This window comes from Streptomyces pilosus (assembly GCF_014649835.1).
In the GTDB taxonomy this organism is placed as follows: domain Bacteria; phylum Actinomycetota; class Actinomycetes; order Streptomycetales; family Streptomycetaceae; genus Streptomyces; species Streptomyces pilosus.
The window spans coordinates 1-57,671 of record NZ_BMTU01000022.1 but is presented as its reverse complement, the minus strand read 5'-3'; the positions used below and the strand labels follow the sequence as shown (position 1 = coordinate 57,671).

The following is a 57,671-nucleotide window of genomic DNA, read 5'->3' as shown; positions in this document are numbered from 1 at the left end:
CCGGCAGGCCCCTCGGTGTGACCGCCCGCGCCGCCCGCGTCTACCTCGACATCTGCTTCTTCCATCCCTTCGACGACGGCAACGCCCGCTCCGCCTTCCTCACCCTCGTCTTCATCCTCGCCTGCGAGGGAATCGCACTCGACCAAGTCAGCCTCCTGCGCCGCGTCACCTTCGAGGCCGACGACCCGCAGGACCCGCTGATCCTCCTGCGCTACATCAATATCCATCTTGCGGAGACTCGGCGCCGCTCCGCCGACTCGACCGGCTCAGCATCGAGGTGAGCGCCTCAGCTGGCGAGTGCCGCCACCTCTGGCGCTCAGTCACACCGACACGGTCACCGGCGCGTTCGCCTGTCCGTCTGCGAGGTGCCCGACCGGGCTCCACTGCCGCCGGTCCCGCCGCCAGGAGACGTCGATGTCGCGTCGTGCCAGCGCGCGGAGGAGGCCGCGGCCGGAACCCCGGTGGGCTGCTCGGACCGCGCTTCGAGATCGGATCGCTCGCTTGGGTGGGGCCGTGGGGTTCGAGGTTCTCGAGGACGGTGGCTCCCAGCGGCACTTCGCGGGCGAGTGCGGCGACCAGTGGGTGCTGGGCGGCCTTCTCTCTGCAGGTCGTTGATCCTGCCTTCCACCCGGGTTCGGGGGAGACGCCGGTGAGGATGAACAGCAGGTGGGGAGGGCCGGATACCGGCGCATCCCCTGCAAGATCGCAGCGGCGGGGTGTTTCAGTGCAGGCGGTCGGCTGCTGAGGCGGCCAGTTCGGCGAGTTGTGCGGAGTCCGGGAGGCCGGTGAGTGCGGCGCGTGCTTGTTCGGCGCAGGAGGATGCCATCTGGGCCGCCTTGTGGAGTGCGCCGGTGCGTGTCAGTACGGCGAGGACGTCCCGGTGTGCGGTGACGGGGTCGGTGGCGCCGCGGAATACGGTGGTCAGGCAGTCGCGGTCTGTTTTGTCGGCCACTTCGTATGCGAGCAGGACGGGCAGGGTGGGTTGGAGGTTGGCGACGTCGCTGGTGGCTGTCTTGCCGGTGATCTGGTCCTCGGCGGTGTAGGGGAGCAGGTCGTCGCGGATCTGGAAGGCCATGCCGAGCTGTTCTCCGTACCGGTGCAGGGCCTGGTGCTGCGTGGGGGTTGCTCCGGCCAGGATGGCCCCGGCCTGGCAGGCGGCGCCGGTCAGTGCGGCGGTCTTGGCCTGCATGACGTTCAGGACGGTCGGCACGCCGCAGGTCAGGTCGCCGCGGATTTCGGTTTCGCGCATGAGGCCCTGACACATGTGGCGCAGGGCGTCGACGGTGACCCTTACCGCGTGCAGCACGCGCTCGTCGGGGCCGGTGCTGAGCAGGGCCGCGATACCGGCCATCGACAGTCCGTCGCCTGCGACCAGGGCTTCGGCGAGGCCGTACTGCTCGGCGGTGGAGGCCCGCCCGCGGCGTACCGGATCCTGGTCGATGATGTCGTCGTGGACGAGGCTGGCGACGTGCAGGCATTCGATGCCGGCTGCGAAAGCCAGCACCTGGTCGGCGGTGCCGCCGACGGCTTTGGCCGACTCCATGCACAGCACGGGGCGCAGGAGCTTGCCCGGGGGAATAATGCGTCCAGGCAGGCCAGCTCCAGCAGGCTGTCGCCGCTGCCCACCCACCGCAGCAGTTCGGCCTCCAGAAGCGGAATGTACGTGTCGCCGGCGGCGGTCACAGCAGTGGACATGGCGCGTCCTTTCGAAGGTCAGCAGGGGATCACGGCGCGCATGCGGGGGCGCCACACGTTGAGCAGCGCGCCCAGGGGCGGCTGTACCGGTCGGGTCAGGACGTCCTGGCCTGCTGCCAGCACGGCGGCGATGATCAGGGCCATGTGCTCGCGGTAGGCGTGCCAGAGGTCACCCGCGGGACTGCGGTCCACTTCAGCGGCCTTGCGCAGGTGCCCGGTGACACGCTCGGCCTCGAACGCGATGAGGTCGGCCATGGCCGGTGTCCAGCGTTTGGCCTTGATGTCCTCGGCGCGGACGTGGAACCGGTCGAGGTCCTCCAACGGCAGGTAGAGCCGCCCGTCGTCGAGGTCTTCCGACAGGTCGCGCAGCGCATCCGTCAACTGTGCGAAGACGGACAACTCGCCGACCCACTGCTCGTAGGCGGGTTCGGTCACGGATCCCGTCACCCGGTGGACCATGGCCATCGGGCCACCGGTCATCTGCATGCACCACTGGCGCAGTTCTGCGAAGGCGGTGAAGTCGCGAAAGTCGAGGTCCCGCTGCATCGCTGTGAACATGTCCTCGATCACCGACACCGGCATGCCGAAAGTCCGGTAGGTGTGGACCGTGGCGTGCAGGACGGGGTCGTGGGAGCCGTCGGCGGCGAAGGCTGCCCAAGTGGTCTCGACGAAGTGGGTGAAGCGGCGCTGGCGGTCTTCGACCGGGCCGGTGTCGACGCAGCGATCGGCACGGCACCCGTGGGCGAGCAGTGCCGCCGCATGAGGCCGAGCCTGTGCGGGAGCGCTGCGCAGGCCATGCCAGCGCGCGGTCCCTCCGTCGGCGCCGGCCAGCTCTCGCACGCACACCGTGTAGCAGTGCCGTAGGACGGGATCAGTCATACCCGCAGCATCCAGCCATCGCCGTACCAGCATCTGTGAACTCTCTCTGCTCGACCGGCTCCCGTGCGGGGCCAGGGCTTCGCTCTGCGATGAGGGCGACATACGTCCCTCGAAGGGCCTTTGTGAGCCGTCGGACCCGGGATAGTCGTTCAGCGGGGAGTCGATGCGGACCGGGCCGGGCGCGCGGGTTGTCGGCGCCTTGATCGCCACGGCGGACGGAAGGGTGACCGTGTGGCCAGGGCGTCTTTGGTGCGGCGGTGAAAGACGAGCAGCCCCAGGAGCGCGGCGCCGGTGAACCACCCGATCTGGACGGCCAGATCGCCGGACAGGGGTGCGTGGGTGAAGCCAGCGGCGGTGGCGGCCTGCATGGTGCCGTAGGTGGGCAGGAACTGCACGGCCGCACTTCCGGTGCCGCCACTGGCCAGAGGGCTTTGCAAGCCGACATCGACCAGGCTGGTCATGACCAGGGCGAACATGCCCTCCACCTCCCGGCGCAGCAGGGAGCCGAAGACGACGCCGAGCGCCCCATAGGTCATGGCTCCCCAGAACAGGGCCGCGGCGAGCTGCACGGGCTCGCGCGGGCTCCAGGCCGTGCAGGTCACTGCGGTGGCATAGGCGGCGATGGTGCCGGAGGCCAGAGCCAAAGAGGTGGTTTTGGCCATGACGAGATGGATGCGGGGGTAGCCGGCCATGGCCAGGCGGCGGTCGAAGCGTCCACCGTTGAACGTGACGGCGAACATCATGAAACCGGTGATCAGCGTGACGGCGTTGATGGCACCGGTGATCTGCGTGATCTGGTTGCCTGCCGGTGCCAGGAGCTGGCCCGTCGCGCGCAGCCGGAAAGCCACGGGCCTACTGGGGATGACGGCGTAGGCCAGGCTGATCCAGGAGGGGATGAACAGGGCCACCAGGACCATGGCGAACCTGTTCCGTGCGTGCTCGAGCAGGTCGAAGCGGGCCGCGGTGACGAACAGATGAAGGTGTCGCCTCATGCCGGCACCGCCATGGCCGGGTGCAGGACGCCGCCCTGAAGCCGCCACAACTCGTCCAGGCGTTCGGCGTCATAGGCCAGGTGCGAGACGACAAGGACGGAGCGGCCCGCATCACGCAACCGTGCCGCCAAGTCCCAGAAGCGCTGGTAGGTGTCCCAGTCGAAACCCTGGTAGGGCTCGTCCAGCAGCAGCACCTGCGGATCATGCATCAAGGCCAGGGTCAGGTTCAGCTTCTGCCGGGTCCCGCCACTGAGCAGGCCGGCCCGCTCATCGGCGTACTCCGATAATCGCAGCACCTCCATGACCTCCCCGGCATGCCGCAGATCCGGCAGCCCCCGTGCGACGCGGAAGAACTCCAGATGCTGCCGCACGGTCAGAGCATCGTTGACCACCACGTTCTGCGGGCAGTACCCGAAACGGCCTCCATGACGGACCTCGCCACCCAGCGGGCGCAGCTCACCAGACAAGATCCTCAACAGCGTCGACTTGCCCGCACCGTTCTCCCCGACGATCCCGGCCAGCACACCAGGCCGCAGATCAAGGTCCACGCCTCGCAGGACCTCACGACGACCGTATGCGTGACGCACATCCCGAACCTTCATCGCACCCCCCAGGCCCGAAGGCGGTGGCACGCACTGGCTGCCGCTCACTCGCCGTCACAGCAAGGCTAGGCACTGCGTACGGCCAAAAACCGGGGCAAGATCGTTGATTAGCCCATACGGGTGAAGACCGAGTCGTGAACGGCACTCCCGGTCGGGGTGATCGCCTGCATTGTCGATCTCGAACCGCCAACCAGAGAGCAACACAGGGGAGTTGATCACCGGCCGAACAGTCACGTCGACGGGGACGGCAGCAATTTGATACCCGGAGTGGATTTCACCGCGAGCAGCCAGTTGCACCTGCTGTGCGGAGCCCTTGCGAAGATCATCCGTGCAGGATCCGCGTCGAGACATCCCTTTACGTGCCACGCGCCAAGGACGGATCGACAGCAGCCTTGACGAGGTGCCTCACCGAGCACGACGCGAACGGCAGCGCCTGCCTGGCTCGACTGAAGAGTGCCGGGTTGGAACACCGCTTCTTCGCGCCGGGGCAGCACAGCGCCACTGTGTTCGGTCAGCGGTGGTCAGGTGGCGTCAGACCGGTGTGGGTGGCGCAGAAGGCGAGGGTGTCGGCTGTCAGGTCGGCCCATCGGGTGGCGGTGCGCTGGCCGTGGCCGACGTCGGCCTCGGTCCGCAACAGGACAGGATTGGGGGAGGTGGTGGCGTACTGGAGAGCGGCGGTGAACTTGCGGATGTGAGCGGAACCCACGCGGGGGTCGGTGTGGGCGCCGGTGAGCAGGATCGCGGGGTAGGGGGTCCCGGGTTTCACCTGGTGGTAGGGGGAGTAGCTGAGCAGGACGTCAAGCTGTTCGGGGTCGTCGGGGGTGCCGAATTCCGTGGCCCAGAGAGGGCCGATACCCATGAGCGGGTAGCGGATCATGTCGGTGGGGGCGTCGGAGCACACGCCGGCGGCGTAGCGCTCTGGATGGCGGGTCAGAGCGGCGGCGACGACCAGTCCGCTGTGGGAGCTGCCCTTGATGGCCAGGCGGTCGGGTGTGGTGAGCCCTTGGTCGATGAGGTGGTCGGCGGCGGCTGCGAAGTCGGCGAAGCAGGAGGGCTTGTTGACTCCGCTGCCGGCTGCGTGCCAGGCCGTGCCGTGTTCGCCGCCCCCGCGGACCTGGGCGATGGCGTAGCGGCCGCCGGCCTGGACCCAGGCGGTGATGGTCGGCGAGAAGGCAGGGGCTGCCAGGGCCCCGAATCCTCCGTAGGCGGTCAGGATCGTCGGACGCGGGCCCTCCGGGAGCGCGGCGGGTTCGATCAGGTACAGACCCACCTCGGTGCCGTCGTGCGACCGGAAGGTGAGGTGCCGGACGACCGGTGACGGCACCGACGCCGACGCAGCCGGCCGAGTGGAGGCGCCATCGACGCCGGGCGGCGTGTACGGGCGGCAGCGACCCTGACGGGCGCTGAAGCGGTAGACAGCGGGCGGGGTGACGAAGTCGGTGTACGTGAAGAAGACTTCCCCGCCGCCGCCAGGGGGCGTGGACAAGCCGCTGATCGTGCCGGGACCGGTGCCGGGGGCCGGAACGTCGGCCAGCCTGCGGCCGGCCGCGTCGTGAAGGGCCAGCCGAGCGGCACCCCTGTGGCTGGTCCCGACCAGGAATCGAGTCTGGCCGCTTGCAGGGTCAGTCAAGGCGGTGCATGCCGTCAGCAGGTCCTCTGGGCCCGCCGTGATGAGCGTCGACCAGGCGGCGTAGTGCGGGCGGTCGGGGTCCACCCGGCAAACGCGGCCGCAGGGCGCGCCGGCGTCGGTCACGGCGTAGAGCAGGCCGTTCGGGGCGGATTTCAGCAGCGCGCTGGTGCGTTCCTGGCTGCCGTGGTGGATCAGCCGCAACCCGGTTCCAGCAGCGGTACGAGCGGCGAGGTCGGCCAAGTACAGGTCGTTCCCGGTCTGAGCTCCGGGTGCGGAGCTGACGGTCAGCCACCGACCGTCCGGGCTGACGGCCAGGGACAGATGCGCGTGGGGCGTCTCGAAGACGACCAGATCTGCCGATGAGCCCCTACCCAGCAGGTGCAGCCGCACCTGCCGACGACCAGCCGCGCCGGTCACGTAGTAGAAGCCGCTGTCATCAGGCAGCCAAGCGACCGGCGTCGGGCGGGCAAGGGACAACCGCTCCTCCGCCACCCGCCTGCTGGCAGTGTCCACCACGCACAGTTCGGGACTTTCACTGCCGCGGCGGGTGAGCTGACAGGCCACCAGCCGTCCGCTCCACGAAGGACGCCAGGCAGTGAGGAACGTCAGGCCTCCTGGGTCGGCCGCCATCGGGTCGAACAGCACCCGTCCAGCCGACGCCTGCATCTCCCTGTCATCGGATACCACCAACTGCGGCAGTTCCGCACCGCGGGGCCGGTGCAGGAAGAAGCGCAACGCTCCTCGACAGACCGGCGGGGTCGCCACCGGCACCTGCGCTCCGCCCAGTCCCTGCAGCTCGCCGAGCAGTGCCCGGAAGTACGACCTGCTGCTCCATGACGGCGCGTGCGCGGCCAGCAGTCGCTCCTGCGCCTCCAGCCAACGCCCGCACGCCGAGTCTTCCTCATCCTCCAGCCACCGGTACGGGTCCGGCACATGCCGGCCGTTCAGTTTCTCGGCGAGTGGCAACCGGACGGCGGCGGGATAGACCGGGCGCGTGGCGAGCGGAAACGGTGCCTCAGGCGCCGCACCGCCCGCCGCCTGACGCGTGACGACCAACGTCGTCAGTCGCTGTCGCCGGAAGCAAGCTGCTGACGCCAGTCCGGCAGCGTCACGACCTCATCGCTGATGATCTCGAGCGGCCCAGGGATGGGAAGGGGCAGTTCTTCCACTTCAAACTCCTCACGCAGGAAGGGGGCATTTCGCGCACATGACTACCCGGCCGGTGGCGTTCCTAGATGCCCCATTCGGGTGCCCTCGGTCGGCGACCCCCTCGGCACGACAGGGGGTGATCAAGTTGGCCGAACGGCTTAGAGGCCTGCCGCGCGGCGGCGCTCAAGGACTTCGCCGATCTGCTGGTCGCGCACGCGCTGGCGGAGGAGGCCGAGGTCTACCCGGCCCTGAAGCGGTACCGGAACATCGACGACGAAGAGTCCTTCGTCACGTCCTCAAGTCGGCACCCGACGCATGACTCCGTCAGCTCCGCGCGGGCGGGGTCGGTGGCTTCACCACATCGGTCTCCGGCGGGCCATGGCCATGAGGGTTAGAGACGATCGGCCTGAGGATGCGACAAGGAACTCACGTACCGCCCGCGGACACGACCAGAAGTGAGGGTGCGTCGGGCTGTTGCCGCGAGGGACGGGCTGCCGCTGTGCGAAACGCTGTCCCGGCCCGACCCTCTGATCCCATCGGCGGACTGATCCGGCCCCACGGAGCGTCAGGCGTCAGTGTCCGAGGACTGACGCTCGGCCGGGTCACCCCAGCCGAGCGCCTGCGTCAACCGGTCGTGGCGACTACGGTTTCACCGGGTCGCCGTTCCCGATGGCCAGCCACCACACTCCGTCGTCGCGGGTGAGGTCGAGTGTCTGGCGGCTTTCGCTTCCGTAGCGGAGTTCGACACTGGCCAGACCCGGTGTGACGGGGTCCGCGACCACGGCCTGAACCGGATCGCCGGCCTGGGCGCCGTACTTGGAGATCAGGTCCCGCGCGGCTGCCTCCCTGCCCGTGTACCACGGCGCACCGATGTCGGCCAGCTCCTCCGCGTCACCGTCCTGAAGGCGCTGGACGTAGACCTCGAGAAGCAGTTCGGCCTCGCGCGCGACTTCCTGGGCCTCGGGATAGGCGGACGTGGCGGCCCGGACCGTCAGGTGCACCTCGGGGGTGTCCCGCAAGGCGTACGGTGCCGCATCGCGCTTCGACCACCAGACCAGGGCACCCACGACCACGCAGAGAGCGACGATCACGGTGATGAGCCACCGCGCTTTTGCAGTCCGGGGCATCAGTACCACTCCGGAATGACTCGGTGGATGTTCGCCCACGTTCCCCTCTGGCTGTTGACGTAGGTGTCGAGACGCTGGTTCAGGCGGTTGTTGTTGTGGGCGCTCACGTAGGCCTTGCCGTTCTTCATCTTGGTGACGACGCCCGCGTGGTCCCAGCCGCCCTTGCCGCCCCAGTTGAAGAAGACCACGTCACCGACCTTGGCCTCTTTCTGTTTCGACTCGGTGTTCACGATGCCGGCGCTGTGCTTGGAGAGGAAGGTCTCCATCTTGTCGGCGACGGTCCACGTGTGGGACCACCGATAGTAGAACCCACCTCCGGAGTGCGGGGGCGACGAGTGCTTCGTACGCCACCAGTTGTTGGTGCTCTTCCTGTCCTTGCTCACGCCCTTCATGCGCATGCCACCACCGTGATACAGCGCCTTGGACACGAAGTTGGTGCAGTCCTGGCTGTACTCGTGCCGGGAGTTCCAGTGCTTCTTCGCCCACTCTGACGTGCCGCTGCGGCTGATGCTGCCGAAAGCTTCAAACTGCGCCGTTCCCAGGCCGAGCGCGGCAGGGCTGTCGGGGACCTGTCGCGTGAGCGCGGTGGGCGAGACGTCGCTCTCCACGCTGCCGTACGTCACGGTACCCAGGGCGTCGTCCCCCTTGGACAGGCGCTGCTCGTACTGCTGCGCGTTGAGCTTGCCGCGCAGTACGGGCGTGACCTGTCCGGAGAAGGTGTGGAGGAGGGCCCTTTCGTTGGTCTCCGGTTCCTCGGGGCTGTCGGCGAGCGTCCGCTGCTCGTTCACGGTGGCCCGGACGGCCACCGATCCGTCGGGGGAGGGGAGGACCAGGACGTCCGACAGGGTTGACGTCATGGCCGTGTAGACCAGTCCGTCGGCCTCCAGGGACTTACGGGTGTCGAGGAGCCAGAACTCCTCGGCCTTCAGCAACCAGGAGTACTTCGAGGCGTGCGGCTTGCCCTGCGTCGCGGCCTCGGTCGTGCTGTGCGCACCCGTGGTCAGAGCGGCGACGGCCGCGAGGTACTCGTCAAGCGCCGCGGTGTAGGTGGCGGTGCTCAGCGGGGCCCTCACCGGTGTGACGGCATCGCTGGTCACGGTGGTGCTCGAGCCGTACGGGCTCGACGCCTTGAGGCGGAACGTGTAGGGAGCGCCGTTGCTGAGACCGGTGATCACGGCGTCCGTGCCGCTCGTGCTGCGCGTGGCCGCCACGGCACCGGAGGAGTCGATCGCGGACACCTCGTAGGTGAGCTCCGTGTCGTTGTAACCGCTGTCCTGGCTCGGATTCCAGGTCACCAGTGCGCCCTGGTCACCGGGCTGGGCACGCAGGTCCCTGGGCGGTGACGGTGCCGTGGCCGGACCGTACTCGATGGTGAGCGCGGCCGAGGTGAAGCTGATGCCCGCCGTGTCGGCCGCGCCTTCAGCCCTGCGCAGGACGAGACCGTGGTTGGCGTTCGCACCGTCGGTCCACCCGGTGACCAGGCCGGTGACGTCGATCTTCCAGGGCGCGGTGGCCTCCAGGTTCACGCCTGGAGCGGTGGCACTGTCCAGCTCCGCTCCGGTCCCACTGGTGGCCCAGGCGGCGTTGAGCGCGTGCACCGCGAGGTCCGGTGTGGTCGCGGTGGACTGCAGTTGCAGCGTGGCATTGGTGATGCGGGCCCCGGTCGGGACCTTCGACAGATCGGCCTTCAGATGGCTTCGCCAGTTCTTGCCGGAGACGCTGCCGACCTTCAGCGCCGTTGCCGTTTGGCCGACGCAGTCGGCCGTGTCCGTGCAGACGGTGGCCTTGGTGAGCGGAACACTCACCGACATGGACGCGGCCGCCTCGGCGGGCGGCGTGCCGGACCCCGCGGAAATCGCCGACTTCTCCGTCCACGCGGAGCACTTGCCCTCGAAACAGGCTCTCATCGACCAGTCGAAAGGCCCTGACGAGGTGAGCTTGTCCGCGGGGATCTGGAAGCCGGCCCGTTCGCCGTTGGGCACGAGCTGAGTGCCCAGGAGCTGGGTTCCGCTCGCGTTGCCGAGCTGGAACTGTGCCTCGACCATGCCGCCGTTGGGTGAACTGACGACACCGGTCACGACAGGGGAGGCGGTGTCGGTCGCCCCGGCCTGAAGCCGGACGGGCAGGTCGGCGGGCTGCACGTCGCTCGCATCGACGAGGAACGTCGTCCAGCCGGACCACGCCGACGTGTCGATACCGTCACTGGTGCGTGCCCGCACTCTCAGATGGCTGCCGTCCGGTACCGCGGAGGCGGTCGGGATCTGCGTCGTGGCCACGGTGCCCGGGGTGAACTCCACCGTCTTCCCCGTCCACGTGTACGTGGTGTCGGCGTATGCGGGATCCGGCTGCACCTGGAACTCGGTGGTCAACGCCGAGTCCGCGTCGCTGTCGTCGACCTTCGCTTGGAGGGTCGGCGTGAGTGAACCGACCGTCACCGGGGTCTCCGTCTTGCGCGGAGTGACACCCAACTGCGCGGGCACGGCCGGGGCCGCGTTGTAGGTGACGATCAGCGAGGGCTCGGTCGCGGAGTCGTGCGAGCCGTCCACGTAGTTGGCGGACCGGTAGCGCCGCCAGGTGAGCGGATCCGTCTCGTCGACGGCCGCCAGACGGACCCCGTAGTCGGGCTGACCGTCCGCCCACGCCTGAACAATGCCCGCGACATCCCACGACACGTGGCCGGCAGGGCAGCTCGCGCTGTAGCCCTTCGCCGCCTTCGACACCGGGGCCCCCGTGGCCGTGGTGCTCGGCTGGGCCGACCAGGAGATCGCCGAGGGATCCCAGTCGGAGGTCACCCGCCGGACCTGGACGCCGGCGTTGTCCGTCGAACAGGACGACGACCAGTAGGAGAACAGCCGCAGATCGGCGTCGAGGATCCGCTTGCCACGGAACCGGTCCGTATCGAACTTGAGGTAGGAGCGCGCCTTCTCCTTCCCGTCGTACGTGCCGGCCTTGAGCTCGGTGGAGCCGCGCTGGGACGACGGGTACGCCGCGTCCTGCACCCAGGTGTCCGTGAGCGGACCGAGCAGGGTGTTGGTCGGGTCCACTGTCACCGGATACTGCAGATCCGGATCCTGGAGGAACGACTCGGAGGGCTTGAGCACCAGAGTCTGCTGGTTGCCGCTGGCCTCCACCGTCACGGCGACATCGGAGACGTCCTCCGGTTCACGCGAGCCGGCGTGCTCCTCGGCTCCCCACATGACAGGAACAGGCGCGGTGGCCACATCACCGCCGTCCTTGCCCTCCCAGAGCAGACGCTCGTCACTGGTCTGACGGAGCTTCACGCCCTCGGCCGCTATGGGAATGCGCAGTTCCACCTGCTCCGTGGGCCGCTCTTTGAGCACCAGAAGGTGCGAGAAGCCCTCCGGCAGCGCGGACACCACCAGGTCGGCGCCCGGCTGGACGTTCTCGTAGGTCGCGGTGTTGCCCTGGAGGACAGGCTCGGGAAGCTCGCCTTCCCAGCCGATGCCCAGGCTGCGACTGCCCTCACTCACCTGGGCGAGAGAGCCGGAGCCGCCGGCGGAGATCGTGATGTCCGCCGCGGCGCGCTTGGGCTGGACCACACCGTCACGCAGCTCGAGCGTGGTGTCCACGTCTCGCCAGGTGCCCTTCTCGTCCTTGACCCTGATCGGGCCGGTGGACGACTCCTCGGTCACCGAACCGTCAGGGTTGACGTAGACGGTCGAACTCTCCGTGCGCAGGGCGGGCACTTCCACCCTCTTGCCGAGCGCCGCGGCCCGGATACGAGCCGCACCGACCGCCGCGTCCTCGCTGCCGTCCCCCGACGCCGTCAGCGATGTGCCAGCGGATCCTGTGGCACCGGCGGGATGTGCCGGTGTACCCAGCCCTGCGGCCAGCAGGCCTGCAATCAGGCAGGCGCTGACCCCGAGAGTTCTCGAACTCCCGGGTCTGACAGGTCTCTTCACTTTTCCCCCATCCAACTCACGCAAAGAAAGCGAATCTTCACAGGATGGAATCGAGGGTGTCCAGGCAGTGAGAGAAACCGCACACTGAAGCTCCTCGTCGCTTCACATGACACGGCGACCGGAGCCCTTCGCGATGTGTGAGCTACCGCTCGCCCGGCTCGCCCTGTGCAGTCGGAGTACACCGACGAAGTCGAAACCGTCCGCGTCCTGTACTTCGTCACCGCTTTGCGCACTGTCGTGGTCGTCGCCAACATCGAGGTCTGGCTGCCGAAGGAGCCGCAGTGCCGTCCCACATCGAGCAGCTCACCGTCGGCCGACAGCTCACGGCGTCCCCTTACGTGCTGAATGCGCGCTCCTCTTGCCCCGCCCACTCCGCAGCCCCCGACCCGGGTGGCCCGGGACCACGGCCGAAGCCGACGGGCTCCGCCTGCGCTGCGGGTCCGTCCTGGACTACCGGTCGGCCGAGCGACTGTTCCAGTCGCACGCCGATCTGCGGCTCACGCCCCTGAGAGGGAGTGGCCCTGAAGACGCACGCCGGAGTCTGACCCGAACATGCTGGGCCAGGCTGACCGCCCAGTGCATCTTCCTTGAGGATCGCCCCTACTTCCTTCGTCCATCATGCCTCCGAACGCCAGCGGCCGGCGGACCCCGAGAGTCGTCCCGTGACCCCACGGTGTCGAGGATCATGCTGTGTCAAGGTCGATGCCGACGGCACCAGCCGAGCGAAGCGAGTGCCCGAGGTCTCCGGCGAGGATGCGGGGGTGGCGCCGCCACCACCACAGGTCGGGGCCGGGCAGCCTGTGGAACTGGTGGAGGAATTGGCGGAGTGCTTGACCGTCGTCATCGACGGTCGCGGCCTTGTATCGGTCGTCCAGGGCTTTGATCTGTGGGGTCCACAACTGGACGATGTGTTCATCCAGCAGGAGCCACGCCTCGTTCAGCCAGTTCCGGCAGTAGAGGTCGTTGATGTATTCATCGATGTCGTCGTCGTAGCCGCGCTCTATGACGCGAACCAAGGCGGCCCACGCATTCACCCTGTCAGCGACTGTGAATGCCATCCGCCAGCCGCGCCGGTATAGCAGTTCTCCCACCTCGGTCTCCGTAGCCATGGGCGTGAGGCTCTCACGCCGAATCCGTGCGGGCGAGCGAGATAGGTCCCGGTCGGAGGCTGCGGGTTCGAGCGTGATCGCGATGAGACGATCTCGCCGCGGCTATGTGATCACGGCGTCCTGGGCATGTCCTCCACGGGGCAGAGGGAGGGGCCGGTCCTCCCTCCCCCTGCCTTCGGAGGGTGTTGCGGTTGAGCTCGCCTGCTATGAACTGGTTGCGCTGTTCCACAGTTCGCTGCTGTGGGCGTCGATGAGGGTGCTGATGTGGGTCAGGACATTGTTGGCCGGCTGCGGGTCGAGTCGGCGTCCGTCCCGCAATCGCAGTGCGACGAGGTTGTCAGCCGCTTCCTTGGCGCCGATGACGACTTGGTAGGGAACCAGACGGGCTTCTCGGATGCGCGCGCCCAGACTGCCCCGTTCCGGGCCGACCATCTCGGCACGCAGTCCAAGGCCGGTGCAGCGTTGGGCAAGCGCCACGGCGTTCGGCACTTCGGAGTCGGAGATGGGAAGGATCACCAGTTGAGTAGGGGCGAGCCAGGCGGGGAAGGCGCCGCCGTGCTGTTCGATGAGATGGGCGACGGCTCGTTCCACACTGCCGATGATGCTGCGGTGAACCATGACCGGGCGGTGTTTGGCGCCGTCCGCGCCGATGTAGTGCAGGTCGAACTGTTCGGGCTGGTGGAAGTCGACCTGAACGGTGGACAGGGTGGACTCCCGTCCTGCCCCGTCGGTGACCTGCACATCGATCTTGGGGCCGTAGAACGCGGCCTCCCCCTCGGCCGCTTCGTAGGACAGGCCGGAGTGGTCGAGGACGTCGGCCAGCAGGGTGGTGGATCGCTGCCACTTCTCGGGCGCGGCGACATACTTTCCGCCGGGGCCAGGGAGGGAGAGTCGGTAGCGGGTCGCGGTGATGCCGAGTGCCTCGTACGCCCGGCGGATCATCTCCAGTGCTGCCCGAGCCTCCTCGGCGACTTGATCCAGGGTGCAGAAGATGTGCGCGTCGTTGAGCTGGATGGCCCGAACACGGGTCAGCCCACCAAGCACGCCGGAAAGTTCGGAGCGGTACATGCCGCCGAGTTCGGCCATGCGCAGCGGCAGTTCGCGGTAGCTGTGGGAGCGGGAGCGGTAGATGACCGCATGGTGAGGACACAGGCTCGGCCGTAGGACGACCTGCTCGGCGCCGAGGTCCATTGGGGGGAACATGTCGTCGCTGTAGTGCGCCCAGTGCCCCGAGATCTCGTAGAGCTCCCGCTTGCCGAGCACCGGCGAGTACACGTGCTGGTAGCCTGCCCGCCGCTCGGCGGCGCGGATGTACTCCTCCAGGGTGTGCCTCACGGCCGCACCGTCGGGCAGCCAGTACGGCAGGCCGGCGCCGATCAGGGGATCGGTGTCGAACAGGCCCAGTTCGCGGCCGAGCTTGCGGTGGTCGTGCACGGTGATCATGACGGTCTCCTTGCTGGTTGCGGAGCAAGTGACCGGCCTACGACGAAGCCCCGGGGCACTTGCCCCGGGGCTTCGGATCAGGTCGTCTGTCAGCGCGCCGGGACACTCTCCGGCGTCGTCGTCATGTCAGCGCGCTTCATGTCGATCACGGTAGCAGGGGGCCCCGGTCTCCGGACGGCCTTTTCTCGACCGTCGTGTGGCGAGTTCGGGAAGGGACGTTGTCGCCTTGCTTCGCAGGCTGACATCGACGCGAGTGGGTCGGCCCGGTGGACAACCCCGTCATCGCCACCGCCCTCATCGACGTCCACGAGCGCGTGAACGCCGGTGATGCCTCATGGCCACCGCCGGCGCGCAGGCGCGAACCGTCCTGCAGCACCTGAGTACGCGTACTCAGGTGCTGGCTGCCGAGCTTCTCCATGCTGGGGCGCGAACGCAAGACCGTCTCAGGGGGACATACGCATGGACCACGCCGTGCAGCTGCGCACTGCCACGCCTCGGGATCACGACTGGATCCACGAACTGCGCCACCGGGTGTACGCGGAGGAGCTCGGCCAGCATCCGGTGGATCCGTCGGGAAGGCTGAGTGACGGACTCGACGGCGACAACATCTATCTCGTGGCCGCGCGCGGCGAGACGCGGATCGGCTTCATCAGCCTTACGCCGCCGTGGGCCGGCCGCTACTCCCTCGACAAGTACCTGACGCGTGAGGAGCTGCCGATCCTGACTGAGGAGGCGCCGTTCGAGATCCGCGTCCTGACCGTCGAGGAACACTGGCGCTCCACTGCAGTGGCGCCACTTCTCATGTACGCGGCGCTGCGCTGGGTCGCGGCGCGGGGTGGCCGTCGGGTGGTGGCGATGGGACGCACGGAGCTGCTCGACATGTACCTCGCCGCCGGACTTCGGCCGGTGGGGCGCACGGTCCGCTCGGGCGCGGTCTCGTTCGAGGTCCTCAGCGGCTCCGTGGCCGAGCTGACGAGGACGGTCGCGGAGCGTCACGGCCGGATCCTGGAGCGGCTGAGGACGGGCTTCGACTGGCGGCTCGACGTGCCCTTCGCGCCGCCTGCGGACGGCTGTGAGCACGGCGGGGCGTTCTTCTCGGCGATCGGCACGGACTTCCGGACCCTGACCCGCCGTCACGAGGTGGTCGCGGCGGATGTGCTGGACGCCTGGTTCCCACCGGCCCCAGGTGTCCGCGCGGTCCTCTCGGAGGACCCGGGGTGGGTGGCCCGAACTTCGCCGCCGACGGGCGCGGAGGGACTGCTCGCGGAGATCGCCGCGGGCCGCGAGCTCCCGGTGGAGTCGCTGGTCGTCGGGGCGGGCTCGTCCGATCTCATCTTCCGTGCGTTCGGCCGGTGGTTGACGCCGGGAAGCCGGGTGCTGCTGATCGATCCCGGCTATGGGGAGTACGCCCATGTCACCGAACGGGTGATCGGCTGCAGGGTCGACCGGCTACAGCTGCGCCGGGAGGATGGCTGGCTGCTCGACCCGCTCCGGCTCGCCACCGCGACAGGCGATGGACGGTACGACCTCGTGGTCGTGGTCAACCCGAACAACCCGACGGGCCGCCATGTCCCGGCCGACGCGCTGCGCGCGGTGATCGAAGCCTCGCCCGTGCGAACCCGGTGGTGGATCGACGAGGCGTACCTGGGGTATGTCGATCCGGCGGACTCGCTCGCCGGGCTCGCCTCGGTCGACGCCCGGGTCGTGGTGTGCACCTCGCTGTCCAAGATGTACGCGCTGTCGGGGATGCGGGCCGCATACCTGGTGGCCGGTCCGGAGACGGCCGGGGAGCTGCGGCGCTGGACGCCACCGTGGCCCGTGAGCCTGCCGGCCCAGCTGGCTGCCGTGACGGCTCTGCGTGACCCCGCGTACTACGCAGAGCGCTGGGCCCACACTCATCTGCTGCGCCGGGGACTGGCGTACGACCTCGAGGAACTGAACGGGTTCTCCTCGGTCGACGAAGGGGCGGCGAATTTCCTCACGGTGACCCTGCCGCCTGACGGAACGAGCGCGGGGTGGCTGGTGCGGGAGTGCCGACGGCACGACGTGTTCCTGCGTGACCTGTCGCCGATGTCCCCTGCGTACGAGGGGCGAACCGTCCGGATCGCCGTCCGTGACACGGCGGAGAACGCGAGAATCGTGGCGGCGTGCCAGAGCGCCCTGAACGCGCTGCGCGAGCCGGCCGCAGTGGTGTCGGCCGCGCCGGGACGGGCCTCCCGGTGACGACGGTCGCCGGTCTCGTACCGTACCTGGGCGGAGCAGTTGCGCTCGGAGGCGTCGCCGTGGCGGCAACCCGGCGCCGTGAACTGATGATCCGCTGGTGCGTGTGGGCGCTCGGAGTGCCCCTGGTGACCGCCGCGTTCTGGCTCGGTCCACCGGGGATCGCGGTGCTCGTCGCTGTGGTCGGTGTGGTCGCCGTGGCGGAGTACTGCGGGCTGCTCCAGTTGGGGCCGGTGGACCGGGCAGTGCTGGCAGCGGCGGTCGTCGGGCTCGTCCTCACCGCCTGGCTGGCCCCCGCGGAGGTGCTCCGGGTGACGGCGGCCGGGGCGCTTGCGATTGCCGGGGTGCCGTTGTTCTCGGGCGATGCGGAACACGGGCTCCGCCGCCTGGGCGCGGGCCTGCTGGGGCTCGTGTGGCTGGGCGCCCTGGCCGGCCTCGTGTCGTCCGGCGCCCTGGGCCTCGTCCTCTTCGTGGCCGTATCGATCGCCGACATCGTCGCGTACGCGGCGGGTCGCCGAATCGGTGGCCCCCGGCTCTCCCGGCTGTCGCCCGCCAAGCGGTGGAGCGGCACGCTGGCTGGGGCAGCGGCCGGTCTCCTCACGCTGGCCGTGCTGTCCTCTCTGACGTGGCAGACGGCGGTGGCCGTGGCGGTCGGCGGGCCGCTCGGGGACCTGCTGGAGTCGATGGTCAAGCGAGGCGCCGGCGCCAAGGACGCCGGCCGGTGGCTGCCCGGCTCCGGCGGCATCCTCGACCGGATCGACTCCCTCCTCGTCGCTCTGGCAGTGCTGTTGGTGCTGAATTGAGCGGGAATGATGTGGTGGGTGTAGTGGCCAACGCAGCGATTCACCGAGGCGGAGTAGGACTTCACCCAACCCCTATCGGACACTCCTGAATGGCCGAGGTCAGTCGTCGGCCGCGGGCCAGTGCGCCTGTATACACAGAACGACGAAGACGCCACCGCCGACTTCACCCACGCCCGCTAAGAGTGTGATCCATCCAAGCCGGGCGTCCCAAGACGGTTGAAGCCGGCGAGGCGCGGTGAGACGACGAAGGGGAAGGATTCGCCATCGGGGGTCTTCAGTGCCGCCACGATGTCATGGTCCGGTGCACCGAATACCTCGAATTGCTGCACGGTGCAGTGCTCCATTACTTCGCGAATGTACGGATCCGAGAGCCGCCAGTGGGCGCGGATGGCATCGGAGTCGCGGTAGAGCTGGAAGCTGTGTGCCAGCATCCGCTCCTCGTCGATGAAGACCTCGACCATGAGCTGTGGGCCGTGTTCTTGAGCGAATACCACTGCCTGCGTGATGGCGCGTCGGAAACCGTCGAGGTGACCGTCCGTGATGTGCATGGTGTTGCGGAAGAGAATGGTGCTGCTCTTTGCGATCTCCATGCGCCGAGTGTTGCGCCTCAACCAAGGTTGAGGTCAAGGGTGCAGCCCAGCCACCGGCCTTTCAGTGGTCACGAGTGGGGACCAGGTGCCGTCGACGATGACCGCGTCATCCGGGTGGAGCGGCGCAAGCTGCGCGCGTTCATGGAGGCCGACAGCACCACCGCGGTCGCGCGGCACCGCCGACCGCCCGACCATGCAGGCGTCGGCCGGAATGTGACTGCGGTCCTGGGTTGTGAAGGCGTGTCAGCGCGGTGGCGTCTTCGATGTGAAGGTTGTTCCCGTGTTCGGCGCTGTGTTTCACGTGTGGGCTGGCTGCCCGCGGTGCCCGGCCGGTCAGGTGATGTCTGCGCCCGCGTCAGTAGGTGCCTGGGTGGCAGGCCCTCCGACTGGTCGGGTCTTTCGGGGCAGCGGCAGATGCCCTGACGACACCCGGCCGCCGCTGCGGCGTCCGTTGCGGCGCAGGTGCCGGCTGGGTGCTTGGTCCCGGCGCCGACTGCAGGGAGCGTGTCGGCGTCGCGTCGTCCTGGCGGGCGGATGGCGGCTGTGGCGGGAGTCCTGGTGGGTGGTTCGGGTCCGCGCTGGGAGAGCGACCGTTTGCGGTCGTGGAGGTCGTGGAGGTCGTGGAGGCTGGTCAGGTCCTCGCGTCGGGGTTGGGTCGAGAGGCTGGGGGAGTGGGGCGGTGTTGAGGGTGTTGTGGGTGTCGCTCAGGTGGTCGCTTTCGGTGTGGTGGGGGCGATCTCGGCGATCAGGTTCTCGACCAGGGTTTTGATCTGGTCGCGGATGGGGCGGACGGCCTCGACGCCCTGGCCGGCCGGGTCGTCGAGGGTCCAGTCGAGGTAGCGCTTGCCGGGGAAGACGGGGCAGGTGTCGCCGCAGCCCATGGTGATGCACACGTCGGATTCCTTGACCGCCTCGACGGTAAGGATTTTGGGGACTTCAGCGGAGATGTCGATGCCGGCCTCGGCCATCGCGGCGACTGCGGCGGGGTTGACCTGCTTGCCGGGGTCGGAGCCGGCGGAGCGGACCTCGACGCGGTCGCCGGCCAGGTGGGTGAGCCAGGCGGCGGCCATCTGGGAGCGGCCGGCGTTGTGGACGCAGACGAACAGGACGGACGGCTTCGTGCCGGTGCTGTCGGGCATGGGGGTGCTTCTTTCGTCTCGCGGCGGCCGTACGCCGCCCATGACATCAGTATCCGCTGGTATCAGCGAACGGTGATGTGAAAGTATCAGCGCATGCTGACTTCAGTCGATCCTGATGTGATCCGGGCGTTGGGTGATCCGCTCCGGCTGCGGATCGTGACCTTGCTGGCGCGCGAGACGCTGTGCACCACGCACCTGGTGGAGGAGACCGGGGCCAGGCAGACGAACCTGTCCAACCACATGAAGGTGCTGCGCGAGGCCGGGCTCGTGGAGACCGAGCCGTGCGGCCGCTTCACCTACTACAGGCTGAAGCCGGAGGTACTGGACCGCCTGTCCGAGCAGTTCGCCGCACTCGCCGCTTCCGCCCGCACCGCCGCCGGAAACAAGAGGGCATGCCCGTGACGTCCACCGAGCCCACCACTGGCCGAGCCCGGAGCCCTGAGGCGACCGCGGAGGACTCGATCGTCAGGAAGCTCGCCACCCTCGACCGCTACCTCGCGGTGTGGATCCTCGCCGCGATGGCCGCCGGTCTCGGTCTGGGACGCCTGATCCCGGGGCTGGACGACGCGCTCGCGAGGGTGGAGGTGGGTGGGGTGTCGCTACCGATCGCGTTCGGTCTGCTGGTCATGATGTATCCGGTGCTGGCGAAGGTCCGTTACGACCGGCTCGATGCTGTCACGGGCGACCGCAAGCTGATGGCCTCCTCGCTGATCATCAACTGGGTCGTCGGCCCGGCGGTCATGTTCGCGCTCGCATGGATCTTCCTGCCGGACCTGCCCGAGTACCGCACCGGCCTGATCATCGTCGGTCTGGCCCGCTGCATCGCCATGGTCATCATCTGGAACGACCTCGCCTGCGGCGACCGCGAGGCCGCCGCCGTCCTCGTCGCCCTGAACTCCGTCTTCCAAGTCCTCGCCTTCGGCCTGCTGGGCTGGTTCTACCTCGACCTGCTGCCCGGCTGGCTCGGCCTCGGCGACGGCGAACACCTCGACATCTCCCTGTGGGAGATCGCGCTGAACGTGGTGATCTTCCTCGGCGTGCCGCTGCTGGCCGGGTTCCTGACCCGCCGCCTGGGCGAGAAGAAGCTCGGCCGCGAGCGCTACGAGCAACGGTTCCTACCGAGGATCGGGCCGTGGGCGCTGTACGGGCTGCTGTTCACGATCGTCATCCTCTTCGCCCTGCAGGGGACGACCATCACCTCGCGGCCTTGGGACGTCGCCCGGATCGCGCTGCCGCTGCTGGTGTACTTCGCAGTCATGTTCTTCGGCACGTTCGCCCTCGGCAAGGCGATCGGCCTGGCCTACGACCGCGCCACCACCCTCGCCTTCACGGCGGCGGGAAACAACTTCGAACTGGCGATCGCGGTCGCCATCGCGACCTTCGGCGTCACCTCCGGTCAGGCCCTGTCGGGTGTCGTCGGACCGCTCATCGAAGTCCCGGTGCTGATCGGCCTGGTCCATGTCGCCCTCGCCTGGCGTAGCAAGTTCGCCCCCGGCGCGGTGACGAGCGCACCGTGACGCGGCAGACAGATGTGGTGGTGATCGGCGGCGGCCAGGCAGGTCTCGCCGCCGGCTACCACCTGCGCCGGCGCGGTCTCGACTTCGTCATCCTCGACGCCGGTGCGGCGCCGGGCGGGTCGTGGCAGCACATGTGGGACTCGCTGCACCTGTTCTCCCCGGCCGAGCACTCCTCGCTGCCCGGCCGTCTCATGCCCGCCCAGGCGGGCAAAACCTACCCGGGCGCCGGGCATGTGGTGGACTACCTCGCCGACTACGAGAAGCGCTACGACCTGCCCGTCCAGCACGGCACCCGCGTGGACGCCGTACGCCGCGACGCGGGCCGGCTCCTGGTCGAAGCGGACTCCATCACCTGGCGGGCCCGTGCGGTCATCAGCGCCACCGGCAGCTGGTCGCGGCCCTTCCTGCCTGCCGCGCCCGGCCGCAGCACCTTCACCGGCCGACAACTGCACACAGTGAACTACCGCTGTCCGGCCGACTTCGCCGGGCAGCACGTGATCGTGGTGGGCGGCGGGAACTCCGGCGCCCAGATCGCCGCCGACCTCGCCCTGGACCGACGCTCCGAGGTGACGTGGGTGACCCGGCGCCCGCCGCGCCTCCTGCCGGACGCCATCGACGGCCGTGCCCTGTTCGACGTCGCCACCGCCCGCCGCCGCGCCCTGGACGCCGGTCACGCCGACACCGGCGGGGTGGCTTCGCTCGGCGACGTCGTCGCCGTACCCTCTGTCCGCGCGGCCCGCGACGCGGGACTCCTGACCACGAAGGGGATGTTCGCCGAGCTCACCGCTACCGGTGTCGCGTGGGCCGACGGCAGCCGTAGCGACGCGGACACGGTGATCTGGTGCACCGGCTTCCGCCCGGCACTGGCCCACCTCGCCCCGCTGAACCTGCGGGGCCCGCGCGGGCACCTCCCCACCGACGGCACGCGTGCCCTCGGCGAGCCGCGGTTGCACCTGCTCGGCTACGGCGACTGGACCGGCCCGGCCTCGGCCACCCTCATCGGCGTCGGCCGCCCGGCCCGCGACGCCGTCCAGCAGATCCGTGATCTCCTGCATCGATGAAGGCCGAAGAGTGACACCCGGCGCGCTGAGAGCTGGCCGACGCGTCCAATGAGCGTTCATGACCGAACATCCCTCGTCCTCCCTGCGGCGCTCCGCTCATACGACCGTGCCGCTGCGGCGCTCGACGAGGACGACGTCGCGCCAGACGCCGTGATGGCGCCCGATCCGCTCTCGCGTTCCGATGACACGGAAGCCGGCCCGCTGGTGAACAGTGAGGCTGGCGGTGTTCTCGGGGAAGATCCCCGACTGGATCGTCCAGATCCCGGCCGCCTCCGTGGAATCGATGAGCGCCTTCAGCAGGGCGGAGGCGACGCCGCGGCCGCGGGCGGCGGGGTGGACGTAGACGGAGTGCTCCACCACCCCCGCGTACGCGCACCGGTCGGAGACCCCGCTCGCGGCGACCCAGCCCAGCACCGCCCCGCTCTCGCCGACGGCGGCGAAGCGGTGCTCGGGCAGCTTCGCGGCGTCGAATGCCTCCCAGGCGGGCGGGCTGGTCTCGAAGGTGGCGTTGCCCTCGTCGATGCCCGCCTGGAAGATCGCCAGCACCTGCTCGGCGTGCTCAGCCGTCAGCGGCACGACCACCGTGCTCAACGCCACGCCCGTCACTGCTCTCCCGTCCCGTCGGTCGTCAGGCCGCGGTGGGCAGGGCCAGCAGCTTGCCCATGGCGGCGAGAACGGACGGCTCGACCCGGTAGTAGACCCAGGTGCCGCGCCGCTCGGAGGTGAGCAGTCCGGCCTCCTTGAGCTTCTTCAGGTGGTGGGAGACGGTGGGCTGGGAGACCCCGACGTCGGAGATGTCGCACACGCACGCCTCACCGCCTTCGTGGGAGGCCACGGCCGAGAAGAGACGGAGCCGGACCGGGTCGCCGAGTGCCTTGAACATCCGCGCGGCGGTCTCGGCCTCCTCTGCGGTCATCGGGCGTTCGGTCAGCGGCGGGCAGCACGGCACCACACCCTGACCGTCGGCGGGCTCGAGCAGCGGCAGCACCTTCGTGTTCGACATGCGTCTATGTTGACACACGTCGAACCAGTCCGGGGGTGCTCGTCACCGCCGCGTGAGAGGGGCGGCCAGACGCCGAGCGCTCCGCTCCGCGTCCCGGCCCACCCCGCGCAGCGAGTTCGACGACAGGCCGCGCTGCCACTCCAGCCCGACGAAGGCCGGCCCCGGCACCTTGATGGCCGGGCCCTCGCGGTGTAGCGGTTTCCCCTCGGCATCCAGGGCGCCGTCCAGGTGCGCGAGGTAGGGCAGGTCGGGGCGGTAGCCGGTGGCCGGCACGATCGCGTCCACCTCCTCCCGGTCCCCGGTCGGCCAGGTCACCTTTGCGCCCCCGACGCCAGTGAACAGCGGGCGGCGGTCGGGCCGGCCGCTGCGCAGGGCGGCCCGGTAACGGCCGTCGTCCAGCACCGGCTGTGTCGGCGGCCGGCGCGGTACCCGGCCGAGCGGGGCGGTATCGAGGCCGGTGACGCTGAGCCAGAAGTGCAGGTCCCGGCCGAAGGTGTGCCGACGGGTGAACTTCACCAGCTCCCGGGTGGCCGGCGTGACGGAGGCGACCTCGACCGGTTCAGCGGCGATCTGCACCGCGGAGTTCCCGGCGCCCACCACGACCACCCGCTGTCCCGTGAATGGCGCGGGGTTCCGGCAGTCCGCCGCATACAGGAGCCTGCCGGAAAAGACGTCCAGGTTGGACAGGGCCGGGCAGTGCGGACGGCCGAACGAACCGGAGGCCGCGACCAAGCTCCGCGCGCGAGGCCGCTCGCCGCCTCCCGTCTCCACCTCACACCCGCCGGGCACCTGGCGGGCCGCGGTCACGCGGCGGCCGGTGCGGATGTCGGCGTCCAGGCGGTCGGCGTAGGTGGTGAGGTAGGTGACGGCCTCGTCGCGGTGCGGGTAGCGATCCGGGCGCCGGGGAACGGCATCCCGGGCAGGGCACTGTACCGGGCGGGCGAGAACAGCGTGAGGCTGTCGTAGTACCGCGGCCAGGACCCGGTCGCCCGTGCGCTTCACCAGCGAGCCCCTTTAGTTCGATGAATGTCTATGTTGACGCTCATCAATACAAGTGTCATGCTGGGCCGCGCAAGCCATCGACAGATGTCGAAACACGCAAGGAGTCGCCGTGAACGCGCCCGCCGCCGCCGAACTGCCCGTCGTCGTCATCGGAGCCGGACCCACCGGCCTGGCCGCCGCCGCCCACCTCATCGACCACGGCATCGAGCCCTTGGTCCTCGAGGCCGGCCCGGCCGCCGCCGCCGCGGTGCGCGAGTGGTCCCACGTGCGCCTGTTCTCCACCTGGACCGAGGTCGTCGACCCCGCCGCCGAAAAGCTCCTCGCCCCCACCGGATGGACCCGCCCCGACCCCGCCACCTACCCCTCCGGCCGCGACTGGGCCGAGCTCTACCTGCAGCCGCTCGCCGACATCCTCGGCGACCGCGTCCGCACCGGCGCGCGCGTCACCGGCGTCTCCCGGGCGGGCCGGGACCGGATCGTGGACGCCGACCGCGACCAGCAGCCCTTCGTCGTCCACGTCGCCCACGCCGACGGCCGCGAGGAGCGCCTCTTCGCCCGCGCCGTCATCGACGCCTCCGGCACCTGGGCCACGCCGTCCCCGGCCGGCGGCAGCGGACTTGCCGCGCTCGGCGAGCAGACCGCAGCACACCGGATCACCTACCGCGTCCCGGACCTGAAGGATCCCGCCGTCCGCGCCCGGTACGCGGGCAAGCGCATCGCTGTCATCGGCTCCGGTGCCTCCGCGTTCACCGCACTCGCCTACCTCGCCGACCTCGCCAGGTCCGACGACGGAGCGGGAACGAAGGGAGTGTGGATCCTGCGCCGCGGCATCTCCGGTTCCACCTTCGGCGGCGGCACGGCTGACCAGCTCCCCGCCCGCGGCGCCCTGGGCCTGGCGGCCAAGGCCGCCGTCGACGCCGGCCACGTGGACGCAGTCACCGGATTTCGCACCGAGTCGATCGAGCGCGACACCGACGGCCGCCTGCTCCTGGCCGGCGAGGACGGCCGCCGCCTCGATGCAGTCGACGAACTGATCGTGCTAACCGGCTTCCGCCCCGACCTGTCGTTCCTGGGCGAGCTGCGCCTGCGCCTCGACGAACGCCTCCAAGCGCCCGTCGCCCTGGCGTCGCTGATCGACCCCAACCAGCACTCCTGCGGCACCGTCTGCCCGCACGGCCACCGCGAGCTCTCCCACCCCGAGCAGGGCCTGTACCTGGTCGGCATGAAGTCCTACGGCCGCGCCCCCACCTTCCTCGCCATGACCGGCTACGAACAGGTCCGCTCCGTCGCCGCCGCCATCGCCGGCGACCTCGACTCCGCCGACCGCGTCGAACTCACCCTCCCCGAAACCGGAGTCTGCGGCGGAGCCGGACTGTCCGACGCCTCCGACACCCAGCAGACGGACGGCGCCGGTTGCTGCGCCCCGGCCCCTCAGCTCATCCGGCTCGCAGCCCCCGCCACGGTCGCGGCCGCTACTGAAAAGGCCCCAACGGGCGGCTGCTGCGGCTGACCCGAATCCCGCGTGCAACTCGCGCTCCGCGTCCCCGACCTCCAGGCAGCGATCACCTTCTACTGCAAGCTGTTCGACGTCGAGCCCGCGAAACTCCGTGACGGCTACGCCAACTTCGCCATCGCCGAACCCCCGCTCAAGCTCGTTCTCTTCGAGGGCGAGCCGGGCGAGGACACCCGCATGGACCACCTCGGCGTCGAGGTCGCCACCACCGACGAGGTCCACGCCGCCACCAGCCGCCTGGCCGGCGTCGGCCTCACCACCCGGGAGGAGAACGACACCACCTGCTGCCACGCCCTCCAGGACAAAGTCTGGACCCGGGGCCCCGGCAGCGAACGCTGGGAGGTGTACGTCGTGAAAGCCGACGCAACCGAGCCGACACCGCAACAGCAGCGCGTCTGCTGCGCCGGCTCCACAGCGGTGAGGGAGGCCGCCGCAGGCGGTGGCTGCTGCTGACCCCACATGACCAACGCGCTCGACAGCGGGACCGCGACCGGAACGGGGGACCGGTCGCGGCCCCGCGCCGCCCTGCCCGCCCTCCGCGCCATGCAGATCGTGAGCCCGGGCATCGCCTACTACGCCTTTCCCGCCCTCAACCCCCAGATCTCCCATGCCACCGGCTGGCCCACCGGAGCCACCACCGCCGCGTTCTCCCTCAGCCTCGTCATCTCCGCCCTCGCCGGGATCCGCGTCGGGCGCATCCTCGACCGGCGCGGCCCCCGCACCGTCATGAGCGCCGACTCCGCGCTCGGCGTGGGCAGCCTGCCGATCGTGGCCGCAGCCCCCAACCTGCCGGTCCTCTTCGCCGGATGGGCACTTGCGGGGCTTGCCAAGGATCCACCGGTGTGCTTCAGGTCAGTGGAGCCGTGGGTTCGGGTGTAACACGAGGATGCTGTGTCAGCCGAAGAGCTTCGGCCAGAACGTCGGCGTCGACCTGTGCCGCTGTTCTGTCGCCGTACTCAATCATGTCGTACTCGTCGTCCAGTTCGGCGAGACGCTCGGCCAAGGGCAGTTCATGCCCGAAGCGTCGGTGGATCCTGAAGGCCAGTTCGCGTGGTGTCAGCTCGCCGGCCAGCATCCAGGCGGCAAGTGCTCCTGCCTCGGCTTCCTGTCCGGCTATGCCCGGGTGGAAGGGTTCGAGACCTAGCTCATTGAGTGCCGGGGGAAGAAGCCGAAGGATGTCGTTCTCCGCCTCTGCGCGTGTGCACGCGGCCAGGGTTCGCAGGGCAGGGCTGTCGAGTCCGGCGACGAGTGCATCACAGGCGCTGGTGACGACATGGGTTGCCCGGATCTCGCCGATGCTCCAAAGGAGGGCTCGGTCCTTGAGGGCGAGTGCTGCTGCTTCAATCGACATCACTTGTCCATGATTCCCTTCATGGTGCGTCGCGGTCGACCTGGTTTCCTCGGAGGTGCTGTTCAGCGGCCTGTTCCAGCAGGGCTCATGCTGAGTCCGCGTACCGCATCCTGGTCTTTTCGGCGAGGTTGAACACCTCGGCGAGGTGGAGCGGTCGGGCCCGTGGGACAGGGCCTCTTCGAGCCCGCGGTCGACGCGGAGCCGCTCCAGGGTGGCGTCCTGCCCGCGCATCGGTGCATTGATCCAGGGATCGCCTGCCCGGCTGGCGTGTTGGCGGTCTGGTTGTTGATCAGCAGGTGGAGATTCGCGGTGCTCGTCCAACGGTGGCGCCGGTGGTCCAGCCAGTCCGTCAGGAGCTTCAAAGTGAGGTCGTCGAGCGGCCGGCCGCGTCCCGCGATGGTCAGTCGGCGGTCGCTGAGATCGACGTCGTCGAGCATGAAAGTGGCGATCTGGACGACCTGGGCGACGTGAACCGCCGCGAGGGCGAGGACGAGCCGTGACGCCGGGCTGGTCGCAGCCGCTACGGAGCGTTCCACCTGCGCGGGGAGGAGCGGTTGCAGCACGGCGTACTCGTATTGCCCAACCGTGATCCGGCTCGTGAGGGTGCGGAAGGTCAGCCTGTTCCCCTTGGCCCAGGTGAACAGGGAAGCAGGGCAACGAACTGATCACGCCGATGGTGGCCGTCCACGGATCTCATGTGGGCGAGAACGTCGTCGTGGGTCACTTCCAGCAAATGGTCGTGGCGGTGAGGGCCGCTGTCGCACAGGCCGCGGGTCCAGCGCTCGCCTTCCGAACGGATGCCGGGTGCGAGCACGTCGGCAACGCAGTGGGGAACAAGGCGACTGACGTCTGGTGGTGATGCCAGGCACAGGAGAGGAGAACCAGTGGAAGCGACGAGTACCTACCTGCTGGCCAATGAGGGCCGTGTCATGCCCGAAGGCACTGCTGGGCTAGTGATCCTCGGCATTGCCGTCGCCGCCCTGATAGCCATGATCATCTATGGCAGGATGAGCCGGAACCGCGGTCGCCGAGGCTGATCGGTGCACCCGCCCTGTACCTGCACCAGGTCGGGCGGAGCCGCGGCCCGCAGCTCTCGCAACGCATCGGCCTGGCCAACGCGAACATACTCGGTGCGGCCAACGGGGGGGCGAAGTCACCCGTCGCGAGCCTGCCCAGAAGGGCGTCAAGGTAATTCCGCGATGCTGGGTCGTTGAGCGGACGTTCGGCTGGTTCATGCACCACCGTCGTCTCGCCCGCGACTACGAGAGTCATCTCCACCGCTCCGAAGCCATGATCAGGGTCATCATGGTCGACCTCATGAGTCGACGACTCGCCCACGAATTCACGCCGAACTGGCGCGCCTCATTACGCCAATTCAGGAGGAGGAATACTGAGCAGGGCACTGTCAGTCGGCCGATTCGATCACGTTTCCCTCGGTGTCGCTGAGGTGGAAGCAGTTGCCGTCGACCCGCACTGTGACCGATTCGGGTCGATGGTCGACCTGGAACGGTTCGTCCTCACGCAGAGTCCCGGACCATGACCCATCCGCTGCAGACGAGTAGGTGACAACGACCCATGTCTGCTTCGGGAGAAGCTGATGCGTTTCCGCCCGGGGCTGTACGGTCAACTCCAGCGCGGCCTCACCATCGTTGCTGAGCTGGCCTGGCTCGCCGGCTGCCGCCGACTTCACCGCCGATACGAACGCAAAGCCGAGCACTTCGTTGCCTTCACCAGCCTCGCCTGCACACTCATCTGCTACCGCCGACTCGCTAAATGAGATGACCTGTAGGGCGGTGTCCGAACTGGTCGGATGGCTGCGGAATGACGGCAGGGATCCCACGCTGCCGCAGGTGGACGAGGATAGCGAGGGACGAGTAAGCGCGGTCCGCCAGAACTGCAGTAGGGCGAGTGTGGGGCCTGCCCGTGCCTGTTCGGGGCGCGCTGATGCGGGCCATGACAGCCTCAAAGGCGGGTGCGTCACCGGCTTGTCCTGCGGTGATGGCGAAGGCCAGGGGTCGTGCACGGCCGTCGGCGGCCAGATGGACCTTGGTGCTCAGCCCGCCGCAGGAGCGTCCGAGCCCATGATCAGCAGTGCTCCGGCGGCGTGCTGGTGGGCCCGGACGACGGTGGAGTCCACCGATACGGTCCAGCCGATGTCGTCATCGGCGTCCGCCTTGGCCGGTACGGCCGCGAAGATCTTCGCCCGAGTGCCGTCGACGGCTCATCTGATCAGCCGCTTGTGAGAGGGCTGGGAGGAGCCGAGCTCGTCAGGCGGACCCCGCCATGGCGAACACGTGCGGCTTCCAGGCGATGGCCTCCAGGGTGCGGCGGTGGTCGGCCCACCGCCGTCCATGGACCGGGTCAGTCGGCATCAGCGGCGCGATCCGGTCCCACCTTGCATCAGTGATCACTGATCGGACGGACGCATCCGATCAACTGACCAACCGATCAAAGCGATACGCCAGAACCCAGGTACCGGGCCACCGACTCCTCGATCGCCGCCGCGTCCGCGCCCTCCGCCGCCCAGGCCACGTATCCGTCGGGCCGTACCAGGATGGTCGTCCGGCGGTCGCTCGCCCAGCGCTCCGCGGTCAGCCACCCCTCACGGGCACCGGGGCCCTTGTACGTCCCGGGTGTGATCAGCACGAACCGGCCGCCGCGCAGCGCCTCGTAGAGCCGGCCGTCCCTCAGGGCGACGTCGGGGGCGCGGGTGCCGGTGAGGCGGTGGGTGCCGCGGGGGGCGGGGTAGGCGTAGCCGATCCCGGTGATCTGACCCAGGGCCTTGCGCTGGACGGGCGGGGCCATGTCGACGAACGCGGAGACAAGGGCGCGGGCGGCACGCAGCAGCGGATTGCGTGCGCGGGCCAGCCGGACCAGTCCGCCACTGCTGCGCAGCACCGCCTTGCCGACGGGGTGGCGCTCGGCCTCGTAGCTGTCGAGGAGCCCTTCGGGCGCCCGCCCCTGGACGGCCGCGGCGAGCTTCCAGCTCAGGTTGGCGGCGTCCTGGAGGCCGGTGTTCATGCCCTGCCCGCCGGCCGGGGAGTGGATGTGTGCGGCGTCCCCGGCGAGGAAGACGCGCCCGACCCGATAGTGCGGTGCCTGGCGCTCGTCACTGTGGAAGCGGGAGAGCCAGCGGGCGTCGTGCATGCCGTAGTCGGTACCCAGGGCACGGCGGGTGATCTCCTTGACCTCGTCGAGGTCGAGCGGGGCGTCGTCGGAGACCTCGTTGCGGCGGTTCCAGCCCATGACCCGGTACCAGCCGTCGCCGAAGGATGCGATCATCGCGAAGGCGTCGCCGCGGCCGTTGACGGTGAGGACGCCCTCGGGCTTCTCGGCCAGCCGGACATCGGCCAGGACCAGCGACCTGATGACGGAGACACCGGGGAAGTCCAGGCCGATCGCCTCTCGCACGGCGCTCCGGTGACCGTCGGCGCCGACGACGTAGGCCGCTCGGCGGGTGACGACCGCCCCGTCCGCGCCGCGCACGTCGAGGTCGACCCCGTCCTTGTCCTGTCGCAGCCCAACGACCTCGTTCTCGTAGGCAAACTCGACCCCGGCCTCCCGGGCCCGCCGCTCCAGGAGCCGCTCGACCTCGTACTGCGGGGTGATGAGGAGGAACGGGAAGCGTGAGGGCAGCGTGCTCAGATCGAGGGAGAGGCGGCGGAAGAGCCGCAGGCCGGTGATGGTGCCGCCGGTGGTGAGGAGTTGGTCGGCGAGGCCGCGGGCGTCGAACTGCTCCAGGGTGCGTGCGTGTACCCCGAAGGCGCGGGAGAGGTTGTTGATCTTGCGCGGCCGCTTCTCGACGACGGTCACGGTGACTCCGGCCGTGGCGAGGTCACCGGCGAGGAGGAGGCCGGTGGGGCCGGAGCCGACGACGATCACGCTGCTGCGGGTGGCGGTGCCGTTCATGGTGGCCTCCTGTTGCCAACGCCTGCTTGCCATCGCCTGTCGCCAACGAATGTTGGCCAACGCTCGTTGACGAAAGTAGCGAGGCATCGAGGAGGATGTCAACATGTGTTGGCAAACAAGTGTTGGCGAACGCTTGGTGACCTACACCCGTTGGCCTACGCTTGTGGGCATGAATGGCAGCGACAGCGCCCCCAGGGTTCCCGGCTCTGGCGCCCCACGCCGCTCCGACGCCACTCGCGGCGCGATCCTCGCGGCGGCCCGCGAGCGCTTCGCGACTGACGGCTACGAGCGGGCCACCATCCGCGCCATCGCCAAGGACGCGAACATCGATCCGTCGATGGTGATGCGGTACTACCGAAACAAGGAGGGCCTCTTCGCGGCGGCCGTCGCCATCGACCTGCGGCTGCCGGACGTGAGCGGGGCGGACCGCCGGCAAGACGCGGGGCGGATCCTCGTCGAGCACTTCCTCGACATGTGGGAGAACAACGAGGTCCTCACCGCCCTGCTGCGGGTCGGCGTGACCAACCAGGCCGGGGCTGAGCGCATGCAGGGCATCCTGCGGGACCAGCTGCTGCCGGTCGCCCGGCAGGTGTGCCCCGACCCCGAGCAGGTCCCGGCACGGGCGGCACTCATGGCGTCGCAGCTGCTGGGGCTGGCGCTCACGCGGTACGTGCTGCGAGTGCCGCCCGCGACGGGGCTGGAGCGGGCGGAGATCGTGGCATGGCTGGCACCGACGATCCAGCGGTACCTGACCGCGCCGAGTCCCTGAGGCTTGCCGAGCACTCGTATCCGCCGGGACGGGACCGGTAGGGCGCTGGAAGGCCGCCCGGTGCATGAGACCCGCCATACGCCAAAAACCCGGGGCCCCGGCGGCCAGCCGAGCGCCGAGAACCCGCCGAGCCCCTGACACGCCCAGGGCCTGTCTCCTCGGTGAAGAAGACTGGCTGTCTGTTAGTCGAACATGCCTGCGTTGGGGTTTGGTTTGCCAGTCATCGGGCCGAGGCCCGCGTGGAAGCGGCGTTCCTGCTCCTCGTGATGGACGCAGGTGCCCACTCGTCCCCATGGAGAGAGGTCGCTCAGCGGGTACACGTCGAACTCAGCAGTCATGAGACGCCGCAGGAACTCGGTCCTACCGCAGTCGAACAGGCCCAGTGCGGATGGTCGTGCTGTCGGTGCTCCTCCCTACGGTTGTTACCGGCCTGAAGCACCTCTGCGAGCATGGCCCGGCCGGGGATCGCTGCGACGACGATGGAGAAGAGGTCCACGAGCTCTTCAACGACTTCCTGCCGGGAATGACGAACGCCCTCCCGGCCCTGCGAAGCCGGAGCCGATCCCGCCCGCGTGGCGAGTCATCCCCGCGCAGAGTGGGGGTAGACGGTGGGCACCCGAACACATCGCATACTTCGCACGAGAATGGTGCCCCTCATGGCCGAGACCCGGGACGTCGTCGAACTCATCCTCCAGGACCACCGCCGCATGGAAGACCTCTTTCGGCTGATGCGCAGCGTCGAGGCCGACCGGGCGGCGGCGCTCAAGGAGTTCGCCGATCTGCTGGTCGCGCACGCGCTGGCGGAGGAGGCCGAGGTCTACCCGGCCCTGAAGCGGTACCGGAACATCGACGACGAAGAGGTCGAGCACGGCGAGCACGAGCACGAGGAGGGGAACCAAGCCCTCCTGAGCCTGCTGGAGGTCGACCAGGTCGGCTCCGAGGAGTGGGACTCCAAGCTGGAGGAGCTGGTGGAGACCATCACCCACCACGCCGACGAGGAGGAGCGCACCATCCTCAACGGCGCCCGCGAAAACGTCGCGATGAAGCGCCGTGAGGAGCTCGGCGCCGCGTTCCTGGCGGACCGCGAACGCCACCTCAAGGAGGAGCCCGGCTCGATCGAGAACCTGCGCCGGATCGTCGGTTCCTGACCTCGTCCGCCCCTGGGTGGCGTGGGCCCCGGAAAGGCCCGCGCCACCTTCCGTCAGCCGTGCAGGAGGCCGCACATCTTCTGGGAGTGGCCGGGGCCGTGTCCGGTGAAGAGGGCTGCACGCGTCGTCGTCGGCGGGGGCTTGGGACGAGCCCGGCCGGACGCACTCGTAGTGGTCGTGAGGCCATCGAACCCAGCGCTGGGTATCGCGGTCGATGTCGCCGAGATGGTCGGCGCGGGGGCAGTCGTGGGCGGCACCGTCAACGCAGTGACCACCGGCCGACGATCATGCCGCCCGCACACAACGTGTCAGGCTGGCCGAAGTCCAGCGCCCGACTTCTGCAGAAGCTCTTCGTAACCGCAAACGGGCGCGGCTCGGTAACCGGCCTCCTGGACCGCCTCCAACACCGTTGCCGTATCCGACACGACAGCAGTTGTTGAGGCGTCGCGACGAGGTTGGCACACAAGAAGCGAATGCCAGTCCAGGAACTCCACGTCAGCCCCGGTGCCTTCGTAGTCGTTGTGCTCCCACTCCACCTCAACGCATCCGTACGAGATCACGCGATCTGGTCCAAGCGACACGTTCAGTGCCGCAGCCAGCCACTCCAGCAACCGGTCACGGCTGGGAGCGGCGACGTAGGTCCTGCACTCAAGGTCCGCATTCGCCCCGGCCGGCCCAAACGCACTGTCCTCCATAAGTGGATCCTTCCGGGTCAGCGATCCCTACGTAACCCGTTACAGCCTCGACAGCGCCACCCACGGGATGAGTGGCAGCACCTAGCCCTTGTCCGTATGCAGCCTGGCTGGGCGTCGACGCCGGGGGGCCGAAGCGGGAGCCGACTGGCGGGATGCCGCGCGTCAATGAAATCAGTGCCTGGCTGTCATGGAGGTTGGCATCGGAGATGCCGACCGAGAGCGGTAGCCCGTTGCGGTCACAGACCATGTGATACGCCTGCGGTGCTAGAGGTTGTCCCGTAACTGCTGGGCAGGGGTGAGATGATCTTGTCGTGGCTGGTGTGATCACGGCGTCGGAGCCCTTGTGGATAGGTCCGTTCACCGGGCTGAGTCCGCGGCAATTCAACAAGCTGATCACCGCATTGCGGCGCGAGGGAGCCGATCCGGTCCGCAAGGGCCGGTCGTGGTCGCTGCCGCTCGAGAACCGAGTGCTGCTGGTGGCCGCGTACTGGCGCACTAACCTCACCCTGCGCCAGCTCGCCCCGCTGTTCGGCATCTCCAAGTCGGCGGCCGACCGGATCGTCGACCACCTCGGACCGGCTCTCGCGCTCCAGCCCCGGCGGCGGTTCCGCAAGGACACCGTGCTCATTGTGGACGGTGCACTGGCCCCCACCCGCGACCGGACCGTGGCCGCTTCCAGCAAGAACTACCGCTACTCCACCAACCACCAGGTCGTCATCGACGCCGACACCCGCCTGGTCGTCGCCGTCGGCAAGCCGTTGCCCGGCAACCGCAACGACTGCCGGGCCTGGGAAGACTCCGGCACGAAGACCGCCGTCGGCACCACCCCCACGTGATCGGCGACGGCGGCTACCGGGGCACCGGTCTGACCATCCCGCACTACCGCCGGCACAAGAATGAAGAACTGCCGGCCTGGAAGGAGCAGCACAATGCCTCCCACCGCAAGGTCCGCGCCCGCGTCGAGCACTCCTTCGCCCGTATGAAGAGCTGGAAGATCCTGCGCGACTGCCGACTCAAAGGCGACGGCGTCCACCACGCCATGCTCGGCATCGCACGCCTGTACAACCTCACCCTCGCCGGATAACAGGCAAACGTGCAGGTCAGCCTGCATGCCTCAGAGCTTTTACAGGACAACCTCTAGGCAGCGACACCCAACCGAGCGCCATCAGTTTCGTCAGGCGCCTCTGTGCAGCTTCCTGTACACATACGCATCGTCCAGCCCCAGGCCCTCACCGACGCCGGGCATTTCGGAGACGCCCTACCCCTCTACAACGCGCTGGCAGCCGAACTGAACGCAACTGCTGGCAACACACAACAGGCAGTGGAGTGCCGGGCCAAAGCCGCGTGGTGCCATCAGCGCTTGGGCAACTTCGAGCAAGCTCTCACCGATTGCACTGCGCTGGCCGCAGAACTTGCAGGCGATGCCCTTGCGGAAGACCCCTTGTTGCTCGAAGTGCGCAGCCGGGTCGGCTTGGTGCAAGCGGCCAGCAACAAAACGGGGGAAGCGCTCGCCACTTTCGCAAGCATCTACCCCCTTCTCACCCAACACCTTGGCCACGACGATCCTTTGACCAGCGAGGTCTGTACCGTATTCAACCGGCTCAATCGCCTCGGCGGGGGCAGCTTCCCGCGACCAACCGCTGCCCCGGCCCAACAGGCGTCGACGTGATCTACCTTCACCGGCCGCGCGACCTGCACGGTCCTGCGAGTTAGGGATAGGTCGACGAGATCCGCTCGGAGTAGCGTGCTGAAAGCTGTATCCAATGTCGCTGGTCGGCGTTGCCCGTGCACGACGCAAGGCGGCCCGCGCTCATCTCAACCCTCTTGAAGATCGCCTATGAAGAAGACACCCCAAGCAAGTAGGAAGAGATCGTTGATCGCCTCTTCGACGTCCGAAGGTGCGCCGCGCCCCATGGAGGAAATCGCCCAATGGCTTGCCCGGTAACGCCAGTTGCGCATCGGCGATGACACATGAACTCACCGGAGCTTCGCCGATCTTGTCGCGGAGCATGGTTCATTCTTCCGTCCGGCGTCATGGCTTGAGGAAGCGCCCCATATATCCGGCCAGTGCTTCGCAGCAGCCAGCCACTGGTCTGACGAGAAGGACTGGATCTACGTCGAAGGCTTCGCCTTCGCCCCTGACAGTGCTCCGTTCACCGTCGTCGAACACGCATGGTGCTTGAACGACGAAGGGAACGTCGCCGACCCGGCCCTGCCGGATGGAGTGGTTACCGGCTACTTCGGTATCCCGCTGGCCAGTAGCTTCCGCCGCGAACAACAGTGCCTTCGCGCGACGATAGCTGTCTTCACCTCGGACCCGTCCAATCCCTTGGCCGGGTACAACAAGCAGATCTTGCAAGTAGGCCTTCCCGGACATGCTCTGGCCACAGACATAGTGGCCGTACTGGAGGGGGAGCGCGATGCCTCCATTGAGGGTGAGGGGCCGCTGAAAGGGCCAGCCCTCTAGGTGTCAGGCGATATAGCGCTCGACTCCGTGCGCCACACCGTGCTGGTCTTCATAGTCTCACGGCCCGAGCACGCCACCCGCACCTTCCAGACGCCCGGCACGCCAGACAACTCGATCGCCCCTGCTGCCATCCTTCTGGCATGCAACCTGCGCGAAGAAGCACACGATGCGGGCCAGGGCGGTCTCGTCCCACTCACCGGCCGGCACTGCAGGCTTCCCCGTCCCAGACCTCCACCGTCAGGGATGCGGTGTGGGTGGGCCCAGCACTGTAGAAATCACGGCGGCCAGGGTGTGCGGTGAGGCACGGGCCGCTCTCGAAACCCTCTGGGAACAGCACAGGAACCTGCGAGTCGTCGAAGTCCTGCGGGCCCACCCGTGGTAGTCCACATTCACCAAATACTCCTGGCGCCTGATTAGGCCAGCCAAGCAACCCGCCCCTTGTTGTCGTCTGGTGCCACGGGCTCCATCATCGTCGATCTCGGTTGCGAGATCGTTGAAACCAGCCTGTGCACGGTTCGAGACAGCGATGGCTGCGCCGCGTGACATGGCGTTCCTCGATGGACCATGCTGGCACAGGCCTACGGGGGTGAGCAGTCAGCTATGCGGTGTGGTGAGGGTCGGGGCGCTGTTTGCCCAGGCTGTGTCGAATTGTTGGAGGGCGATGGTGTAGAGGAGGCCAGGGGCTCGTGCGTACAGGCAGGGCGAGTTCCTGCCATGCGCGTTGTCGCTGTAGAAGGTCAGGTAGGCGACTTTGTCGGTGGCTATGACGCGGCAGGTGTGGGGCAGGTTGTAGCTGTGCAGTTGGATGTTGCGTTGGGCCCGTGCGGCCTGGGCGAGGTAGTTGATGTTGGCTCGGACCTGGTCTCTGAGCAGGTCAGGGGTGAAGCCTGGGTCGAAGCGGGCGACGTCGTGGGAGCGTCGGTCCAGCCAGGAGTCGCGTGGTATGTCCGGGTCGGGGAGCAGGATCTGGATGGATGCGGGTGAGAGGCCGCCGGACCACAGTGGGGCGAAGGCTTCGCGGGTGAGGATGTTGCCGCGTCCTGCCATGACTTTGACCCAGCGGGCCCGGGCGAGGTCCTGGCTCATGTTCTGTTCTGCGGCGGCTTGGCGGCGGTAGACGCGGCGCAGGCCCGTGCCGGTGAACCAGGAGCAGGCGGCGGTGAGCCACCACAAGGGGCGTGAGGCGCGCAGCAGGCTGAGGGCGAGCAGGAGGGCACTGGTGACCAGGGAGCTGAGTATGCCGAGCAGAAAGGCGTTCATGCTGAGACTCCGGTGGTAGGAGTTGTCTCCTTAGGCGGTGCTCGCGGTGCTCGTCGCTGGCTCAGCACAGGTAGGGGAGCAGTTGGCTCAGGACGTGGGCGGCGTTTCTTGCTGCGAGTTCGTGGTGCCGGTGGCCCTTGTCTTCGTCGGCGTTGTCCGAGACGCCGCGGATGACGATCCAGCCGGGGTTTTCTGTGCCGTGGACTGAGTTTTCCTGCCAGTACTGGCTGAGCCCGCCGGCCTCCATGTCTACGGCCAGGACCTTTTCGTGGTAGGTGGTGAGGTAGGTGCGGACCTCACTGGCCCGGTCGGCAATGACGGCTTCACCGGACCCGATGACTCCGGGGAATACCTCGTACTGGTTGCCGGCGTGCGCGGTGATTTGGCCGTCGATGCGCGCCGGCGTCCCGTGGTCGGTGAAGTAGGCGTTCACGGCATGAACGACTTGCGCGGGTGCTTGCCGGTGCTCGCCGCGGCGGCGGGTGTCTCCCATCGGGTTGATCTTGCGGCTTTCGTAGTAGACGACGTCGGTGGAGACGATGACGTTGCCGATCCGGGCGTAATCATCATGGATGCCGCCTCCGATGCCGACGAGGGCCCACAGTCGGGGGTTGTAGTGGTGTCGGAGGTTTTCCAGGGCGGCCATGGTGGACCGCTGTCCCTGGCTTTGCGTCTGGGTGGCCACGACGCGCAAGGTGGCACCGGGGACACTGTGTTCGCCCTGGTAGAAGTACAGGCCGCTTGGCATCTTGTGCCGGTGAAGCTTTAACTCATCGATGACCGAGCGGAGTTCCTCACTGAGGATGGTGACGATGCCGATGTCCCACCCGGCGTCCGCCTCGACGGCCGGCTCGGCGGAGTGCTGGGGCACTGGCCCGGAGGCTTGAGCGTTCGCTCCGATCGCGATGTTGCTGAAGTGGTTGTTGCTGCCGTGGCTGATGATACCTCGGTTGTTGGTCATGAGGCTGCTCCGTTGTCGGGCTGTGCGGACTGGTTCGCAGCGACGCTGACCTGAGCCGCGTCGCCTACGGCGTTGTTGGTGAAGCTGTTGTTGTCGCCGAAGTTGAAGATGCCGCTGTTGATGATTTTGAGTGCTCGGTCCTTGAAGACGGACGTGTCGATGTCCTTGTCCTGCAGAAAGTCACTGGCGGCGCTCAAAAGCCGTTGCTCTATGGTCTTCATCCGTCCGAGAATGTCGCTTTTCTCAAGCTGCACCTTGGTCCAGGCCTGCGACGATTCCTCTCGTATGCTGACGCGGCTGCCGATGAGGATGTTGCGGATCGGAGTCGTGGTGAGGTCGCGGGGCAAGACGGCGGTCTTTGCCAGCGTGTAGAGGTAACGGAAGATCCGCCATGAGTGCTGGATGTCGGAGGGCAGCGCGGCCAGTTCGTTGAAGGCTGCCCATATGACGGCTGCGGCGCCGTGGTGGCCGAACTCTTCAGCTCGCTGGAAAGAGCGTGGCGTGTGCGCGAGTACGCATGCCGCCGTGGACAGGCTCAGGGTGCGTCCCTGCAGGCTGACGTGCAGCAGGACGGTCGCAACGAATTCCGCCCCGTCAGCGGCGGTAGTTACCTCGAGGAAGTGGTGCTGCTTCGATTCCGGCGTGTTGATGATGGAACGCAGTTCACTCCGGGTGAAGTGGTGCGGAAGCAGCGATCGATCCACCGCCACATCGGTCTCGGCGACGTAGACGCGGTCCCGGACCTCTGCCGGCAGCCGGACGTCGCGGCTGTCGATGTTCAGCGGCAGGACGGCCTCGCGCAGATGCTCGACGAGTTCGTGTGCCCGGAAGGGCGGCACCGGGTGCTCACGTTCGTGCAGCGGCGCATCGTCGGTGTCGGGCCGCAGTAACTGGATGCTCATCGGCGGATTCCACTGGTAGACGAGTTCACCGGCTCCAATGAATGGTGACTGGTCACCGAAGAGCGTGAACATGGTGAGGTCGTCGTCCTCGTCGCCGCTGTGCCGGGGGCGGCGGTATACGGCGCACATGTGGTGCTGCTGGCGGTCGGCTGCCCGCTGACGGCCGGACAGGCGGGCGGGGCGCAGCGCTGGGGTGCGCATTATGCGGTTGAGGATCAGCTGGCGTGTGGCTCCCACGGCCAGGTAGACGAGTGTGATCGCCGCGGCCAGGAGGAGTGCTGTCAGCGCCTGCTGTGGATGGATGAGTGCGATGACCAGGATGGTCAGGGCCAGCCACAGCGCGGCCGTGGTGACACGTCTGAATGCGAGTGCTTTGCGCGTCGGGATACGCGGGAGGAGGAGCCTGAACAGGTAGCGATGGGCCCGTAAGGGGTCTAAGCCGCGGCGTCTGGACTTGTGGGCCGGCATCGGCTGGCGGTCGCTGTCCCTCAGCAGTCTCGTGAGACGGAGCAGCAACAGCAGGCCGAAGCCGCTGGCGATAAGGATCGCCGCGGGAACGGCTCCGGTGAGGACGGGGCCGACTACTGCAGCGAGGACCGTGGTGCGAGGGAGCACGCTGAGCGCGGCGGCACGCCATGCGTGATGCATGACGGGGACGATGTCGAAGCCGTAGGACGGGGCGACCCTGCGGTGCGGCGCGGTGCAGACCTCGTCGATCACAAGGTCGCGGAAACGTTCGTCCACATACACGCCGGCGCACAAGTGACGGGTGGCGGCCGTGGGTTCGAGTGTTGTCTCCTGTGCTGGTGGCGCGTGGGAAGTGGTCATGTCCTGCCCTCGGCTTCTACAGTTATGGTTGCTGTGACCATAAGTGTCGCCGGAGTTTAAGTCAATGAGACCTTTAGGGGTGCGGGTGGACGACTGGCTGAAAGACTCAGAGGAGGTCGGACCCTCGTGGCTGACCGTGGACCTTGCGATCTTCACCCTCAGAGACGACCAGCTGATGGTGCTCCTGATCGAGCGCGGCCTGGACCCCTTCAACGGCATGCCCGCGATGCCCGGAGGCTACGTCCAGAAGGACGAGACCCTCCGCGACGGGGCCCTGCGCGAGCTGGCCGAAGAGGCCGGCATCGACGGCAGCCAGCTACACCTGGAGCAGTTCGGCACCTACGCGGACCCCGGGCGCGACCCAAGAGGCAGAGTCGTGACCGTCGCCTACCTCGCACTGGGGCCGAACCTGCCGACACCCGTCGGCGGGACCGACGCCGCACGCGCCTTCTGGGCCCCTGCGGCGCGCCTGGAGGATGGCGCGCTCCGCCTGGCATTCGACCATCAGACAATTCTGACCGAGGCACTGGAAGAGGTCCGCAGAAAGCTCGAGTACACCGCTGTCGCCACGGCCTTCTGCGGCGAGACGTTCACACTCAGAGATCTCCGCACGGTGTACGAAGTGATCTGGGGTCAGCCACTGGATCCGAGCAACTTCCGCCGCAAGGTACTCAACACCCCGGGATTTGTGCAGCCGACGGGAGATCAGTGGCTGCCCCCCACCGGGCGTCCGGCCGCTCTCTATCGCCGCGGACATGCATGGCTGCTCAACCCGCCCCTGCTGCGTGCGGCAACGTCCGGTCAGCGGGGCTGAGGCGGCGGCTCCGGTCGCGGAAGTGATCAATTGTGGGATGCGCTCACCGGGCTGAGGGCGCACCGGTACCGCATAGCGGACTCCGAGGTCGCCCAGAACGAGTCACCCTTGCCCGGGCGGGGCAGCGCGTCTTCTGGACTACGTCTTTTCCCGGCAGCTCCCCTCCGCACGCGCTGGTCACGAACCCGGCGGGACGCCCGCTGCCGGCTGAGTTCTATTCGGTGTTGCCCGCTGTGCCGGTAGAGGCGTTGAACGCCGCACGGAGAACCAGGAGGTGGGTCAGACCCCCACGCATGTGGGGAGCGCGGCAACTGCCGCATTCACTCGGAGCCGGAGGAGGGCAGACCCCCAGGCGTGTGGGGAGCGGCCCAGCGTCGTCCAGCTCGCCGCCCTGATCTACGGCGGACCCCCACGCGGTGGGCTGGCCACTTTGTAGCCGAAAGCGACCGCGCGCACCGTGGGCAGACCCCCACCGAGTGGGGAAGCTCGCGGTCAGTCATCCAGGGCACCCAGGACTGTGGCCCGGCCCCGGGTGGGAGCGCGGGCGCCATGTTTCGTCCTGCGTGGTGTTCCCACTCCCCATGAGGCGTCCCGGCCGGACCGCATTCCCAACTGCATACGCAGTTTCTGCAGTTGTGCTGAACGGGTCTAGGGTCCCGACGACGGCACCGCTGGAGCCCAGTAGCCGGTACGGCGTCCACCGCTCTCCGGTCTCGTGCAGTCTGCCGATCTCGGGCAGGACGAACGCGGTCAAGTCCCTCTCGGGGAGGTTGGCTTGAAGCATCCCGGGAAGCTAGCAGAAGAGGCCGCTGACCTGCGAATACTCAAGGCTTAGTTCGGTTAATATGTTGGTGCCGATCAACGTGGTGGGCGCGACGGAGGACCACAGTGTGCGCTTCCATCAGTGAGCCTTTTCTATCCTCACCCTGAGGCGTGGCGAAGGACGAGGACGGCCTGGACGATCGTGGTGATGCTGTGCCACCCGCCGGGGTGAGGGCGAGATGGGCCGCTGCCCGCAGTTTCGATCCTCACGCCGTCCCGGGCCCGTTTCAGATTTTTGGAACGGGCACGGGGGCAGGCGTTTGGTGCCGTCCGCAGCACGCGTTGCGAGAATGCTTTCTGCACGCACGTTTCGATCTGGGGTGGGTTCGTTGGTCTGGTGGGCGGAAAGGTTCCTCTGGGACGGGGAGCGTCCCGCATGGACATGGGTCCCATTGAAGTCCGTGGGGCCCATACGGTTCGGTCAGAGCAGGGAGGAAGTCTCAGCCGCTCTGAGGGAGCCGATCTTGGCATGGGACACCAAGGAGTACGCGCGCTGGTTTCCCTTCGACCGGGTTGGTATCGACACCTACTACGACCAGGAGACGCAGACCCTGGCTGCAGTAGCTGTCGACGCCTGCCGGGGTCCGCAGGTCAGTCTCGATGGTGTCCCTCTGGTTGGTCGGCTGCCGTCGGAACTCGAGGCCTGGATCGAGAGGACCGCGTCAACACTTGAGGACCCCACTCTGCCCGAGTACGTGGATGGCCTGCGCTTCGGGCCCCGCGGGGAGCCGTATCTCCTCAGCCTGGGACTGGTCCTGCGCTGCCAGCAGAACGGAGACCACGCCCGCTGTCGCCCAGTGTTCCTTGCGCCTCGGTGGGCCATGCGAGGTCAGGAATGGATCGAGGACTTGATCCCCGACAGGGAGTGGCTGACGTACTGAACTGTTTTGACCTGACGGAAGGTTGGGCGTGAGGCCCCAGCGGCGGAGATGAAGAGAGCTCCTGGTAGACATGTACGTGCGTCTGGCCCGCCTGGAACCGCACTCCTACCTGTGGGAACACCGCGACTACGCCGAACTGCGCGACACCGGCTGCCACCGCCTGCACATCCCGCTCGTCACCAACCCCTCCGCCGTGCTGGTCACCGCCGGCGCCCGGGTGCACATGGCGGCCGGAGCCCTGTGGCGGCTGACCCCGTCGCAGGCCCACGGCGTGTGCAACACCACCGGCCCGGACCGGCTCCACCTGATCGCCGACGTCTACGCCGACGACGCCTACCAGACGCTCGCCGCCCGCCCGCACCTGCGCGACGGCGACGCCACCGACCTGCCGGAGATGACGGAGGCGGAGCGGGACGGGCTGCTGGAGAAAGCCGTACAGCTCGCGGAGCTCGGCTTCACCGGCGCGGCGGAACAGACGCTGCTGCGCGCCTTCTACACCTACGCCCTGCCGGAGGGCGGCGCGTACGACCTGATCGCCGAACTTCACATGGCCCGCGGTCGGGACGGCGACGCACACCGCTGGCGCGAGGCGAAAGCGCACCTGCTCGCCCGCCCCTGACCCCGGCCCGATCCCCTTCGCCCGAGAGGACACCGCATGCCCACCTCAGTCTCTCCCCCGATCGAACTGCCCGCGCTCGAGGAACTCGCGCACGCCTACAGGCCGGCGCAACTCGCCGTCCTGAGTGACCTGGTCCACGCCCTGTCGACCACCACGGCCGTAACGCACCTGCTGGTGCGCGGATCCCTGGCCACCGGCACCGCGGACCGGCTGTCCGACGTCGACCTGGTCGTCGCCGTCCGCGACGAGAAGCTGCCCGCCCTGATGAGCAGCCTGGACGCGCTGATGTCCACCACCTTCGGCGCGCTGCTGCCGGGCTGGCGGGACACCATCGTCGCCAACCTGGGCGGCGCCGGGTTCGTCTACCTGCTGTCGCACGACGGCCACCTGCTCCAGCTCGACCTGTACCTGTGCCCGACCAGCGCGGTCGACGCGCTACGCCGCAGGATCGGGCCCCGCCTGCTGTGGCAGGGCCCCGGCGCCGACGACATCGCCGACGCCGACACCCAGCAGCGCACGGCCCAGGCACTCGCCCGCACGGCACAGGCGCCAGCGGACTGCGGTCAGCTGCTGGTCCAGGCGATGGTGCTGCACGCGATGCTCCGCAAACGCCTGCTCCGCGGCCAGCACTACATCGCCTACGGCCTCCTGCACGACCTGAACGCCACCTTGCGGGACGTGATCCGCACTGCGCTGGTCCCGCACTCCCGGCACCACGGCTGGTACCACCTGCCCGACGAAGTCGGCCGCACCGCCACCGGCCGGGAGTGCCTGACCAAGCTGACGAAGGCACTCACCAGCCCGCCGGTGCCCACCGTGGCGCAGGCCGACGACGCCCTGAACCGCACCGTGCGCCTCACGCAGCGCATCGCCCCACACGCCGCCGACGCGCTGACCAATGAGATAGCCGCGTACCGCGCCTACCAGCAGCACGAGGAAGGACTGGCATGACCCCCACCGACCACGACACGGGCCTGACCGTGGCCCTGTTCGCCGGGGTCGTCCCACCCCACGGCGAGGAACCGTTAGCCGAGGCGGCCGGCGCCGCACTCGCCCAAGCCGGGTACGCCCTGCGGCACGGCGGCTACAACGGACTGATGGAGGCCGCCGCGCGCGGCGCCACCCGCCACAGCGTGCCGGTCACCGCCATCACGCTGGCCGACCGGCCCGACTGGGGAGCGTTCAACCCACACGTCACCACCACCGTCTACGCCCCGACCATGGGGGAGCGGCTGCACGCCTACCTCGACGACGCGGACCTGGTCGTCGCGATGGGCGGCGGCGTCGGCACGCTGCACGAACTCACCGCCGCCCTGTACTACGCCACCACAATCCGCCACGTGCCCGTACGGCTGCTCGGACCCACCGCGTGCCGCCTGAGCACGTTCCTGCGAGGGTGGCTGACCGAGAGCCCCACCCGGCCCCTGGGCTTCCTGCGAGAGCTCCCCGACGCCGAAGCGCTCACCGCCGACTCAAGGCCCTCGCCGCCGGGCGGTGCGCGCCATGAACCCGCCTGCCACCGCCCCGTTCGCGGAGAAGCTCGCCACCGTCGCCTACCGGCAGGGCCCCTACCGGCTCCCCGACGGCGGCACGCTCCACCGCTACTTCGACCCCTACCGGCTGGCCGGCGACCCGGTGCTGCTGACGGAGACCGCAGCCGCGCTCACGGAGCTGCTGCCCGACGACACCGAGGCCCTGGCCGGTCCGGCACTGGCCGGGGTCCCACTGGTCACGGCGGTGTCCCTGCACACCGGTCTGCCCGCCGCCTTCCTGCGCCCGACACCGAAGGACCACGGCACATGGCAGCAAATCGAGGGCGCCGACCTGGGAGGCCGGCGGACCGTCCTGCTGGACGACACCGCCCGCAGCGGCACCAGCCTCCTGCGCAGCGCCCGCCTGCTGCGCATCGGCGGCGCACTGGTCAGCACGGCCGTGTGCGTCCTGGACCGGGACGCAGGCGCCACCACCCTGCTCGCCGACCACCACCTGATCCTGCGCGCCCTGGTCCGAGACCCGGACGGCGCCCGATGACGGACTCACGCCAAGCGGCACTGTTCGACCTGGACGGGGTGCTGCTGGACAGCGCGGCCGCGGTACGCTCCACCCTCGCCGCGGTCGCCACCTGCGCCCTCGGACGCCGCGTAACGCCGGACGACCTTCCACCCGGCGCCCTGCGCCGCCCCCGCATCGAGGTCCTGGCGCTCCTGAACGTCGCCGACCCCGACGACGCCTGCGACCGCTGGTGGGACGGCGCCCTGTCGGCCAACCCCGTCAAGCCGCTCCCGTGCGTGATCTCGAGCCTGCTGGCCCTGCGCGCGCAGGGCACGGCCACCGGCGCTGTCACACTCCAGGACCCCGACCGCTTGCGGTGGCTGCTGCCGCCGACGGTGGCTGACCTGCTGGACGTCGTCATCACGCGTCAGGACGCCCGGCCCAAACCGGCCCCCGACGGGCTGCATGCCGCCCTGAGCCAGCTGGACGTCCCACCGGAGCGCGCGGTGTTCGTCGGGGACAGCCCCACCGACATGACCGCGGCCCGCGCTGCCGGAGTCGTGGCGCTCGGAGCCGTGTGGGGCTGGCACCCTCCCGCCGCCCTGCGTGCGGCCGGGGCCGATCACCTCCTGCCCGAGCCCGCCAACCTCGGGCCGTCCCTGCTGCACCACCTGCCCCTAATCGGCAGCACGTGACCTAACCGGGCCACTACAGTGGAGGGGCGTCCCTACGGGCGCCCCTTTGCACTTCTGAATCAGAGGACACAGGCGAATGCGCGTGATGCGGCGACGAGCGCCCGGCGTCGAGCTGGAGCACTGAGACAGCGGTTCCCCGCTCCTCGGCCCCGACTCGCGGTCCGGCTCGGCGCGCACCCCATCACCCCGCCACCCGTTTCCCGAACCTTCCGCCTCACTGGCATCTCCCTGAAGGGCGAGGATCTCGTCGACGCCGACCAGGTCGCCCAGCAGATCAGCCTGGACACCGCCCGCGAGGCCCGCCTGGTCGCCGAAGCCGCCATGGACCGCATCCGCGACAAGTTCGGCCAGGGCATCATCGGCCCCGCCGCGGTCATCCGCCGCGCCTCCTGAGTCCCGACCACGACTGCATCGTCGAGACGGGCCGACCGTGCGTTCCGGCCCTGAAACAGACTGCGGCCAACCGCCAGGCCAAGCGTGACCTATGATTTCGCATCGCCCACTCGAGAATGTAGAAGGCTGGTCCGCCATCAGTGGCCCAGCCTTCACCTCAGCTGCTGTCAACTCAAACGGATTGGTTAAGTAGCAGCCATGGTATGCATTCCGGTCGCGCTCCCGTCCGCTCGCGGCAAAACTCTTCAACTGCCGCGCGAACCTGAGGCACGAGTATGGCCGCTTCTCGAGGATAATAGGTCGGACTTCCGGGATCCTCGATCAATTGCGGATCGAATGAAGGCGGATGCAGGTTTCCCGAGGTCCAGACGTGTCGAGAGGCGTGGCCCTCCGGCGCGTCAGCGGGCACTTTGTTAGTCCACCATTTCAATGCGCCATAACCTCGCTCGGTGTTAACCGACACGTACAGGTAGTTGCTCGGCCATCTCTGGTCTGTCTCTTCCGGATACCGCCCTTCAACGATACTCAGAACAGCCCTTTCGGGTACGATCTCGAAGCCATCGTGTGTGACACCCCTTTGGATCAGATCATTCATGATGTGGTCGATCAGGGCATCGACTTCTATTTCCGAGCGGGCGTAAACAGCACCCGCATGAGTGCCTCCGAGGACGATCACTGCTTCTTCCTTACTTGGGTGCCCGGCAATTTCTGCGGTTCCTTCATGCCGGGGTAGTGCACGACGAGCGTCTGGTCGTCGTAAAGAATAGCAGGTACTGCCTGCTTGCAGCCCATCGAGCCGGGTGTAGAGACTCTCGGGCACACATAGTTCGTGTTAATGACGATATGAATCTCTGTCGGTCCCATTGTCTCGCGCATCTGCCAGGCAACCTTTGTTTCGGCGTGATGCGAAACGTCTGCGTAAGTGCTGTAGTCGGGAAAGTCTTTGGAATCCTTGAGATACAAATTGATCTTTTCGGAAAGTGCGTTTTTTCCGCTTTGCACCAGATTCTTCCAGACCGGCGTTCCGTCTGGATTGAAGATGTATCCGGAAGTCGGGTCCCCAGAATACTTGCGCTTGGGTAGCTTCGCCCAGGCGTCCGTTACCCATTTAAGGCAGGGCGCGTCCGTGTTGTGAACAAGGACGCTAATAATGCCGGCGGATACGTAGTAGGTGTGGAGGCCATCGACGGTGAGGTCGTAGGCGTCCTGGAGGCCTTGCCAGCTGCTGGTGCGGGTGATGGTGGCCGTGCTGTTCTGCGGGGTGCGCAGGGTGTCGCCGGCCTCGAGGTCTTCTGCGTTCTTCCACTTCTGGTCGTTCTGGGACCAGTAGGGGTGGTGGCTGGTGGAGGTGAGAGTAGAGCCGTCGGTGAGGGTGACGTCGGTGAAGTTCCGGTCGTCGGGGGTGTGGATGGTTCGGGTGACGCGCCGGGTGCCGGTTTCGCCGGTGGTGGGGTCGGTGGCTGTGACGAGGTCGCCGGGTTCGATCTGTTCGATCGGGCGGTTAGTGCCGTCGGCCATGAGGACCTGGGTGCCGGCTGGGAAGCTGTGCGCTTCCGGCTTGGTCAGGCAGGCGACGGTACGACGGGTCGCGCGGCCGGCCTTCAGTGAGTCAACGGCGTTGTCGAATTTGGTGAGGAGCGTGAACTTGCCCGAAGGGAGGACGCCGGCGGCGGCCATGACACAGCCGAAGGCGGTGGGGTCCTCGATGCAGGCCTCGATGTCGGCGAGGCCCGACGCTTCCCAGAGGATCGTCCCGTATGTGCTGGGGTCCTTCAGTACGTTCAGGGTTTTGTCGATGTCCCCGCCGTCGCAGAAGGTCGTGAGCTTGTTGAGTGTGTCAACCACGGGGAGCGGGAACGAGGAACTGTCGACGGGGAGGAGAGTTACGCAGCGGCTGCGCGGCGTGTCTTCCTCTTGTGCCTTGCGTGCTTCTTCCGCCTGTCGGCGGGCCTCCGCCATCTCTTGCTCGGCGAGGTCGCGGGTCCTTTGCCAGGCAACCTTGGCCTCGGCCTCTGCCTCGGCGGCACTCTTGCCTGCGGCCTTTGCGGAGGCGCGGGCATTGGCTGCAGACTCGTCGGCCTTCCGGGCTGAGTAGCGGGCGTAGGAGGCGGACCATTCGGCATCGGCTGCGGAGTTCTCGGCGGCGGTGGCGTCCTGGGAGGCCCGGTCGGCGGCATTGCGTGCTGTGGCTGCTGATGTGACCGCTTCAGCAGCGCTCTGCTCCGCGGCGTCTGCGGAGGCGTCGGCATCGGCCGCGTACCGTGCGGCCGCTTCCTTGGATTCCTGCGCCTTGCCGGCGGCTGTGGCGGCGTCGGCGGCTGCCTGTTCGGCCTTGGCGGCGGCTTCGGCGGCGCGCCAGGCGTTCTCGGTCGCCTTGGCCGCGATCAGGGAGCCTTCTGCGATGAGGCGTTTGACCTGGTGGACGTGGTGGGAGGTGAGGTCGTCCTTGCGCTGGGCCATGTACTGGCCGGTGCTGACGAACTCGTGGATCAGCTGGGGTGGTCCGGCGAGGGCGATTTTCGCCGCTGCCTGGACTTCGGGGCCACCGGTTGTGGCGAGGCGGGCGGTGATGACCCTTTCGTCGGTCAGGCGCTCGCCGTACTGGCCGATGTTCAGAAACGTTGCGTAGGTCTTGCCGTTGCCGTCGAGGAGTGCGGCCTTGGCGGCCTGGCTGACTCCGGGGCCGCCGGTTTCGGCGAGGCGGGCGACATCGACCCTCATGTCGGTGAGGCCGGCCTGGTACTGGCCGGAGGTATGGAAGGTCTCGATCTGCGCCGGAGTGCCGTTGAGAGCTTCGGTGGCCGCGGCGCGGACGGAGGCGTAAGGGCTCTGGGAGCTCAGGTTGACGACGCGCTGGCGGACGTCTTCGTGGTTGGCTTCTTTCCAGCGGGTGCGCAGGTAGTCCAGGACGTCCTGATCGGTGCCCGACAGCGCGCGGGCGGCGGCTTCCTGATGCCAGGGGCCCAGCAGTTTCATGGCCTGCATGGCGAGCTGGCGGCCCTTGGCTGCGGTGGCCTGGACGTCGACATCGGGTCGGCCGGCCTCCTGGGCCAGCTTAGTCGCGGTGTCGTTCAGTGAACGGGCCTCGACCTGGGTCGCAGCGGAGGCCGAAATGCCGGTCTCAGAGGCTGTCTTCAGCGAGCGGGCGAGCTCGATCGCCGCCTCTGTGCGGGTGGTGAGATCAGCTTCCTCGGTCTCACGGGCGAGCGCGAAGATTTCCTTGGCCTTGGCCACCGCGGCCGTCGCGGTGTCGGCTGCACCCTTGGCCGCCTCGGCGTTCTTCCTGGCCGTGGCAGCGTAGACGGCCGAGTTCCCGGCCTGCTCGGCAGCTTCGTCTGCGTAGGTGGCGGCCTTCCTCGCATGCGCGGCCGCCGAGGTAGCAGCGTCGCGAGCACCGTAGGCAGCGGTGGCGGCGCGGTTGGCCAGGGCCGCAGAACGGTCGGCGGCAGCGTCGGCGGCAGTGGCATGGCGGCGTGCCTCTATGGCCGCCTGCCGAGCCTCGTTGCTGTGCAGGCCTGCGGCGTCCGCGGATTCGTTGGCCGCTTCGGCGGCATTAGCCGCTGCCCGGGCGTTCGCGGAGGCTTCCTTGGCTGCACCGGAGGCAATGGCGGCAGCAGCCGAGGCCTTCCCGGCGTTCTCGGCCACGATGGCCGACTCGTCAGCGAGCATTGCCGCGGCACGCGCCTGCTTGGCGGCCTTGGTGGCGGCAGCAGCATCGCCCTCGTTGGCAGCGGCGGCAATGGCCGCCTTGTAGGCCTTGTTCGCCGAATCCGCAGCGGCGGCAGCGGCAGCGGCAGTCTGCGCAGCGGCGAGCGCGGCACGGCGCGCGGCGCGGTTGGCGGCGTTCGCCGAGCCGATGGCCTCCTGTGCGGCCGCTGCCGCACCCCGAGCGGCATCCGCAGCCTGCGCAGCCTTGACTGCCGCCTTCTTGGAGTCGTCCTTGGCGGCCGCGGTCTCCTCGGCTGCCTTCAGCGCGGCCTCCTTGGCCAACTTGGAGGCCGCGACTGCCTTCTTTGATGATTCTTCTGCGGTCTTGCGAGCGTCCTCGGCCTGCTTGCCGGCAGCCCTGGCCTGTTTGATCAGGTCGTCGATCGACGCGTGCTCCTGGTCCCGGTTGCGGGCGGTGAACTGCCCGACCTCCAGGAACTCGACCATCTCCTCGGGCGTCCCCCGTAACGCCACCTTCGCGGCTGCCTGCACATTCGGGCCGCCGATCGTTGCCAGGCGGGCAACCTCGACACGGTTGTCCTGCTGACGGGCGGTGTACTGGCCCCGAGCAAGGAAGAGTTCGCGGTCGTCGAAGGTGCCCCGCAGGGCTTCCTTACCCGCTTCCTGCACGCCCGCGCCACCCAGAGTGATCAGGCGGCCGATCTCAACCTTGCGGTCCTGATCCAGCGGCTCCTCAAAACCGTCAAGGAGGAAGGACTCCAGCTCGGTCGGCGACTGCAGCAGCGCTTCCTTGGCGGCCTCCCGTACACCGGGACCGCCAGCCATGGCCAGCCGCGCCGTCTCAACGCGATTGTCGGCGAACTGAATGGACTCCGCTTCGTCGAGGAACTCACGGATGTCCTCGTCACCGCCGAGCAGCGCCTGCTCGGCGGCCTCCTTCAGCCCGGCTCCGCCAGTCTCCCAGTAGCCGACGATCTCAGCCCTCACGTTTACCGGCAGCGGTGCCGGCTCCGCTGCCACCGCAGCGGGCGTTCCCAGAAGCCCCGACAGCAGGCCCGCGGACAACAACATCCGCACAGCCCGCCGGGAACCTGAGAACCGTCTCGGTACTCCCGAACCAATAGTCCGAGAGGCTATACGCCGTTTCACCCGGCGACTCCCTCGTAATCGACGCACATCCGGCCGGACATGTACGCGGGCGACACCGAGAAAGCAGAAAGGCGTCGAAAGAAACACCTCACCCTCTGCAAATCAAGGCGCAATTCTCGCGCATTTTCCGCATCGGTTGATCATACACTGATTTCCGCCCAAGTGAGCCAGGGCTTATCAAGCCGATTACGAGCGTCCTGCCAGCCAAAGATGCGCCATCCCGGTCGGAGGGTTAACGTAAGATCAACTCCCATATCAGGACAATTCCTTGATGATCATCTACACATGTTTCAGCACCGCAAATCGGGTTTGCACCAGTATGTAACCTGGCTTGATCGGTTCCATTCGGGCGTGAAGTGAATGAACTGCGAGCAAGATTCGAGTGAGCTGTGTAGGATGATTTACACCGTGCGCATTTCTAGTTCCGCCCTATTTGCGATTTCCCCTTTCGGGAGTACCGCTACTTCATGTTCTTTGCCTACTTTGAAAGGTTTTACTGTGGCGATGACCCGGGCACACAAGTCACTATTGGGTGCTGCTGTTGCAGTTTTTGCGGCGTCCGCGACGCTCGGCGTGGCCTATGCCGACGACGGCAGTGCAGCGGCATCCCAGACTGCGGCCATCGATGAGATGCCCAGTGCCGTCGAAGACTTCAACTACCCGGGCGCATCTCAGATCCACGAGGAGACTGGCGCCCTCCTCAAGCGCGGCAACGGCCGCATACTGATGACTTCCTGTGATGGCAGCGAAGACATCTGGATCATGAGCCGGACCGGGCAACAGGACTTCTGCTTCGACGTCACGGCTAAGCCCGCCTTCCTCACCCTCGAAATACCTAAGGCGCACGGCATCTGGACCTCGGCCGATCCGGTGAGGACTACTGTTCGTGAAGACGACGGAACCACCACCGTCATTGACGCCCCCGCCAACGACTTCACCGGATATGGCGAATCCGGCGCCTCTGGAGAACCAACTATGCTCATCGAACTGCGCGTCAATGGTTGATCGCGGCTTTGTGTAGGCAGTTACACAAGTCGCACTTCTCAATCCAATAAAGCGGCTAAGGATCCTCTCCCTGTCCCGATAGGTTCCGGAGTAGCGGTCTATACGTACTCTGTGCATTACATACTGGCGGCAGTGACTGTACAGCAGGTCAGGAAGCCGGTGACGTACGACGCCGGCGGTATCGGTCGACGTGGCCAGGGACTACATGTCGGGGATCGGTGACGGTGAAAGGCTCGGGAACCCGCCGACCGTTCTGATGAATTCCGGGTGAGCGGCCTACCTGGGCCATTTCCCTTCGCTGCGCGGCAGGCGGAACGAACTGCCGCCCCCCGTTCATGAATCACGCATATAAGGAGTCAAAATTGTCTAGACTGCGCCCGCCTCGCGCCGCGTGGGCCACGAGCCTCGCGGCTGCGGCCTTAGCGTCCAGTACGCTCACCGCCACGCCCGTGCACGCTGTCACCGGCACTCCAGTCACTGATGCGGCCTACGCGTTCACCGCGAAGCTCGAAATCGGCAACGAGGACAATAAGCGCGTTTGCTCCGGTGCCCTGATCGAGTCCCGATGGGTACTGACTGCTGCCTCCTGTTTCACCGGGGGACTGACTGAGCTCACGCCAGGTAAGCCCGCCGACAGGACGATCGCCACCATAGGCCGTGCCGACCTGACCACCACGGGCGGTCACGTCAGCGAGATCGTCGACTTGGTGCCCCGTGCGGGCCGCGACCTGGTCATGGCACGGCTCGCGGCACCCGCCACCGGTATCACCCCGGTCGCGATAGCCACGACTCCGGCGGCCCAGGGTGACACCCTCACCGTCGCTGGATACGGCCGCACGAAGGCGGAGTGGGTCCCCAACAAACTCCACACCGCAACCTTCGCCGTTAACGCGGCCACCGAGACAGAGGTGAACATCGTCGGCAAGACCGCCGGCGACGCCATCTGCAAGGGCGACACCGGAGCCCCCCTCCTTCGTAACAACAACGGCAAGCCAGAACTCGTCGCTGTCAGCAACCGCTCGTGGCAAGGGGGTTGCTTCGGTGAGACCGAGACCCGTACGGATGCCATCGCCGCGCGCGCCGACAGCATCAAGCTCGGCACCCGATTGAGCCCCGGCCAGCAGCTTCTGCCCGGAGACAGCCTTGTCTCCGCCTCGGCTCGACTGACGATGCAGAGCGACGGCGACCTCGTCATCGCTTCCAATCATGGCAAGATCATTTGGTCGACACGCACCGTGGGCAATGCGGGCGCCACCGCACGGTTTGACGCCGGTGGCAACCTCATCGTCCGCAACGCCGCCGACACCGCCACCCTGTGGGAGTCCAAGACCGCCGCTGCCGGTGGCTCGGCCGTCCTGACCGACCGCGGCAACTTCGTGATCTACAACGCGCAACAGCAGTCGCTCTGGTCCAGCGGCACCGCCATCCGGCACGACTACAACGGCGACGGCCGCAGCGACATCGGTGCCTGGTACGCGTTTCCGAACGCAGTGTCCGACGCGACATACACCTTCCTGGCGAAGCCGAAGGAGGGGACGATAGAAGCCGGTGCCCTTGGTGCTCCGCTGAAGTCCTACACCTCGTCGACAGACAAGTGGAACGAGTCGGCGATGAAGTTCATCACCGGTGACTTCAACGGTGACGGCCGCGGTGACATGGTCACCGTGCGCGGCAACAGCGACGCCAGCGTCACCGCGTTCGTGGCCCTGGGCCAGCCCGATGGCGGATTCGCCGAGCCGGTGCAGGCGTGGGCGGCCCTGCCGGGCGGTGAGTACCACATCTCGTACATGACGCCGCAGGCCGGCGACTTCAATGGCGATGGCCGGGACGACATGGCGGTCTGGTCCGCCAACACCAAGACGGGCGAGACCAAGCTGTTCACGTTCGCGTCCAAGCCGAGCGGCACCTTCAACACGCCCTTCGAATCCTGGGTGGCACCCGCGGGCTCGTGGGCGCGCTCCAGCACCAAGTTCGTCACCGGCGACTTTAACGGGGACGGCCGCGAAGATCTGAGTGTGTTCTACAAGCAGGGCACACAGGGCGTGAAGACCTACGTCTTCGGCACCCAGGCCGACGGCAGATTCGCCGCTCCGGGCCTTCCCTGGTGGGAGAGCACGGCGTGGAACTGGGAGAACGCCACGCCTCAGGCAGGTGACTTCGACGGTGACGGCCACGACGACGTCCTCGTCTGGTACAGCTACGACGACGGTGCCGACCGCACGTCGACCATGCTGTTCGAGAAGGTGGACGGGAAGAACAAGTTCGGCTCGGCCAAGGTGACCCTCGACGGCGCCAAGACCTACGACGTGGCGCGGCTGAAGATGGTGACCGGTGACTTCAACGGTGACGGCCGTGACGACCTGGCGGTCATGAACCACCGGGCGGACAACTCGGTGCAGATGATCACCTGGACTGCGAAGGCCGACGCCATGTTCAACGGCGGCCTGGTCGGCTGGACCTCCAACCCCGGTGCTTGGTCATTCGGCACCACCAAGCTGTTCAGCTCCTACAACTGACCCGTTCCCGGGCGGGGGTGCTCGCACGCCGCGAGCTCCCCGCCTGTGTACGTCACCCACCACACCAAAACGAGGGAAGCACCATCATGTTCGAGTCCCACTCACACCTCGACCGCCGCGGACTCATCCGCCTGGCTGCCAAGAGCGCCGCAGCCGGTGTGGCCATGGCCGCCGGAGGAACGTTCACCGGGGGCAGCGCGGTCGCCGCACCGGCCCCTTCGTCCGACCCATTCCGTGGCATGCCCCGGTCCCTGGCGCTGAGCGTGCCGCGTGGTGTGAACGGTGACGCACCGATGCCGCCGCTGCCGGACCAGACCGCCGGTGGGCGTATCTCGCGGCCGAGCCGCCGTATCCCCTACGCCCAGGGCACGCCCGCCGCGCGGGGGGCGGGCGCGGACGTGCCCACCACCCTGCCGTTCGAGGTCAACCGCTCCGGCTACCAGCTGGTGACCGACCTGCCGGAACATCTGCGGCCGTGGAGGGACCGTCCCACCCGATGGGAGAACATCACGCCCGACACCGAGAGACAATTCCTCGACGCCGAGGGTGTCGTACAGGTTCGCGATGGTTACGGCCAACCCGGTTACGACCAGCCCGTCACGCAGATCCAGTTCGGGCTCGGCTGCATCACCAGCTACCGCACCGAGACCAACGCCGACCGCAAAGCACTCTTCCTCACCCGCGCCAAGGCACAAGCGAAGCGGTTGATCGACCGGCGGGTCGAGTCCCGCGGGGCGTGGTACTTCCCCTACCCGTTCGACTACACGCACGAGACCCACAGCGGCGTCGCCTACAAGGCGCCCTGGTACTCCGGCATGGCGCAGGGCGAAGCCATAAGCCTGTTCATCCAGCTCACCCAGCTGGACGGCGTCACAGATGACGAGCGGGCTCTGTACCGACAGGCGGCCGACGCCGCCCTGACCTCACTGCTCCGCGGCGACGACGCCTACCCGTGGGTGGTGCACAAGGATGCGGCCGGTTACCTATGGATCCAGGAGTACCCCGGGGCGCAGCCCGGCACGGGTGACTTCACCTACAACGGCATGATCTTCGCCATGTTCGGACTGTGGGACTACTACGCGGCCACCGGCAGCGATGTCGCCCTGGCTCTCTACGACGGTGGCGCAACCACCATGGCCCGCTACTTCCCGCTGCTGCGCAACGTCCGCTGGCACTCGTACTACTGCCAGACCCACCGCATTCCGACCCCGAGCTACCACCAGCACCACATCAACCTTTTCCGCCAACTGCACTGGCAGACCGGCAGCCCTCTCTTCGCCCACCACACCGATGTCCTCACCGACGACTTTCCCTCTCCCGCTCTACGGGACGGGTCCACCGTCTCCTTCGCCGCTGGGACCCACGCGCTGTACCGGTTGGACACCAAGGCCGACGGCGGCTGGGACAAGAGCAAGGAAGACGCACAGCTGGAGGTCAAGAAGGTGACCTTCGCCCGGGCGACACAGGCACCCGCCGATATGCGGCGCCGCATCCAGGACCGGGGAATCTACTACCGCATCAGCGCGGGTGCCTACACCGGCTGGTGGGTCGGGGAGACCTGGCCGACCTCCTTCCTCCGCGGCCAGTACCTGACCACCACCTACCTCCCCCAACGCACGCTCACCTTCCCCGGTGGCAACCGTGAGGTCAACGTCTACCGCTTCACCGAGGACGGCACCGACGCGTCGATCCGCACCGTCTCCTTCGCCACCCCGTCCAACGCACCCACAGACCGCCGCGCCATCGTCAACGGCCGGCCCATGTACCAAATCACCGCCGGTGCCCTCACGCACTTCTGGGTAGCCGCCACCAGCATCACCATCGACGGGAGCACCACCAACACAGCACCGTAACAATGGTGGTGCGCCGTGTGTCCCGCCGCAGGGGCCCGACCGGCGGTTCGCATCCGCCGCGGCGCGGGGACCCGCGTGGCGGGCGCCGGCCGCGGTGAACCCGCCCGGCCGTCCGCGCACGGCTCGCCCTCCTCCGACGCCACCCGCAAGACGCGCCCGCCCAAGCAGGAGGTCCGCCCGCTCGCGCAGCTGCACGCGTGGTGGAAGGCGAGCGCGGTCCTCACCTTGAGTTGCCGTCGGCATCATCAACTCTTTGCCTTCCTCTAACACGCCCGTGCCGCGGTTGCCGTGATCCGGGCCCGGGTCGCCGCCGTGGTCGACGGCGACCTGGCAGCCGCCGACGTCGTTGCGACCGTCTTCGTGATGAACGACGGCGGCCGCTTCCACCGCAGAAACCTGCTCGCCGAAGCCCGCCGCCACCTCGTCCTCGTCCTGCGCAGCCGCCGCCGCGACCACGGCGGACGACAGAATCGTGGCCGCCACCATCTCCACGCACTGCCTAGACATCAGTGAGCCGAAGACCGTGCGCGACCTGTAGGCCGGCTACCGCCTCTCGATCACCCGGTGGTCCCTGGCCGACCTCCCCGCCCGCTGCCGACCCTCCGCCCCCCGCATCTGACGCAGCGACGCTTGCAGAAGTTCGTGCCTTCGCTCTGTGTCACCCGTCCGTGCACGGTCGGACGTGCGTGCTGACCTTGCCGCGCTGCCGCGTGGTCGCGTGGTCAGGGAGAGGCTGCAGCAACCCTCTCCTCATACAGGCGGGGTGCAGGGGACGTGCTCGAGCCTGAGGCGTCGTGGGAAGGCTGCGCTGCCCGGGCCGGTACGACCATTGCGTCCATACGGGCGGCTTGCTCGAGGAACGCCTGATAGCGCCCCGTGGGGGCCGTTATGAACGGCTCATGCTCACGCTCACTGTCGTAGTGCGCGGCCTGGCAGCCGCCTCCCTCGCCGTCCTGCCCCTGACCATCCCCGCGCCCGCCCACGCGGCCGAAACACTGCCGCTGGCCGAAGCCGTCACCAGCCTGCCGGTGGACAGCGAGTCCCGTGACGGCTACGACCGGGACGCCTTCCGGCACTGGAACACCGGGGACGACCCGTCCGACGGCTGCAACACCCGCGCGGAGGTCCTGCTCTCCGAGGCCGTCGAACCCCCTCTGGTCGAACCCGGCTGCCGCCTGACGGGCGGCCGCTGGTGGTCGTACTACGACCAGATGTGGGTGACGCCGGCCTCCGGCCTGGACATCGACCACATGGTGCCGCTCGCGGAGAGCTGGGACAGCGGTGCATCCGCCTGGACGGCGCAGCGCCGTGAGGCCTACGCCAACGACCAGGGTGCTCAGGCCAGCCTGGTCGCGGTCACCGCCCGCTCGAACCGGTCCAAGGCGGACCAGGACCCTGCCGAGTGGCTGCCGCCCGCTGCCGGCGTGCACTGCCGCTACGTCGCCGAGTGGGTGGCCACCAAGCTCCGCTGGAGCCTTACGGCCGACGAAGCCGAAGTAGCGGCCCTGCGTGGGTTGGCGGCCGACTGCCCCGACCAGACCGTGACCTACGAGTTGGCCCCCTAACCGCCACAGCC

General features: G+C 68.1%; 47 protein-coding genes and 9 pseudogenes (1 of these 56 running past the window's edge). 32 read left to right on the top strand and 24 right to left on the bottom strand.

What is annotated here, in order from left to right; translation table 11 throughout:
• Nucleotides 1-281 carry the 3' end of a Fic family protein gene (locus IE118_RS32815; RefSeq protein ID WP_189561742.1) on the top strand. The gene continues 1,105 nt to the left of window position 1, outside the view, so the window shows 281 of its 1,386 coding nt (coding positions 1,106-1,386); its start codon lies off the left edge, out of view; its stop codon occupies nt 279-281.
• 440 nt (nt 282-721) lie between these two features.
• Here the strand turns inward: IE118_RS32815 and IE118_RS32810 are convergent, their stop codons facing one another.
• From IE118_RS32810 to IE118_RS32790, 5 genes are all read right to left on the bottom strand, one after another.
• A complete protein-coding gene (locus IE118_RS32810; protein ID WP_229847070.1) occupies nt 722-1,543 on the bottom strand; it encodes a polyprenyl synthetase family protein in 822 nt (273 codons plus the stop codon).
• Nucleotides 1,544-1,713: 170 nt separating this feature from the next.
• Nucleotides 1,714-2,574, bottom strand: a complete 861-nt coding sequence (locus tag IE118_RS32805) for a phytoene/squalene synthase family protein (RefSeq protein ID WP_229847069.1) — start codon at nt 2,572-2,574, stop codon at nt 1,714-1,716.
• Between the two features lie 149 nt (nt 2,575-2,723).
• A complete protein-coding gene (locus IE118_RS32800; RefSeq protein WP_189561741.1) occupies nt 2,724-3,566 on the bottom strand; it encodes an ABC transporter permease in 843 nt (280 codons plus the stop codon).
• A complete protein-coding gene (locus IE118_RS32795; RefSeq protein ID WP_189561759.1) occupies nt 3,563-4,168 on the bottom strand; it encodes an ABC transporter ATP-binding protein in 606 nt (201 codons plus the stop codon). Before IE118_RS32795 ends, IE118_RS32800 begins: the two co-directional genes overlap by 4 nt.
• A 511-nt stretch (nt 4,169-4,679) precedes the next feature.
• Nucleotides 4,680-6,764, bottom strand: coding sequence for a prolyl oligopeptidase family serine peptidase (locus IE118_RS32790; RefSeq protein ID WP_268248988.1), 2,085 nt, complete (start codon nt 6,762-6,764; stop codon nt 4,680-4,682).
• A 341-nt stretch (nt 6,765-7,105) separates the two neighbouring features.
• On the opposite strand from IE118_RS32790, the pseudogene IE118_RS34305 reads away from it, so the two are divergent.
• Nucleotides 7,106-7,228, top strand: a pseudogene (locus IE118_RS34305) (hemerythrin domain-containing protein); the annotation flags it as partial.
• Nucleotides 7,229-7,588: 360 nt separating this feature from the next.
• Here the strand turns inward: IE118_RS34305 and IE118_RS32785 are convergent.
• From IE118_RS32785 to thrS, 4 genes are all read right to left on the bottom strand, one after another.
• On the bottom strand, nt 7,589-8,074 hold the full coding sequence (locus tag IE118_RS32785; protein ID WP_189561739.1) for a hypothetical protein: 486 nt from the start codon (nt 8,072-8,074) through the stop codon (nt 7,589-7,591).
• Complete coding sequence (locus IE118_RS32780) at nt 8,074-11,781, bottom strand: DNRLRE domain-containing protein (protein ID WP_189561738.1); 3,708 nt, start codon at nt 11,779-11,781, stop codon at nt 8,074-8,076. The genes IE118_RS32785 and IE118_RS32780 overlap by 1 nt, the downstream gene beginning before the upstream one ends.
• 899 nt (nt 11,782-12,680) lie before the next feature.
• Nucleotides 12,681-13,106 (bottom strand): hypothetical protein, encoded by a 426-nt coding sequence (locus IE118_RS32775; protein WP_189561737.1) that lies wholly within the window; start codon nt 13,104-13,106, stop codon nt 12,681-12,683.
• 204 nt (nt 13,107-13,310) lie between these two features.
• Nucleotides 13,311-14,540, bottom strand: coding sequence for a threonine--tRNA ligase (thrS, locus tag IE118_RS32770; protein ID WP_189561758.1), 1,230 nt, complete (start codon nt 14,538-14,540; stop codon nt 13,311-13,313).
• A 468-nt stretch (nt 14,541-15,008) separates the two neighbouring features.
• On the opposite strand from thrS, the gene IE118_RS32765 reads away from it, so the two are divergent.
• On the top strand, nt 15,009-16,772 hold the full coding sequence (locus IE118_RS32765) for a pyridoxal phosphate-dependent aminotransferase (RefSeq protein ID WP_189561736.1): 1,764 nt from the start codon (nt 15,009-15,011) through the stop codon (nt 16,770-16,772).
• A complete protein-coding gene (locus IE118_RS32760) occupies nt 16,769-17,572 on the top strand; it encodes a phosphatidate cytidylyltransferase (RefSeq protein ID WP_189561735.1) in 804 nt (267 codons plus the stop codon). The genes IE118_RS32765 and IE118_RS32760 overlap by 4 nt, the downstream gene beginning before the upstream one ends.
• 176 nt (nt 17,573-17,748) lie before the next feature.
• Here IE118_RS32760 and IE118_RS32755 read toward each other — a convergent pair whose 3' ends face one another.
• Nucleotides 17,749-18,162: a hypothetical protein gene (locus tag IE118_RS32755; RefSeq protein WP_189561734.1), complete on the bottom strand. Its 414-nt coding sequence runs from the start codon at nt 18,160-18,162 to the stop codon at nt 17,749-17,751.
• Nucleotides 18,163-18,866: 704 nt separating this feature from the next.
• Nucleotides 18,867-19,301: an arsenate reductase ArsC gene (locus IE118_RS32750; RefSeq protein ID WP_189561733.1), complete on the bottom strand. Its 435-nt coding sequence runs from the start codon at nt 19,299-19,301 to the stop codon at nt 18,867-18,869.
• Between the two features lie 93 nt (nt 19,302-19,394).
• Here IE118_RS32750 and IE118_RS32745 point away from each other — a divergent pair, with 93 nt between their 5' ends.
• From IE118_RS32745 to IE118_RS32735, 3 genes are read left to right on the top strand one after another with little or no spacing between them, the layout of a single operon-like run.
• The gene (locus tag IE118_RS32745) at nt 19,395-19,703 is read left to right on the top strand and encodes an ArsR/SmtB family transcription factor (RefSeq protein ID WP_189561732.1); all 309 of its coding nucleotides are present in this window, start codon (nt 19,395-19,397) and stop codon (nt 19,701-19,703) included.
• A complete protein-coding gene (gene arsB, locus IE118_RS32740) occupies nt 19,700-20,818 on the top strand; it encodes an ACR3 family arsenite efflux transporter (RefSeq protein WP_189561757.1) in 1,119 nt (372 codons plus the stop codon). Before IE118_RS32745 ends, arsB begins: the two co-directional genes overlap by 4 nt.
• Complete coding sequence (locus IE118_RS32735; protein ID WP_189561731.1) at nt 20,815-21,879, top strand: ArsO family NAD(P)H-dependent flavin-containing monooxygenase; 1,065 nt, start codon at nt 20,815-20,817, stop codon at nt 21,877-21,879. The genes arsB and IE118_RS32735 overlap by 4 nt, the downstream gene beginning before the upstream one ends.
• 96 nt (nt 21,880-21,975) lie before the next feature.
• Here the strand turns inward: IE118_RS32735 and IE118_RS32730 are convergent, their stop codons facing one another.
• From IE118_RS32730 to IE118_RS32720, 3 genes are read right to left on the bottom strand one after another with little or no spacing between them, the layout of a single operon-like run.
• Nucleotides 21,976-22,476, bottom strand: a complete 501-nt coding sequence (locus IE118_RS32730; RefSeq protein WP_373303260.1) for a GNAT family N-acetyltransferase — start codon at nt 22,474-22,476, stop codon at nt 21,976-21,978.
• A 31-nt stretch (nt 22,477-22,507) separates the two neighbouring features.
• Entirely contained in the window at nt 22,508-22,882 is a 375-nt protein-coding gene (locus IE118_RS32725; protein ID WP_189561729.1) for an ArsR/SmtB family transcription factor, read from the bottom strand.
• 42 nt (nt 22,883-22,924) lie between these two features.
• Nucleotides 22,925-23,884, bottom strand: a complete 960-nt coding sequence (locus IE118_RS32720; protein ID WP_229847068.1) for an NAD(P)-binding domain-containing protein — start codon at nt 23,882-23,884, stop codon at nt 22,925-22,927.
• 109 nt (nt 23,885-23,993) lie between these two features.
• Here IE118_RS32720 and IE118_RS32715 point away from each other — a divergent pair, with 109 nt between their 5' ends.
• The 3 genes and pseudogenes from IE118_RS32715 to IE118_RS32705 all read left to right on the top strand — a co-directional run.
• Entirely contained in the window at nt 23,994-25,394 is a 1,401-nt protein-coding gene (locus IE118_RS32715; RefSeq protein ID WP_189561728.1) for an NAD(P)-binding domain-containing protein, read from the top strand.
• A 12-nt stretch (nt 25,395-25,406) separates the two neighbouring features.
• Nucleotides 25,407-25,850, top strand: coding sequence for an ArsI/CadI family heavy metal resistance metalloenzyme (locus IE118_RS32710; RefSeq protein ID WP_189561727.1), 444 nt, complete (start codon nt 25,407-25,409; stop codon nt 25,848-25,850).
• A 6-nt stretch (nt 25,851-25,856) separates the two neighbouring features.
• Nucleotides 25,857-26,225 (top strand): annotated as a pseudogene (locus IE118_RS32705) (MFS transporter); the annotation flags it as partial.
• A 19-nt stretch (nt 26,226-26,244) separates the two neighbouring features.
• Here the strand turns inward: IE118_RS32705 and IE118_RS32700 are convergent.
• The gene (locus tag IE118_RS32700) at nt 26,245-26,748 is read right to left on the bottom strand and encodes a hypothetical protein (protein ID WP_229847071.1); all 504 of its coding nucleotides are present in this window, start codon (nt 26,746-26,748) and stop codon (nt 26,245-26,247) included.
• Between the two features lie 332 nt (nt 26,749-27,080).
• On the opposite strand from IE118_RS32700, the gene IE118_RS32695 reads away from it, so the two are divergent.
• The 4 genes and pseudogenes from IE118_RS32695 to IE118_RS32675 all read left to right on the top strand — a co-directional run.
• On the top strand, nt 27,081-27,248 hold the full coding sequence (locus tag IE118_RS32695; RefSeq protein ID WP_189561726.1) for a hypothetical protein: 168 nt from the start codon (nt 27,081-27,083) through the stop codon (nt 27,246-27,248).
• Between the two features lie 384 nt (nt 27,249-27,632).
• Complete coding sequence (locus tag IE118_RS32690; RefSeq protein WP_189561725.1) at nt 27,633-27,785, top strand: hypothetical protein; 153 nt, start codon at nt 27,633-27,635, stop codon at nt 27,783-27,785.
• A gap of 112 nt (nt 27,786-27,897) precedes the next feature.
• A pseudogene (locus IE118_RS32685) lies at nt 27,898-28,113 on the top strand (IS5 family transposase); the annotation flags it as partial.
• 292 nt (nt 28,114-28,405) lie between these two features.
• Nucleotides 28,406-28,525: pseudogene (locus IE118_RS32675) on the top strand (IS5/IS1182 family transposase); the annotation flags it as partial.
• 13 nt (nt 28,526-28,538) lie between these two features.
• Here the strand turns inward: IE118_RS32675 and IE118_RS32670 are convergent.
• Nucleotides 28,539-29,120: pseudogene (locus IE118_RS32670) on the bottom strand (IS5 family transposase); the annotation flags it as partial.
• A 76-nt stretch (nt 29,121-29,196) separates the two neighbouring features.
• Nucleotides 29,197-30,657, bottom strand: a complete 1,461-nt coding sequence (locus tag IE118_RS32665; RefSeq protein WP_189561723.1) for an FAD-dependent monooxygenase — start codon at nt 30,655-30,657, stop codon at nt 29,197-29,199.
• Between the two features lie 169 nt (nt 30,658-30,826).
• Between IE118_RS32665 and IE118_RS32660 the strand changes: the two genes are divergently transcribed.
• Together IE118_RS32660 and IE118_RS32655 are read left to right on the top strand one after the other, a co-directional pair.
• Nucleotides 30,827-31,426, top strand: a complete 600-nt coding sequence (locus IE118_RS32660; protein ID WP_189561722.1) for a TetR/AcrR family transcriptional regulator — start codon at nt 30,827-30,829, stop codon at nt 31,424-31,426.
• A 656-nt stretch (nt 31,427-32,082) separates the two neighbouring features.
• On the top strand, nt 32,083-32,574 hold the full coding sequence (locus IE118_RS32655; RefSeq protein ID WP_189561721.1) for a hemerythrin domain-containing protein: 492 nt from the start codon (nt 32,083-32,085) through the stop codon (nt 32,572-32,574).
• A 308-nt stretch (nt 32,575-32,882) separates the two neighbouring features.
• Here the strand turns inward: IE118_RS32655 and IE118_RS32650 are convergent, their stop codons facing one another.
• Together IE118_RS32650 and IE118_RS32645 are read right to left on the bottom strand one after the other, a co-directional pair.
• Nucleotides 32,883-33,269: a hypothetical protein gene (locus tag IE118_RS32650; protein ID WP_189561720.1), complete on the bottom strand. Its 387-nt coding sequence runs from the start codon at nt 33,267-33,269 to the stop codon at nt 32,883-32,885.
• 84 nt (nt 33,270-33,353) lie between these two features.
• Nucleotides 33,354-33,519: pseudogene (locus tag IE118_RS32645) on the bottom strand (IS5/IS1182 family transposase); the annotation flags it as partial.
• A gap of 61 nt (nt 33,520-33,580) precedes the next feature.
• Between IE118_RS32645 and IE118_RS32640 the strand changes: the two are divergent.
• From IE118_RS32640 to IE118_RS32630, 3 genes and pseudogenes are all read left to right on the top strand, one after another.
• Nucleotides 33,581-34,353 (top strand): annotated as a pseudogene (locus IE118_RS32640) (transposase).
• Nucleotides 34,354-34,455: 102 nt separating this feature from the next.
• Nucleotides 34,456-34,938 (top strand): hypothetical protein, encoded by a 483-nt coding sequence (locus IE118_RS32635; RefSeq protein WP_189561719.1) that lies wholly within the window; start codon nt 34,456-34,458, stop codon nt 34,936-34,938.
• Between the two features lie 510 nt (nt 34,939-35,448).
• Nucleotides 35,449-35,736 (top strand): hypothetical protein, encoded by a 288-nt coding sequence (locus tag IE118_RS32630; protein WP_189561718.1) that lies wholly within the window; start codon nt 35,449-35,451, stop codon nt 35,734-35,736.
• 594 nt (nt 35,737-36,330) lie between these two features.
• On the opposite strand, the gene IE118_RS32625 is transcribed toward IE118_RS32630, so the two are convergent.
• From IE118_RS32625 to IE118_RS32615, 3 genes are all read right to left on the bottom strand, one after another.
• Complete coding sequence (locus IE118_RS32625; protein WP_189561717.1) at nt 36,331-36,996, bottom strand: hypothetical protein; 666 nt, start codon at nt 36,994-36,996, stop codon at nt 36,331-36,333.
• 61 nt (nt 36,997-37,057) lie between these two features.
• Complete coding sequence (locus IE118_RS32620; protein ID WP_189561716.1) at nt 37,058-37,957, bottom strand: 5'-methylthioadenosine/S-adenosylhomocysteine nucleosidase family protein; 900 nt, start codon at nt 37,955-37,957, stop codon at nt 37,058-37,060.
• Nucleotides 37,954-39,687, bottom strand: a complete 1,734-nt coding sequence (locus IE118_RS32615) for an AbeC-like domain-containing protein (RefSeq protein WP_189561715.1) — start codon at nt 39,685-39,687, stop codon at nt 37,954-37,956. The genes IE118_RS32620 and IE118_RS32615 overlap by 4 nt, the downstream gene beginning before the upstream one ends.
• Nucleotides 39,688-39,772: 85 nt before the next feature.
• On the opposite strand from IE118_RS32615, the gene IE118_RS32610 reads away from it, so the two are divergent.
• The 8 genes and pseudogenes from IE118_RS32610 to IE118_RS34810 all read left to right on the top strand — a co-directional run.
• Complete coding sequence (locus IE118_RS32610; protein WP_229847067.1) at nt 39,773-40,501, top strand: NUDIX hydrolase; 729 nt, start codon at nt 39,773-39,775, stop codon at nt 40,499-40,501.
• A 1,286-nt stretch (nt 40,502-41,787) separates the two neighbouring features.
• Complete coding sequence (locus IE118_RS32605; RefSeq protein WP_189561713.1) at nt 41,788-42,204, top strand: hypothetical protein; 417 nt, start codon at nt 41,788-41,790, stop codon at nt 42,202-42,204.
• Between the two features lie 70 nt (nt 42,205-42,274).
• Nucleotides 42,275-42,823 carry an aspartyl/asparaginyl beta-hydroxylase domain-containing protein gene (locus IE118_RS32600; RefSeq protein ID WP_229847066.1) on the top strand — a complete coding sequence of 183 codons (549 nt, stop codon included), beginning with the start codon at nt 42,275-42,277 and terminating at the stop codon, nt 42,821-42,823.
• 36 nt (nt 42,824-42,859) lie between these two features.
• Nucleotides 42,860-43,774 carry a nucleotidyltransferase domain-containing protein gene (locus IE118_RS32595; RefSeq protein WP_189561712.1) on the top strand — a complete coding sequence of 305 codons (915 nt, stop codon included), beginning with the start codon at nt 42,860-42,862 and terminating at the stop codon, nt 43,772-43,774.
• Nucleotides 43,771-44,130 (top strand): annotated as a pseudogene (locus IE118_RS32590) (SLOG cluster 4 domain-containing protein); the annotation flags it as partial. The gene IE118_RS32595 and the pseudogene IE118_RS32590, both read left to right, overlap by 4 nt.
• A 196-nt stretch (nt 44,131-44,326) precedes the next feature.
• Nucleotides 44,327-44,854 carry an orotate phosphoribosyltransferase gene (locus tag IE118_RS32585; RefSeq protein WP_189561711.1) on the top strand — a complete coding sequence of 176 codons (528 nt, stop codon included), beginning with the start codon at nt 44,327-44,329 and terminating at the stop codon, nt 44,852-44,854.
• Nucleotides 44,851-45,510 (top strand): HAD family hydrolase, encoded by a 660-nt coding sequence (locus IE118_RS32580; protein ID WP_189561755.1) that lies wholly within the window; start codon nt 44,851-44,853, stop codon nt 45,508-45,510. Before IE118_RS32585 ends, IE118_RS32580 begins: the two co-directional genes overlap by 4 nt.
• A 207-nt stretch (nt 45,511-45,717) precedes the next feature.
• Nucleotides 45,718-45,903, top strand: a pseudogene (locus tag IE118_RS34810) (hypothetical protein); the annotation flags it as partial.
• A 172-nt stretch (nt 45,904-46,075) separates the two neighbouring features.
• Here the strand turns inward: IE118_RS34810 and IE118_RS32570 are convergent.
• Together IE118_RS32570 and IE118_RS32565 are read right to left on the bottom strand one after the other, a co-directional pair.
• Complete coding sequence (locus tag IE118_RS32570) at nt 46,076-46,579, bottom strand: Imm1 family immunity protein (protein ID WP_189561710.1); 504 nt, start codon at nt 46,577-46,579, stop codon at nt 46,076-46,078.
• Nucleotides 46,576-50,643 carry a DddA-like double-stranded DNA deaminase toxin gene (locus tag IE118_RS32565; RefSeq protein WP_229847065.1) on the bottom strand — a complete coding sequence of 1,356 codons (4,068 nt, stop codon included), beginning with the start codon at nt 50,641-50,643 and terminating at the stop codon, nt 46,576-46,578. The genes IE118_RS32570 and IE118_RS32565 overlap by 4 nt, the downstream gene beginning before the upstream one ends.
• Before the next feature lie 582 nt (nt 50,644-51,225).
• Between IE118_RS32565 and IE118_RS32560 the strand changes: the two genes are divergently transcribed.
• From IE118_RS32560 to IE118_RS32540, 5 genes are all read left to right on the top strand, one after another.
• Nucleotides 51,226-51,726, top strand: coding sequence for a hypothetical protein (locus IE118_RS32560; protein WP_189561753.1), 501 nt, complete (start codon nt 51,226-51,228; stop codon nt 51,724-51,726).
• Between the two features lie 449 nt (nt 51,727-52,175).
• Complete coding sequence (locus IE118_RS32555) at nt 52,176-54,242, top strand: FG-GAP-like repeat-containing protein (protein WP_229847064.1); 2,067 nt, start codon at nt 52,176-52,178, stop codon at nt 54,240-54,242.
• An 86-nt stretch (nt 54,243-54,328) separates the two neighbouring features.
• On the top strand, nt 54,329-56,095 hold the full coding sequence (locus IE118_RS32550) for a D-glucuronyl C5-epimerase family protein (protein ID WP_189561708.1): 1,767 nt from the start codon (nt 54,329-54,331) through the stop codon (nt 56,093-56,095).
• A 312-nt stretch (nt 56,096-56,407) separates the two neighbouring features.
• The gene (locus IE118_RS34555) at nt 56,408-56,608 is read left to right on the top strand and encodes a hypothetical protein (protein ID WP_189561707.1); all 201 of its coding nucleotides are present in this window, start codon (nt 56,408-56,410) and stop codon (nt 56,606-56,608) included.
• A gap of 386 nt (nt 56,609-56,994) precedes the next feature.
• On the top strand, nt 56,995-57,660 hold the full coding sequence (locus IE118_RS32540) for an HNH endonuclease family protein (protein ID WP_189561706.1): 666 nt from the start codon (nt 56,995-56,997) through the stop codon (nt 57,658-57,660).
• The last annotated feature ends 11 nt before the right edge of the window (nt 57,661-57,671 follow it).

Excerpts from the sequence above, each read along its gene's own strand:
- IE118_RS32655 (WP_189561721.1), top strand. The coding sequence starts at position 32,083 with ATGGCCGAGACCCGGGACGTCGTCGAACTCATCCTCCAGGACCACCGC.
- IE118_RS32565 (WP_229847065.1), bottom strand. The coding sequence starts at position 50,643 with ATGTTGTTGTCCGCGGGCCTGCTGTCGGGGCTTCTGGGAACGCCCGCT.
- IE118_RS32625 (WP_189561717.1), bottom strand. The coding sequence starts at position 36,996 with ATGAACGCCTTTCTGCTCGGCATACTCAGCTCCCTGGTCACCAGTGCC.
- IE118_RS32750 (WP_189561733.1), bottom strand. The coding sequence starts at position 19,301 with ATGCCCGACAGCACCGGCACGAAGCCGTCCGTCCTGTTCGTCTGCGTC.
- IE118_RS32775 (WP_189561737.1), bottom strand. The coding sequence starts at position 13,106 with ATGGCTACGGAGACCGAGGTGGGAGAACTGCTATACCGGCGCGGCTGG.
- IE118_RS32620 (WP_189561716.1), bottom strand. The coding sequence starts at position 37,957 with ATGACCAACAACCGAGGTATCATCAGCCACGGCAGCAACAACCACTTC.
- IE118_RS32550 (WP_189561708.1), top strand. The coding sequence starts at position 54,329 with ATGTTCGAGTCCCACTCACACCTCGACCGCCGCGGACTCATCCGCCTG.
- IE118_RS32660 (WP_189561722.1), top strand. The coding sequence starts at position 30,827 with ATGAATGGCAGCGACAGCGCCCCCAGGGTTCCCGGCTCTGGCGCCCCA.
- IE118_RS32800 (WP_189561741.1), bottom strand. The coding sequence starts at position 3,566 with ATGAGGCGACACCTTCATCTGTTCGTCACCGCGGCCCGCTTCGACCTG.
- IE118_RS32560 (WP_189561753.1), top strand. The coding sequence starts at position 51,226 with ATGACCCGGGCACACAAGTCACTATTGGGTGCTGCTGTTGCAGTTTTT.
- IE118_RS32665 (WP_189561723.1), bottom strand. The coding sequence starts at position 30,657 with ATGAACGGCACCGCCACCCGCAGCAGCGTGATCGTCGTCGGCTCCGGC.
- IE118_RS32785 (WP_189561739.1), bottom strand. The coding sequence starts at position 8,074 with ATGCCCCGGACTGCAAAAGCGCGGTGGCTCATCACCGTGATCGTCGCT.
- IE118_RS32650 (WP_189561720.1), bottom strand. The coding sequence starts at position 33,269 with ATGGAGGACAGTGCGTTTGGGCCGGCCGGGGCGAATGCGGACCTTGAG.
- IE118_RS32615 (WP_189561715.1), bottom strand. The coding sequence starts at position 39,687 with ATGACCACTTCCCACGCGCCACCAGCACAGGAGACAACACTCGAACCC.
- IE118_RS32805 (WP_229847069.1), bottom strand. The coding sequence starts at position 2,574 with ATGACTGATCCCGTCCTACGGCACTGCTACACGGTGTGCGTGCGAGAG.
- IE118_RS32745 (WP_189561732.1), top strand. The coding sequence starts at position 19,395 with ATGCTGACTTCAGTCGATCCTGATGTGATCCGGGCGTTGGGTGATCCG.
- IE118_RS32585 (WP_189561711.1), top strand. The coding sequence starts at position 44,327 with ATGAACCCGCCTGCCACCGCCCCGTTCGCGGAGAAGCTCGCCACCGTC.
- IE118_RS32765 (WP_189561736.1), top strand. The coding sequence starts at position 15,009 with ATGGACCACGCCGTGCAGCTGCGCACTGCCACGCCTCGGGATCACGAC.
- IE118_RS32810 (WP_229847070.1), bottom strand. The coding sequence starts at position 1,543 with ATGGAGTCGGCCAAAGCCGTCGGCGGCACCGCCGACCAGGTGCTGGCT.
- IE118_RS32540 (WP_189561706.1), top strand. The coding sequence starts at position 56,995 with ATGCTCACGCTCACTGTCGTAGTGCGCGGCCTGGCAGCCGCCTCCCTC.
- IE118_RS32795 (WP_189561759.1), bottom strand. The coding sequence starts at position 4,168 with ATGAAGGTTCGGGATGTGCGTCACGCATACGGTCGTCGTGAGGTCCTG.
- IE118_RS32700 (WP_229847071.1), bottom strand. The coding sequence starts at position 26,748 with ATGTCGATTGAAGCAGCAGCACTCGCCCTCAAGGACCGAGCCCTCCTT.
- IE118_RS32580 (WP_189561755.1), top strand. The coding sequence starts at position 44,851 with ATGACGGACTCACGCCAAGCGGCACTGTTCGACCTGGACGGGGTGCTG.
- IE118_RS32725 (WP_189561729.1), bottom strand. The coding sequence starts at position 22,882 with ATGTCGAACACGAAGGTGCTGCCGCTGCTCGAGCCCGCCGACGGTCAG.
- IE118_RS32755 (WP_189561734.1), bottom strand. The coding sequence starts at position 18,162 with ATGGAGATCGCAAAGAGCAGCACCATTCTCTTCCGCAACACCATGCAC.
- IE118_RS32600 (WP_229847066.1), top strand. The coding sequence starts at position 42,275 with ATGTACGTGCGTCTGGCCCGCCTGGAACCGCACTCCTACCTGTGGGAA.
- IE118_RS32595 (WP_189561712.1), top strand. The coding sequence starts at position 42,860 with ATGCCCACCTCAGTCTCTCCCCCGATCGAACTGCCCGCGCTCGAGGAA.